At 61.5% G+C, this 57,671-nt stretch carries 51 protein-coding genes and 3 pseudogenes (1 of these 54 cut by a window edge); 26 read left to right on the top strand and 28 right to left on the bottom strand.

Going from position 1 to position 57,671, the window contains the following annotated elements; genetic code table 11:
• Positions 1-82: 82 nt before the first annotated feature.
• Complete coding sequence (locus QRM95_RS10790) at positions 83-1,516, bottom strand: MFS transporter (protein ID WP_166183129.1); 1,434 nt, start codon at positions 1,514-1,516, stop codon at positions 83-85.
• A gap of 224 nt (positions 1,517-1,740) precedes the next feature.
• A complete protein-coding gene (locus QRM95_RS21165; protein ID WP_133830822.1) occupies positions 1,741-2,040 on the bottom strand; it encodes a heavy-metal-associated domain-containing protein in 300 nt (99 codons plus the stop codon).
• Positions 2,041-2,325: 285 nt separating this feature from the next.
• Here QRM95_RS21165 and QRM95_RS10780 point away from each other — a divergent pair, with 285 nt between their 5' ends.
• Complete coding sequence (locus QRM95_RS10780) at positions 2,326-2,721, top strand: cupin domain-containing protein (protein WP_133830823.1); 396 nt, start codon at positions 2,326-2,328, stop codon at positions 2,719-2,721.
• Positions 2,722-2,919: 198 nt separating this feature from the next.
• Here QRM95_RS10780 and QRM95_RS10775 read toward each other — a convergent pair whose 3' ends face one another.
• The 5 genes from QRM95_RS10775 to QRM95_RS10755 form a co-directional block, all read right to left on the bottom strand.
• On the bottom strand, positions 2,920-5,076 hold the full coding sequence (locus QRM95_RS10775; RefSeq protein WP_133830824.1) for an amylo-alpha-1,6-glucosidase: 2,157 nt from the start codon (positions 5,074-5,076) through the stop codon (positions 2,920-2,922).
• A 232-nt stretch (positions 5,077-5,308) separates the two neighbouring features.
• Positions 5,309-6,034, bottom strand: coding sequence for a winged helix-turn-helix transcriptional regulator (locus QRM95_RS10770; RefSeq protein ID WP_133830825.1), 726 nt, complete (start codon positions 6,032-6,034; stop codon positions 5,309-5,311).
• Between the two features lie 191 nt (positions 6,035-6,225).
• Positions 6,226-7,005 carry an MBL fold metallo-hydrolase gene (locus tag QRM95_RS10765; protein ID WP_133830826.1) on the bottom strand — a complete coding sequence of 260 codons (780 nt, stop codon included), beginning with the start codon at positions 7,003-7,005 and terminating at the stop codon, positions 6,226-6,228.
• A 37-nt stretch (positions 7,006-7,042) separates the two neighbouring features.
• Positions 7,043-7,465, bottom strand: coding sequence for a PAS domain S-box protein (locus tag QRM95_RS10760; protein ID WP_205679365.1), 423 nt, complete (start codon positions 7,463-7,465; stop codon positions 7,043-7,045).
• A gap of 201 nt (positions 7,466-7,666) precedes the next feature.
• Positions 7,667-8,149 carry an Lrp/AsnC family transcriptional regulator gene (locus tag QRM95_RS10755; protein WP_056387789.1) on the bottom strand — a complete coding sequence of 161 codons (483 nt, stop codon included), beginning with the start codon at positions 8,147-8,149 and terminating at the stop codon, positions 7,667-7,669.
• Positions 8,150-8,286: 137 nt separating this feature from the next.
• On the opposite strand from QRM95_RS10755, the gene ald reads away from it, so the two are divergent.
• From ald to QRM95_RS10740, 3 genes are all read left to right on the top strand, one after another.
• On the top strand, positions 8,287-9,402 hold the full coding sequence (gene ald / locus QRM95_RS10750) for an alanine dehydrogenase (protein WP_166183130.1): 1,116 nt from the start codon (positions 8,287-8,289) through the stop codon (positions 9,400-9,402).
• Between the two features lie 66 nt (positions 9,403-9,468).
• Complete coding sequence (locus tag QRM95_RS10745) at positions 9,469-9,726, top strand: hypothetical protein (RefSeq protein ID WP_133830829.1); 258 nt, start codon at positions 9,469-9,471, stop codon at positions 9,724-9,726.
• Positions 9,727-10,214: 488 nt separating this feature from the next.
• Positions 10,215-10,709, top strand: a complete 495-nt coding sequence (locus QRM95_RS10740; protein WP_242703048.1) for an HtaA domain-containing protein — start codon at positions 10,215-10,217, stop codon at positions 10,707-10,709.
• 132 nt (positions 10,710-10,841) lie between these two features.
• Here the strand turns inward: QRM95_RS10740 and QRM95_RS10735 are convergent.
• The 11 genes and pseudogenes from QRM95_RS10735 to QRM95_RS10680 all read right to left on the bottom strand — a co-directional run bounded on the left by QRM95_RS10735 (position 10,842) and on the right by QRM95_RS10680 (position 24,127).
• Positions 10,842-12,166, bottom strand: a pseudogene (locus QRM95_RS10735) (ISL3 family transposase).
• Between the two features lie 293 nt (positions 12,167-12,459).
• Positions 12,460-13,224 (bottom strand): type 1 glutamine amidotransferase, encoded by a 765-nt coding sequence (locus tag QRM95_RS10725; RefSeq protein ID WP_133830830.1) that lies wholly within the window; start codon positions 13,222-13,224, stop codon positions 12,460-12,462.
• 207 nt (positions 13,225-13,431) lie between these two features.
• The gene (locus tag QRM95_RS10720; protein WP_133830831.1) at positions 13,432-15,216 is read right to left on the bottom strand and encodes a helix-turn-helix domain-containing protein; all 1,785 of its coding nucleotides are present in this window, start codon (positions 15,214-15,216) and stop codon (positions 13,432-13,434) included.
• Positions 15,217-15,220: 4 nt separating this feature from the next.
• On the bottom strand, positions 15,221-16,381 hold the full coding sequence (locus QRM95_RS10715) for an NAD(P)/FAD-dependent oxidoreductase (protein ID WP_242703047.1): 1,161 nt from the start codon (positions 16,379-16,381) through the stop codon (positions 15,221-15,223).
• A complete protein-coding gene (locus QRM95_RS10710) occupies positions 16,378-16,614 on the bottom strand; it encodes a ferredoxin (RefSeq protein WP_133830832.1) in 237 nt (78 codons plus the stop codon). The genes QRM95_RS10715 and QRM95_RS10710 overlap by 4 nt, the downstream gene beginning before the upstream one ends.
• Before the next feature lie 5 nt (positions 16,615-16,619).
• Positions 16,620-17,813 (bottom strand): cytochrome P450, encoded by a 1,194-nt coding sequence (locus QRM95_RS10705; RefSeq protein ID WP_133830833.1) that lies wholly within the window; start codon positions 17,811-17,813, stop codon positions 16,620-16,622.
• Positions 17,810-18,550 (bottom strand): gamma-glutamyl-gamma-aminobutyrate hydrolase family protein, encoded by a 741-nt coding sequence (locus QRM95_RS10700; RefSeq protein ID WP_133830834.1) that lies wholly within the window; start codon positions 18,548-18,550, stop codon positions 17,810-17,812. The genes QRM95_RS10705 and QRM95_RS10700 overlap by 4 nt, the downstream gene beginning before the upstream one ends.
• A gap of 1 nt (position 18,551) precedes the next feature.
• Complete coding sequence (locus tag QRM95_RS10695) at positions 18,552-19,325, bottom strand: SDR family NAD(P)-dependent oxidoreductase (protein ID WP_133830835.1); 774 nt, start codon at positions 19,323-19,325, stop codon at positions 18,552-18,554.
• Positions 19,326-19,391: 66 nt separating this feature from the next.
• Positions 19,392-20,837: a glutamine synthetase family protein gene (locus QRM95_RS10690; protein ID WP_243835349.1), complete on the bottom strand. Its 1,446-nt coding sequence runs from the start codon at positions 20,835-20,837 to the stop codon at positions 19,392-19,394.
• 220 nt (positions 20,838-21,057) lie between these two features.
• A complete protein-coding gene (locus tag QRM95_RS10685; protein ID WP_133830836.1) occupies positions 21,058-22,764 on the bottom strand; it encodes a diflavin oxidoreductase in 1,707 nt (568 codons plus the stop codon).
• Positions 22,754-24,127, bottom strand: coding sequence for an aldehyde dehydrogenase family protein (locus tag QRM95_RS10680; RefSeq protein ID WP_133830837.1), 1,374 nt, complete (start codon positions 24,125-24,127; stop codon positions 22,754-22,756). Before QRM95_RS10680 ends, QRM95_RS10685 begins: the two co-directional genes overlap by 11 nt.
• A 379-nt stretch (positions 24,128-24,506) precedes the next feature.
• Between QRM95_RS10680 and QRM95_RS10675 the strand changes: the two genes are divergently transcribed.
• From QRM95_RS10675 to QRM95_RS10655, 5 genes are all read left to right on the top strand, one after another.
• A complete protein-coding gene (locus tag QRM95_RS10675) occupies positions 24,507-26,030 on the top strand; it encodes an APC family permease (protein ID WP_133830838.1) in 1,524 nt (507 codons plus the stop codon).
• A 308-nt stretch (positions 26,031-26,338) separates the two neighbouring features.
• Positions 26,339-27,673 (top strand): aminotransferase family protein, encoded by a 1,335-nt coding sequence (locus tag QRM95_RS10670; RefSeq protein ID WP_285247761.1) that lies wholly within the window; start codon positions 26,339-26,341, stop codon positions 27,671-27,673.
• Positions 27,674-27,828: 155 nt separating this feature from the next.
• On the top strand, positions 27,829-28,944 hold the full coding sequence (locus tag QRM95_RS10665; RefSeq protein ID WP_166651676.1) for a Zn-dependent alcohol dehydrogenase: 1,116 nt from the start codon (positions 27,829-27,831) through the stop codon (positions 28,942-28,944).
• A gap of 203 nt (positions 28,945-29,147) precedes the next feature.
• Positions 29,148-30,638: an aldehyde dehydrogenase family protein gene (locus QRM95_RS10660; RefSeq protein ID WP_207604505.1), complete on the top strand. Its 1,491-nt coding sequence runs from the start codon at positions 29,148-29,150 to the stop codon at positions 30,636-30,638.
• 154 nt (positions 30,639-30,792) lie between these two features.
• Positions 30,793-32,064, top strand: coding sequence for a M20 metallopeptidase family protein (locus QRM95_RS10655; protein ID WP_133830840.1), 1,272 nt, complete (start codon positions 30,793-30,795; stop codon positions 32,062-32,064).
• A 940-nt stretch (positions 32,065-33,004) separates the two neighbouring features.
• On the opposite strand, the gene QRM95_RS10650 is transcribed toward QRM95_RS10655, so the two are convergent.
• From QRM95_RS10650 to QRM95_RS10640, 3 genes are all read right to left on the bottom strand, one after another.
• Complete coding sequence (locus QRM95_RS10650) at positions 33,005-33,322, bottom strand: hypothetical protein (protein WP_285247716.1); 318 nt, start codon at positions 33,320-33,322, stop codon at positions 33,005-33,007.
• A gap of 459 nt (positions 33,323-33,781) precedes the next feature.
• Positions 33,782-33,925, bottom strand: a complete 144-nt coding sequence (locus QRM95_RS10645; RefSeq protein WP_285247715.1) for a hypothetical protein — start codon at positions 33,923-33,925, stop codon at positions 33,782-33,784.
• 127 nt (positions 33,926-34,052) lie between these two features.
• Positions 34,053-34,487, bottom strand: a complete 435-nt coding sequence (locus tag QRM95_RS10640; RefSeq protein WP_285247714.1) for a hypothetical protein — start codon at positions 34,485-34,487, stop codon at positions 34,053-34,055.
• Between the two features lie 102 nt (positions 34,488-34,589).
• Between QRM95_RS10640 and QRM95_RS10635 the strand changes: the two genes are divergently transcribed.
• Positions 34,590-34,826 (top strand): hypothetical protein, encoded by a 237-nt coding sequence (locus tag QRM95_RS10635; RefSeq protein ID WP_285247713.1) that lies wholly within the window; start codon positions 34,590-34,592, stop codon positions 34,824-34,826.
• 197 nt (positions 34,827-35,023) lie between these two features.
• On the opposite strand, the gene QRM95_RS10630 is transcribed toward QRM95_RS10635, so the two are convergent.
• Together QRM95_RS10630 and QRM95_RS10625 are read right to left on the bottom strand one after the other, a co-directional pair.
• The gene (locus tag QRM95_RS10630) at positions 35,024-35,731 is read right to left on the bottom strand and encodes an ABC transporter ATP-binding protein (protein WP_285247712.1); all 708 of its coding nucleotides are present in this window, start codon (positions 35,729-35,731) and stop codon (positions 35,024-35,026) included.
• A gap of 2 nt (positions 35,732-35,733) precedes the next feature.
• Complete coding sequence (locus QRM95_RS10625; RefSeq protein ID WP_285247711.1) at positions 35,734-37,188, bottom strand: ABC transporter permease; 1,455 nt, start codon at positions 37,186-37,188, stop codon at positions 35,734-35,736.
• A gap of 562 nt (positions 37,189-37,750) precedes the next feature.
• Here QRM95_RS10625 and QRM95_RS10620 point away from each other — a divergent pair.
• The 3 genes from QRM95_RS10620 to QRM95_RS10610 are packed head-to-tail and all read left to right on the top strand — an operon-like array spanning position 37,751 to position 40,351.
• Complete coding sequence (locus tag QRM95_RS10620) at positions 37,751-38,449, top strand: ABC transporter ATP-binding protein (protein WP_285247710.1); 699 nt, start codon at positions 37,751-37,753, stop codon at positions 38,447-38,449.
• On the top strand, positions 38,446-39,732 hold the full coding sequence (locus QRM95_RS10615; protein ID WP_285247709.1) for an ABC transporter permease: 1,287 nt from the start codon (positions 38,446-38,448) through the stop codon (positions 39,730-39,732). The genes QRM95_RS10620 and QRM95_RS10615 overlap by 4 nt, the downstream gene beginning before the upstream one ends.
• A 58-nt stretch (positions 39,733-39,790) precedes the next feature.
• Entirely contained in the window at positions 39,791-40,351 is a 561-nt protein-coding gene (locus QRM95_RS10610) for a hypothetical protein (RefSeq protein WP_285247708.1), read from the top strand.
• A gap of 18 nt (positions 40,352-40,369) precedes the next feature.
• Here the strand turns inward: QRM95_RS10610 and QRM95_RS10605 are convergent, their stop codons facing one another.
• Together QRM95_RS10605 and QRM95_RS10600 are read right to left on the bottom strand one after the other, a co-directional pair.
• Complete coding sequence (locus QRM95_RS10605) at positions 40,370-41,044, bottom strand: serine hydrolase (protein WP_285247707.1); 675 nt, start codon at positions 41,042-41,044, stop codon at positions 40,370-40,372.
• Positions 41,045-41,545: 501 nt separating this feature from the next.
• Positions 41,546-42,484, bottom strand: a complete 939-nt coding sequence (locus QRM95_RS10600; RefSeq protein WP_285247760.1) for an arylsulfotransferase family protein — start codon at positions 42,482-42,484, stop codon at positions 41,546-41,548.
• 167 nt (positions 42,485-42,651) lie between these two features.
• On the opposite strand from QRM95_RS10600, the gene QRM95_RS10595 reads away from it, so the two are divergent.
• The 10 genes from QRM95_RS10595 (at position 42,652) to QRM95_RS10550 (ending at position 54,019) form a co-directional block, all read left to right on the top strand.
• Positions 42,652-42,852, top strand: coding sequence for a hypothetical protein (locus tag QRM95_RS10595; RefSeq protein ID WP_285247706.1), 201 nt, complete (start codon positions 42,652-42,654; stop codon positions 42,850-42,852).
• 526 nt (positions 42,853-43,378) lie between these two features.
• Positions 43,379-44,167 (top strand): ABC transporter ATP-binding protein, encoded by a 789-nt coding sequence (locus tag QRM95_RS10590; RefSeq protein ID WP_285247705.1) that lies wholly within the window; start codon positions 43,379-43,381, stop codon positions 44,165-44,167.
• Positions 44,160-44,933, top strand: coding sequence for an ABC transporter permease (locus QRM95_RS10585; protein ID WP_285247704.1), 774 nt, complete (start codon positions 44,160-44,162; stop codon positions 44,931-44,933). Before QRM95_RS10590 ends, QRM95_RS10585 begins: the two co-directional genes overlap by 8 nt.
• 836 nt (positions 44,934-45,769) lie before the next feature.
• The gene (locus tag QRM95_RS10580) at positions 45,770-46,090 is read left to right on the top strand and encodes a DUF8606 domain-containing protein (protein ID WP_285247703.1); all 321 of its coding nucleotides are present in this window, start codon (positions 45,770-45,772) and stop codon (positions 46,088-46,090) included.
• 342 nt (positions 46,091-46,432) lie between these two features.
• A complete protein-coding gene (locus QRM95_RS10575; protein ID WP_285247702.1) occupies positions 46,433-47,470 on the top strand; it encodes a TRAP transporter substrate-binding protein in 1,038 nt (345 codons plus the stop codon).
• Between the two features lie 130 nt (positions 47,471-47,600).
• Positions 47,601-49,424 (top strand): TRAP transporter large permease subunit, encoded by a 1,824-nt coding sequence (locus QRM95_RS10570; RefSeq protein WP_285247701.1) that lies wholly within the window; start codon positions 47,601-47,603, stop codon positions 49,422-49,424.
• Complete coding sequence (locus QRM95_RS10565; protein WP_285247700.1) at positions 49,424-50,488, top strand: LacI family DNA-binding transcriptional regulator; 1,065 nt, start codon at positions 49,424-49,426, stop codon at positions 50,486-50,488. Before QRM95_RS10570 ends, QRM95_RS10565 begins: the two co-directional genes overlap by 1 nt.
• Before the next feature lie 92 nt (positions 50,489-50,580).
• Positions 50,581-51,342 (top strand): SDR family NAD(P)-dependent oxidoreductase, encoded by a 762-nt coding sequence (locus QRM95_RS10560; RefSeq protein ID WP_285247699.1) that lies wholly within the window; start codon positions 50,581-50,583, stop codon positions 51,340-51,342.
• A 39-nt stretch (positions 51,343-51,381) separates the two neighbouring features.
• On the top strand, positions 51,382-51,807 hold the full coding sequence (locus QRM95_RS10555; RefSeq protein WP_285247698.1) for an RbsD/FucU domain-containing protein: 426 nt from the start codon (positions 51,382-51,384) through the stop codon (positions 51,805-51,807).
• Between the two features lie 2,089 nt (positions 51,808-53,896).
• Positions 53,897-54,019 (top strand): hypothetical protein, encoded by a 123-nt coding sequence (locus QRM95_RS10550; RefSeq protein ID WP_285247766.1) that lies wholly within the window; start codon positions 53,897-53,899, stop codon positions 54,017-54,019.
• Here QRM95_RS10550 and QRM95_RS10545 read toward each other — a convergent pair.
• Positions 54,008-54,189: pseudogene (locus QRM95_RS10545) on the bottom strand (oxidoreductase dimerization domain-containing protein); the annotation flags it as partial. The gene QRM95_RS10550 and the pseudogene QRM95_RS10545 sit on opposite strands and share 12 nt — an antisense overlap.
• On the opposite strand from QRM95_RS10545, the pseudogene QRM95_RS21105 reads away from it, so the two are divergent.
• Positions 54,119-54,823: pseudogene (locus tag QRM95_RS21105) on the top strand (FAD-dependent oxidoreductase). The pseudogenes QRM95_RS10545 and QRM95_RS21105 sit on opposite strands and share 71 nt — an antisense overlap.
• Positions 54,824-55,200: 377 nt before the next feature.
• Here QRM95_RS21105 and QRM95_RS10530 read toward each other — a convergent pair.
• Together QRM95_RS10530 and QRM95_RS10525 are read right to left on the bottom strand one after the other, a co-directional pair.
• Complete coding sequence (locus tag QRM95_RS10530) at positions 55,201-55,599, bottom strand: hypothetical protein (protein ID WP_285247696.1); 399 nt, start codon at positions 55,597-55,599, stop codon at positions 55,201-55,203.
• A 163-nt stretch (positions 55,600-55,762) separates the two neighbouring features.
• The gene (locus tag QRM95_RS10525) at positions 55,763-55,978 is read right to left on the bottom strand and encodes a DUF6480 family protein (RefSeq protein WP_285247695.1); all 216 of its coding nucleotides are present in this window, start codon (positions 55,976-55,978) and stop codon (positions 55,763-55,765) included.
• A 313-nt stretch (positions 55,979-56,291) separates the two neighbouring features.
• On the opposite strand from QRM95_RS10525, the gene QRM95_RS10520 reads away from it, so the two are divergent.
• Together QRM95_RS10520 and QRM95_RS10515 are read left to right on the top strand one after the other, a co-directional pair.
• Complete coding sequence (locus QRM95_RS10520; protein ID WP_285247694.1) at positions 56,292-56,819, top strand: ZIP family metal transporter; 528 nt, start codon at positions 56,292-56,294, stop codon at positions 56,817-56,819.
• 284 nt (positions 56,820-57,103) lie between these two features.
• Positions 57,104-57,671 carry the 5' portion of a cation:proton antiporter gene (locus QRM95_RS10515; RefSeq protein ID WP_285247693.1) on the top strand. It continues 626 nt past the right edge of the window, so only the first 568 of its 1,194 coding nucleotides appear in the window; its start codon is at positions 57,104-57,106; its stop codon lies beyond the right edge, outside the window.

Genomic DNA, 57,671 nt, shown 5'->3' with positions numbered 1-57,671 from the left:
GTCGCCGAGCATGCGCGCCCAGGCACAGGGGCGCGCATGCTGTACCTTCTCGTCACTGGAGACAGTCCCTGTCCGGGTCCGCCTAATGAATTCCGGCCGCAGCGGGGGCGTTGGCCTGTGCCGCGGTTCGGGAAGGCAAGGTAGCTGCAGCCAGTATTCCTGCAGCCACCAGCAGCCCAGCCGCGACGGCAAGTGCGCTGCCGTATCCGGCGACCAGTTGGCCTGCCTCGGTGACGGCCGAATGCTGGCTGCTGTTGCTGACCGTTGCAGCAACGCCTGCCAAAACGGCCAGTCCGAGGGCAACGCCGATTTGCTGGGCCGAGTTCAGCAGCGCAGAGGCAATTCCGGCCTCGGTTTCCTTCGTGTGATATACGGCGGCCTGGGTCAGGGCGATAATGCCGAGACCGAACCCAAGGGCGAGGATGAACATGGCCGGTGCCAGGTGCAGCCAGTAGTTCGTGTTTACCTGGATGAAGGAGAACCAGAAGGCAGCCCCGGCACTGAGCAGTGCCCCCGCTGCTGCGATGAGGCGCGTGGCCATCTTCAGCAGCAGCTTAGGCGCGGCCCCTGCCCCGAGCACCAGCCCTGCCGCGAACGGCAGCCAGCTGGCACCGGTCCGCAGAGGGCCGTAATGCTGAACCTGCTGGAGATAGAGGGTGATCACGTAGAAGCTGCCCATGGGACCAATGGCTAGCAGCAGCATGGAGGCGTATGCGCCAGCGCGGCCACGGTCCCGGAACAGCCCCAGTGGGACCAGCGGCGTGCTGCTGCGGGATTGCAGGGCGATGAAGGCAGCCAGCAGCAGGGCTGCAGCGGCTACCAGACCAAGGCCCAGAGGGTCAGCGAAACCCTCCTCGCCAAAGCGGGTAATTGCGTACACCAGGGCGACCATGCCGCTGGTTCCCAATACGGCGCCCCTGACATCGAGACTCCCGGCGTGCCGTCCTGCGCTCACCAAGGTCCGGCTGCCCAGGAGCACGAGGATGCCGATGGGTACGTTGATGAAAAAGACCCACCGCCAGCCGAGGGTGTCGGTCAGGCCGCCACCAAGAAGCAATCCCACCACAATTCCGAGAGCGGACATCGCGCCGTACAGCGACAGGGCTGCATCACGGGTCTTGCGTTCGGAGAAGGTTGTCGCAATGAGGGCCAGGGCGTTGGGCGCAACCAGTGCTGCTCCCAGCCCCTGAACCGCTCGGGCGGCGATGAGGGTCTCGCTGTTGGGGCCAAGACCCCCGGCCAGCGATGCGATGACGAAGAGGGCGAGACCGGCCTGCAATGCATGCCGCCGTCCGTAGAGATCGCCAAGCCGACCGCCCAGGAGCAGCAGAGCCCCGAACGTGAGGTTATAAGCATTCACAATCCAGGGCAGATGCACGGCGTTCACCCCGAGTTCCTGCTGGATGCTAGGCAACGCGATGTTCACGATGGAGTCGTCGAGCACCAGCATCAGCTGTGCGGTCGCGATCACCAGCAACGGCACCAATCCGCGCCGCTGTCCTGTTTTTCCGGTCATAGCATGTCCTCTACAAATTGGCGGGCAGCAGAGCCCGCAGAAAGTTCAGGGGGTACCCGAGTCGGGTGTTTTTTGGGGTTGCGCGGCCTGCTGGGGTTCGGGTGGACCCCGCTGGCCAGTTGTGGAGGGATTCATTCGCCCGCGGGCGCGCTTCGATGCCTCCTGTTTCGGGAGGGGGCGCCAACTTCTGGGCCGTTTTTGCGGCGTGAAGTTCCAGGGAATTACTAGCCGCTAACCACGTAACCGGCGGCAATGACGGCTTGGCGTACAGCAGCCGCGGCGGCTTTGCCGCCCATCAGGAGGCGGGAAAGGCCACCAGGAACGAGCTCAATAGCCACAGAATCCACTCCCTCAAGGACCAGGACGGCCTTCTCGACTGTCTGGGCACAATGCCGGCAGGTTAGGCCCTCGAGAGTGAGCTCAGCAGCGGAGGAGGTGGGCTGCGAAAAGACGTTGGCTGTGCAGCAACTGCATCCCGCACTCGAGGCGAGGGGAAGCTCAGTGCGGTTTCCAGATTCAAACATGTCAGTTTCCATTCCTTGATGGAGCATCAATGGGCGCTGGGGTTGACGGGCCGTGAAAGCGGGTGTTGGCACCGGCCGGGACATGCCTTGTCACTGACAACGCATCCACTATACCCCCCGGGGGTATAGTGCGCAACGTGGGTAGATTTGAGCGCCGTTTATGCGTGCCTGCGGTATGGGGGTCAGTACAGCTTTCGTACTTGTCCGGTAGAGAGAGCAGGTCGCTGAATTGAAACAAGGCGTCACTGCGGACGCTTTACACGACGAAGGAGCAGAGGAAGAACTATGGCTGTAGACCTCACACGTATGCAGAAGGCCAATTTTGTCGACGAGGACAAGTACGAACTCATTACTATCGGGCGGATCACGAAAAGGATGGTGACCCTTGACGGGGCCAGCGCCCTTCTCGTCCGTTTCCCGGTGGGAGCATCAGTGACGGAGGATGCGGTCAAGACCGGAATTCTCGACACGGATATGTGTCCCATGCCGCATGTCGCCTACATCCTGGAAGGCAGTTTGGGGGTGCGCCAGCGTACCGGATCCGAGGAGGAATTCTCAGCCGGAGATCTTATGATGCTGCCGCCGGAGCATGAAGCATGGACCGTCGGGGACAGGGACTGCGTCTTTATCGAATTCATGCGTGGGACCAGTGACGTCTACGACTACTGGCCGGAGCACTGAGCGGGCGCGTAGGCGCCATGTGAAGTGCGGGCACGATGAGCGCTGAAGATAGCGCTCATCATGCCACGTCTCCCGTTGGGCAAGTCGCCGCGCCTAACGGGAGGCGTGCCAGAAGTCATCATCTAACTGTTCGCCGGCTTCGTCCCAGAGGGGATGGCGGCGCTGTAACATCGAGGGTGTCGACGACAGTCAGGCTGCCTACTTCCGTCGTCGGCGGTCTGCCTGTTCGACCAGTTCCGTAATCCATGGCCGATGTCCGCGTCGAAATTCCATCCACTCAGGCAGGCCCTGAATAGAGGGGCCGGACCTATCGATGTCGATGGTGATCCGGCCGCCACCCACAGGTGCGTTGGTGATGTGCAGATCACCATAGGCTTCCGGAAGCACAGGATCCATCCACAGTCCCCGACGGGAGACATGAACGTCGTACCGCATCAGGTTCGTCACCAGGAGGATCGGGGCCGTTGCTGCCCAAGCCTGGGGCGAACACGCCGTTGGATAGGGTACGGGTTCGGCGAACTGATCACGGCTGAAGCCGCAGAAGAGCTCGGGCAAGCGCCCGCCCGAGAATTCGGCGGCTTCCAATATCGCAGTGGTAATGCGCTGTGCTTCCGCCACGAAGCCGTATCGCAACAGACCGGCAGCGATGATTGCATTGTCGTGGGGCCATACCGAGCCGTTGTGATAGCTGGCCGGGTTATATGCGCCCATGTTGCTGGCCAAGGTCCGTATACCCCAGCCGCTGAACATCTCCGGAGACATAAGCCGCTCGGCAACCTGCGGAGCCTTGTCCTCGTCTACGAGTCCGTAGACCAGACAGTGGCCCATGTTGGAAGCACACGCGTCCACCTGTCGCTTCCTGCCGTCGAGTGCGATTGCATAGTACCCCCGGTCCGGCATCCAGAACTGCTCGTTAAATCTCCGCTTCAGTTCCGCCGCCCGATCGGCGAGATCATCTCCCCGTGCCGTGTCGCCCGCGTCGTATGCCATCCAGGCACGCGCGGTATACGCAGCATAGACATAGGCCTGGACTTCACAGAGCGCGATCGGGGGCTCCGCAAGTGTTCCATCGGCAAAATTGATGCCGTCCCAGGAGTCTTTCCAGCCTTGGTTTATCAGGCCCTGGTCGTTGAGCCGTTCATATTCGACGAAACCGTCGCCGTCCTTGTCCCCGTAGTGACGTATCCATTCCAGGGCGCGGTCCGCGTGGGGCAGCAAACCGGCGATAATATCTGCTCCGAATCCCCACCGGCTGACGGCTCCGAGCACATCCACAAATAACGGAGTCGCGTCGACGCTCCCGTAGTAGGCTGAGTTGCCTCCAAGGGCCAAACCGGCATTGAGGCTAAGCCTTACTTCGTGCAGGATCTTGCCGGGCTCCTCCTCGGTCAGCGGGTCCACGATGGTTCCTTGCCGGTCCGCCAGCGTCTGCAGCGTCCCCAAAGCCAGTGAGGGATCCACCGGTAACGCCATTTCCGAGGCCCACAGGGAATCCCGGCCAAAGAGCGTCATGAACCACGGCGCACCTGCCGCCACCACAACGCGTTCGGGATGATCCGGATCCTCGATCCGGAGGGCACCCAAGTCGTCGTAGCTCCGCCGTAACGTACGCTCAATGGATCGGTTACCCATGCGAACGACGGGAATCCTGGCAACCCATTCCTTGCGGCGCCGGTCACTGGGGGACAACTCCTCCCCCTCAGGGTGGACAAGGGTGGCGCTCCGGCCAGAGCCTTCAACCTCAACCCGGGCACTGACGACAGCGCTCCAGTCCCCTTGCGGTGGGACAGATACCAGAAAGGTGACCCCCTCCGGCTTCACCTCTGCTCCCGGAGCCTGAATGACGACCCGTTTTCGCATGCCTTGCCAGACACCGGAAATGGTCAGCTGGTCCCCATCCACGTACCGGGTTGCGTCCCACGCACGCTGGATCCGGGCTTCCTTCACTTCAAAAAGGTCCGCGAAGTCAGCTTCAACCTCGAGGGAAATCGCGCATTCGACGGGTTTGGTTGAATAATTGCGGACGGTAAGTCGCTCCTGAATACCCGCGCCGACTTCCCGCAGGCGCTCCACGATCAGCGGGCTGTCGGCATATCCGTCGGAACGGGGAACGCGACCTGCAAACAGGGCCCGGAACGGCTCGCGCGTCTCGGCAGCGAGGGACTCAAGCGGATGACTGTTGACTGTCAGGTTCCAGCGGGACAGGAATCGGGTGTCCTGCACGAACAGGCCATGCGGGTGCTCGGGATGAATGTCGCCATTGGGCAAAGAAATGCAGAACGAGGTTTCCTCGACCAGGGTGACGGTCCCTGCCCCTACTGGGCCGGCAGCCGTGTCAGCATTCCATCCAGCCATCCTGGTTCCTCCAAGAAAGCAGCGCCGGCACAACGTGGTCTCTTAGACACGCTTGGGCGACGGCACCTCTGTTTACTTGACCCTACTCTCCCCCGGCTAAGGGGTGTAGACCCTGTTTCATATCCCTGCATGGCATCCAGAAACAGGACCCAGTGCAACGTACCTGTATAGCAGGAAGCCGGGAAACGGCGGGCCTGTCAACCGCGGGGCACCGTATGGTGGGCGCTGACCGTTAGGAAGCTGCCCGAGGGGCGAACCAGCCGGAGAAGTCCGCAGCCCACTCTTGCGGGCCAACAAACCCGATGGAGCCCAGCTGCCGCGCCTCCTCACAGCGGCGCAGACCCCACCAGAGGTCGTAGAGCACCCGCGGGGCGACATGAACCTGAAGATCCGGGACACGTTCTGCGCGGCCGATGCTCGCGGTTGTCTTGCTGTTCTCTGTGCAGATCCAGCCATGAAGGGGAGCTCCCCTGACGTTGTCGAACTCGAACCCCAGGACAATCGACTTCCTGGGCAGGGAATCTGTCACAAGGCTGCGGCCCATGTGTTCGAGCAGCGTGCCAAGCCCTGTCCGCAGGTCATTCTCAAAGGGCGCATGCCAATGACTCGCCCAGAGGCCCAGCGACTCCAAGGTCTGCCGCAGCGCGTAGCCGACCGGCGTCAGTCTGTAGCGTCGTGAGCCGCGGGGGCCGGTTTCATCGTTGCGAACGACAAGCTCCAGCTGGACCAGGCGCTTGAGCCGCTGGGAAAGCAGTGTCCGCGAAAGGTCAGGCAGGGCCCGGGACATATCGTTGAACCCCATTTCACCGCAGAGGAGTTCGCGCACGATCAATAGGGACCAGCGGTCACCCAGCAGCCGCAGCCCTTGTGATATCGACCAATAATCGGCACTCGGGCGCCCTGCTGTTTTCGCCAGGTCGTCTTGTTCCCGGGTGAACTGCTCCGCAATGGTCGTCATCGTCCCTGAGCTCCAAGCGATCCGTGAGTTGTGCTGCCACCATTCTTCCCGACCCTTCGAGGTGCTGTGTGTGCGCCACGCACATAAGTTGATGCCCGCCTGTCCGTCGCAGGCCTTCACCGGTTCTGCCTTTAAGCAAGAATCGAAGGTTGGCCGATAACCGTCCAACCTTCGATTCTGCGGTCCGTTTGCTAGAGCCGGATGTCTGCAGACTCCCCCGGTTTCAAGGCGATGAGGAGTTCGCTGAGCCCGGCATCGGCGAAAAGCTTGCTGATCTGGTCCGCATTCTGGCTGAAATGTTCCCACGAATCCTCGTGCACTGGAACGACCTTCTTGACACCCATGATCTTGGCCGCCTCCAGGGCCCGGTCATTGCTGAGGGTGATGTACGCGCCATCTGCGATCACATCGAATTTTGCGCCGCCGACGAAGAGCACAGCGATATCAATGGCTGGAAAACGATCCGCAATTTCGCGCACGATATCCAGCTCGGAGTTATCACCGCTGATGTAAATCGTCGGCATGCCCTCTGCTTCGAGGACAAAGCCAATAACGGGCCCGAGTGCGTCCCACACGCCCTCCGGGCCATGATGCGCCGGCACTGCCGTGATTTTCATCTGCCTGCCATCGGGAAGCGTAACGGTATGAGTCTCGTAGTCGCTGGTCCCGCGGACGTTGGGGCCGAAGTTCTTCGCAGCCTCCGTCGTGGTGAGGGCAAGCGGCACCATCGTCAGAAAACCCCGGCCGGCCACGTCCAGGTTGTCGATGTGCTCGTGGGAGGCGAGTGCCAGGTCAACGTGGCCAAGCTCCTCGGGGGTGGCGCTGGGGGCGAGCTTCTTGATGACGGGTCCGGCGATTGGGTGGTGGTAGACCTGGGGGGAATCGAAGGTGGGGTCAGTGATCATCCGGTAGCCGGCGATCTCGAGGAGCAGGGTCGGTCCTCCAATGAGGGTTGCTTTGACGTCGTCCATAATTTCAGTCCTTTATCGGGTCGGTGGCGGCCGGGGTTCAGCTCTTGCTCGTCATTTGAGCCGTGATGTCTTCCGCCCCGTGCAGGACATAGACGAGCTTGCCGTCATCGTCGAAAGCCGGAGCGTTCAGGGGCTGGAACCACCGGGGCTCGAAAATCCCGTCTGAGTTCTCGATGTCATAGCGAACAGGCGGAAGAATATCGATCTTGCCGGTTTCGACAACACGCTCGATGGAGCTGCGCAGAATCTCTGTTCCCTTGGCGTCAGGGTTGTCCGGGTTGTCCGGAAAAGCCTCGAGGATGTCCATGCCGACGATTCCCTCGCGGCTCTTTCCCGTAGATGCAAGGAACGAGTCAGTGGCAGCGACGATCGTTCTGTCGGGGGTGACGATGATGTATTGGTTCGGCAGACTTTCGAAGATTTTCTGAAAGTCGGGGTTATGTGCATCTGAGGATGACACTTCGACTCCTTTCCCTGATGAGCGACTCTTTCGCGTCTCGTATTGCCATTGCAGCAGGTGGGGCCGCCCCCCACTAGTGCAATACATGGACTGGAAGGAGTCAGCGTCCCTGCTGTTTCGCCGACCAGGGCCTGCCGCAGATGTCGGGAAAAACGGGGATGCCCTTTGGCTTGGGCCATCGGCGGCATTTGTCCCAGATCCCTAGAGTCCGAAGGCGGTTCCGTGGCCATGCTCGAACACGAGGTTGGTCTGGGTGCCTGCGACGGCAGGATTCGATGACAGATGGTCCAGTACGAATTGACGGATGTGCTCGGTATTCCTGGCCGTGATGTGGATCAGGAAATCATCTGCACCGCCAAGAACGAAGAATTGCTTGATCTCGGGCAGGTCCCGCAACTCATTTCCGAAGGCATTCATCAGGTGCCGGGCCCCAGGCCTAAGCCGCACGCTGACCAGGGCCTGGAGGGGCAGGCCCATTGCTTCGGGTGCGACTTCGACGGTGAAGCGCTTGATTACCCCCGACTCTTTGAGCGCCTTGAGGCGGGCAAGACAGGTTGACGGCGCAAGTCCGAGGGCCTCCGACAACGACTGATTGGTACGCCTTGAATTATTGGACAGCAGGCCAAGAAGCTTGTGGTCCACTTCGTCCAATGGCACCTGTTGCAGTTTCTGCGAGTCCGACACTCTGTAACGCTCCTCACAATGCAGGAATTAATGAGCTGCTTCCATTCTGCCGCAGATCCTGCGAGCAGGGCTCACGTTTCCGCATTTTCTGTCATTCTTTTGCCCACAAGCATCAATCCCCTCAGAAAGCATGAGTCATGATCATCTCCGTCCCCAAGGAAATCAAGAACAACGAGTTCCGCGTCGCGATCACTGCCGCCGGCGTCCACGAATTCAAAGCAAACGGCCACGACGTGCTCGTGGAAACCGGCGCCGGCGCCGGTTCCGGCATCAGCGATCAGGAGTACGCCCTTGCCGGAGCCGAGATCGTCGAGACCGCAGAGGAGGCCTGGGCGCGGGCCGACATGGTGATGAAGGTCAAGGAACCCGTGGCATCCGAATACCGGCACTTCCGTGAGGGCCTGCTACTTTTCACCTACCTGCACCTTGCAGCGGAACCCGCACTGACCCAGGCGCTTGTCGAATCCGGTGTCACCGCCATCGCGTACGAGACCGTTCAGGAAGGCCGGGCACTGCCGCTGCTCGCCCCGATGTCCGAAGTGGCCGGCCGGCTCTCCGTCCAGGTCGGTGCGACCTCGCTCATGGCGCCGGCAGGGGGCAAGGGTGTGCTGCTCGGCGGCGTTCCGGGCGTCCGTCCCGCCAAGGTTGTCGTCCTCGGTGCAGGCGTCGCCGGCACCAACGCCGCGGCCATGGCGCTCGGCCTCGGCGCCGACGTCACCATCCTGGACATCAACATCAACCGGCTGCGCGAGCTGGACGCCCAGTACCAGGGCCGCCTGAAGACCGTAGCGTCCAACTCATACGAGATCGAAAAGTCCGTTATCGATGCTGATCTCGTCATCGGCTCCGTCCTGATCCCGGGCGCCAAGGCACCCAAGCTCGTCACCAACGACCTCGTGGCCCGGATGAAGCCCGGCTCGGTGCTCGTTGACATCGCCGTGGACCAGGGCGGCTGCTTTGAAGATACCCACCCCACCACGCACCAGGAACCCACGTACAAGGTCCACGAGACGATCTTCTACTGCGTGGCCAACATGCCCGGCGCTGTCCCGAACACCTCCACCTACGCCCTGACCAACGTCACGCTCCGCTACGCGGTGGCTTTGGCCAACTACGGCGTCAAGGGTGCTTTCGACCGGCTCCCCGCTCTCGCCGGCGGTCTGAACGTGGCGGCAGGCAAGGTCACCCACAAGTCTGTCAGCGATGCCCACGGGCATGACCTCGCCGACTGGCAGGACCTGGTAACGGTTTAAGGCATCGGCCGTGTCTGCCCGATAGAAGGCAGACACGGCCCGCTTCACAGGAAGGGAAAGCATCGAATGGCATTTCACCTGCAACCCAAGTGGCAGCCGCTGATTGGCCAGCCGGTCATTGTTAAACTTCAGGATGAGGAGATCCGGCGCGGAGTTGTCGATGCAGTCACCGACGATGATCAAATCCTGTGGCTCGACAGTGACGGCGCTGAGCCCCGCCGGCTATTTCACCGGGCAGACGGTTTCAACGTGTGGGTCGACTACAAGTGGGAAACCGAGAGGTTCAGCCGTTGCCCTGACTTCCAGCGGGAGGCTGCATCATGAGGGGCGGGCAGTCCAAGGCGGCTGGATACGTACAGCATCGGGAACGGTTTCACAGTGATAATGAATTGTCAGCAGCAATCACCAGGCTGCGTTCCCAACGGGACAACAGTGAAGCGTCAGGTGTTCTTGTCACCTGGCACGGCCCCTGGTCCTACACCCTGGAGCTCTGCCACCGGATTCCTCCCGGGCTCGTCTACGAGTGCATCGCGTCTGAACGACTGAATATGGCACTCTAATTCAGACCCGGCCTGACGGGCCGCGCCCATCAGCGCTCCCCCAGCAGGCTCGTAACCTCAACGACCGTCCTTTCCGATGGGCGCCAGGCACACGGTCCGCGCGAATGATGTGCCCGCAGTACATGTCGATCACCTGAACCGCCACGAAAATGGTCGAAGATGAACAGCCGCAAGCCCCTCCCCTACCTGGTGTGTCAGAGAGCGGGGAGCGCCACCGGCCCTGTGCAACCTGGCAACGACAAAGGAACCCTGATGTCCGAACTCACTGTTGAAAGAGCAGATCTCGGCATGGCATGGGCGGTCAAAGACAGCTTTGTCCGCTACGTGCAGTCCATGCATGACGGACGCATACTCTTGCGTGACGGTGCTGCCGTGACCAATACCCGGCAGTTCTATTTCCCGTTCAAGAGCCTGGACCAGTCTGCCGGTGACCACTTTGTGCTCCAGTTCGGTGGGGAGGCGCGCTTCCTCGCCCACCATGGGCTTATGTCGGTCGCAATTTGCAACCCAAAAATAGAAGTCGGGCCGGACGGGGCATGCCTGTCCATCGAGCAAGGAAACGAGACGGTGCAGCTCGCCGATCTCCGTTTGCCGGCGGTGTCGGTGGAAGACGGCGTAACCATGTGGGCGAATGTCCAGGTAGCGTTGACCAGCGCAGGAGCGGCTGTCTTCGCAGACAGCTACTCAGCCGGAGAGACCCTGGCTCCGCTGACCATGAGAGCACCATCCTTCGTGAAAGTACCGTGACGTCGTCTTTGAGGGAACCTGTTCGACACCGCTTGGGGCCGGTGCTGGGAAACACCTGAAGACACGGGTGCGTTTGTTTGTTGCAAGGAGCTCAAGATACGTAGGCGCTTCAACATACCTGGCCCTTCGCGTTTAGGCATGGTTCGTTTGTTTGATCCGGTAGGGGCGGTGGCCGCCGGCGGCGAGTAGGCATCTAAGTCTGTAGTTAGTGAAGTTGCGGAAGCCACGGGCGATTCTGCGGGTGGTTTCGATGACGCCATTTATCGCTTCGGTGGGTCCATTGGAGGCGCCGTTGGTGTCGAAGTAGGCCAGGATCGCTGCCTTCCATTGTTTGAGCGTCCGGCCCAGTCGTGAGATTTCCGGGATCGGGCAGGACGGGAACGAAGCGATCACTTCGTTGATTAGTTCCCTGCCTCGCTCGGGTCTGGCGTGGTAGATGTTGCGGAGCTTCTGGTAGCACTGCCAGGCCAGGGTGACCTCGTGGTGCGGGTCCCCGAGGGTGAGCTTCGCGTCGAGCCGGGCGGTTTGTTTGTCGGTGAGGTGTTCGGCGCCGACTTGCAGCGCCCGGCGGATGCCGTAGAGCGGATCGCCCTTGCGGCCGCGGTGTCCGAGGGTGTCCTGCTGGACGCGGCGGCGGACCTCATCGACCATGGCCGATCCGAGTTTTACGACGTGGAACGCGTCCAGGACGGTGATGGCTTCTGGCAATTCATCGCGGATTGCGTTCGCGTAGCCACGGAACGGATCCAGGGCCGCTGTCTTGATGCCGGTGGTGAAGGCGGCACCGCGCTCTTTGAGCCAGTCGGCGTAGGCCTTCCCGGACCGTCCTGGAACGAGGTTCAGCAACCGGGCGTGAACTATGCCGCGGGCGTCCCGTGTGTGGTCCACGATCCCGGTGACCATGCCGGATCCCGGCGGGCCCGTGTGTGACCAGACATGCTCGTCGACGCCGAGCGCGTTCACGCCGGCCAGCCGTTCCGTGATGCCGATGCGCCTGGTGGCCTCTGCCTTGATGGCGTCCCAGACGGTGTGCCAGGAAAAGCCGAGCTGATGGGCCAGGGCTGAAACGGAAGTGTCGAAACGCTGCAGCGCGTCGGTCGCCCATGCCACTGCCCGGGCGGTGAGTTTCGCCCGCGGCCCGGCCAACGGGTGTTCCTCGGTGAAGGTGTTCCCCCGGACAGTCCGGGTCGGGGCAGCGCCAGACGCGATTGGCCCACAGCAGCCGCACCGGACGACCGAAACACGGGGTGTCATGGAGACGAACCGGCCGGCGGCCGTGCCCGACCGCGACGACGCCGCAGCCCGGACAGCCACTGAGGGTTTCACCGGTTTCGACGTGCAGAACCAGGCCGTTGGCGGTTGCTGTGACGGAGTTGATGTGGAGGCCCTCGACACCGAGCAGCGCATCCGGCGCGCGTGCACCAGCGGCCACCGGAACAAGACATAGAGTTATTCATGTCAGGGTCTCTTTTGGGTGTTGGTTTGCTTGGCCGCAACCAATTCAAAGAGGCCCTGACCTTATTCCCACCGCACCACGCCGCACCGACAACATCCAATGCCCGGCGGGGACAGTCTCAGCCAGCACTAACCACGCTCATCTGCGAAGGGCCACATACCTGGCGCATCCGATCACGACGGATATGGCATGTTCCCGCCCCCTTGGAATGACTGGTGCCGGGGGCAGGAGGCGCGGCGCCGGATGTCCAGGACACGTCCAAGCCGCAACGGCAGCGCCGCCACACCACTTGGTCTACTGGGAAGCCACTGTTGCGGTCGTTCGGACCAGGTGGGCGAAGCGTCGTGCCATTGCCTCAGTATGCTCCCTCACAATCTGGTCTTGATTCTCGAACGCCTGCATACCATGCCCTGCCCGCTCCATGGCAACCGCGTCATTCTCGTCGACCAGGGATAGCCACTGGCGGTAGACCGCCGGCGACAGCTCAGGGTGAAACTGAACTCCCCACGACATTTCGCCTACCCGGAAAGCCTGATGCGGATATTGGGCGGTCATCCCGAGCCAGACCGCCGAAGGTGGCAGGTGGTCGATCATGTCCCCATGCATGGCCCCGGCGCAGAAAGGGCCCGGTAACCCGGCCATCAGGGGATCCCCGGCCGCCTCGGACCGTAATGCTACCTCTACGACTCCCGCCTCGAGGCCCTGGTCGCCCCTGGTCACCGTACCGCCGAAAGTCTGTGCCATCAGCTGAGCTCCGAGGCATATCCCAAGTGTGGGCTTCCTGTGGCTGGCAGCAGCTGCCATAAGGCTGCGGATGTGGGCAAGCCAGTGATAGACATGGTCGTCCAGCGAGCTCATGTCACCGCCCAGGACCACCAGGGCGTCCTCCCGAAGTATTTCCGGGATCACGTCGTCATTAAATGGCTGGACAATTCTGGTGGTTATACCCTCATCGTGCAGCCACAGGCCGAGACGGTCGATCGGGCAATAGGGATCCGGCTGTATGACGAGGGCCTGCAAAGTGCCGGCGCCTCGGGAAAGATCTGGCTGGTAGGTCATGCTCGAATTCCTTATCGGGCGATCGGAGTTTCCAATACTTCAAGGTAGCGAACGGCATCGCCGCGACCGCAGTGCCATTTGCACATGGAGATCCGAATGTGTGTGCTTGCAGAGCTGAGGCATTGGCGCTTCGGATGGCTGGGGTCGACACTATTCACACCATGGGACGGTCCTTGAACAGGAATTTAGTTTGGGCGGCCGTTGCCGTCACTGAAGAACCGCGCGCTGGCCTTCCCGCACCGCCAACCGTGCGGCAATGCCTGTGGGTAGCCAGTCTCCGGATTCTTCGAAGGAATGACCGATGAGCTGCTCTACGCGCTGGAGGCGTTGCCGGAGCGTGTTGCGGTGGATGTGCAACTTGGAGACCGTGTCCGCAATGGATCCCTTGTTGGATAGCAGCATGGCAACTGTTTCGGCCAACTGGGTTCCATTTTCTGCGTCGTAGCGCATGAGGGACCTGAGTTCAGCGAGCACGTCCTTGATCTCCGCAGACATCCCTTCCCCTACGAGCGGCACGTCCTGCAGATGTTCTATTTCGCTGAAAGAGGTGACCCGTCTCCCGGACGTCCTGGCAACCAGTTCTGTCCATGCCAGTGCGGTCTCGGCGTCGGAAAGCGCAGGCTGCAGGGAAGCGACATCGCGGGCCACCGGACCGAGGCCGGCGAAGGCTGAGACGCCGCGGTGTTCGTCGAGCTCAGAAAGAGTTGTCTCCAGCTTCGCCTTGATCTCCTCTCCCGTACCGGAGGGGGTATCAATAAAGAGCAGGCTGAGGGGTCCCTCCGTGAAGACGAGGGACCGTGGGCCGGCCAGTTCCTGCAGGTAGGGGGCAATGCGCCTGGACACCGCATCCGAGTCGAATTTCAGCCGTTTCACCCGTACCAGGACAGGCAGTGTGCGGCCCTTTGACCAGCCTGACTCCTCCAGAATGCGGGCGAATGTGCTCGTGCCGACGCTTCGAAGCAGGCGTGAAGCATGGGAGGAACCTACCGATTCCAGTTCTACTGCTTCAAACAGGGCGGCCAGTTGGGAGCAAATGGCGCTGAGTCGGTCAAGTTCCCTGGCGGAATAGCGGCGTGGACGGTAGCAGGTGACGATGCCCCGGGTGCTCGTCAGGCCGAAGGAAACAGATATCCGCTCATGTCCGGCGAAGTTGGATTCGATAAATTCGGAGGTTGCTGTTCGTGAGTGAGTGGTTCGAACCACTGTTCCGCTTCGCTCGCCCTTGTCCATTGCGATGGCAGTGGGCGGGGATGTGGCTGGACCACGACCGAAATATTCGATGACGCAACCGTCGGAGCTCATGTGCTTGAGGATCGACTGGGCGGCCACTTGAGCGCATTGCAGAACCGAAGTGGCGGAGTTGATCGGGAAATCTACAAGGAAATGTGCTGCTGCAGACTGACGCCGCAAGTCATCAACAGTCTCAGCCTGCAGCAGGCCGCTGGCAAGCAGCATGCCCACCTCGTCGGCAATCAGCTTTGACTCCCACGTGAAGGTTTCCTCGACATACGACCAGAGGCTGAATACACCCAGGAGCGTCCCGGTCGGAGCCACGATCGGGACTACCAGCATCGAGTTGAAATCTTCTTCCTGCAGTTCGCTGATGCTGACGAACCGCGGATCCTGCTGAATGTTTTTGTTAAGGACAACTGACTGCCGGGTAAGCCCCACCCAGCCGGTTACCCCCTCGCCGAGGCGAAGGGTGACCCTTCCAACTTGCTGGCTCTGCACTCCAGCGGTACCTGCACGCATAACAAGAACTTGTTCCTGTTCATCCCACAGGTAGACGAAAACCCCTGCTGAGTTTGTTGCCCTGGCAACCAGGTCCACTGCCCTTTGAGCAAGCGCGAGCGGATCGGGTCCTTCCATCATGAGCTGCGTGAGCTCAGACAGGGTATCTGCCCGGAGCTCTGCTATTTGGAGTTTTTGGCGATAGTCAGCCGGCAGGACCTCGTTCGGTTGCGGCGCCGCGGGCTCAGCAGGGGTATTCATCTTTTCAGCTTAGGAGGCTCATGCCCATGGAGGCCCGACTGAACTGCCTTGGCGCGTTGACGCCAATCCAGGCCGCCTCCTCCTCCGCGGATCCGATCCGGTACAAGGCGGCGTTGCGTTCCTCGGCAGCGTAGACCTGCACAAGTTCGCCTTCCGGCGGAAGCATCCCGTGTACCTGGACCTTTCGACCAAACTGCTCCGTCCATCCGTACGGAGCCTGTTCCAGTTCCATGGATTCGAAGCCGGCGAAGTATTCAGCCAGGGCTGCACCGTGCCGTTGCGCCTGAGTCCAACTCTCGAACCGCCGAAACGTTCCGTCCTCGGCCTGCCGTGCCGAAACGTCTCCGATAGCGAAGATCCCGTCAGCGATTTCACCGCTGGTCAGCAGCGCCTTCCCGTCGGCAGTGCAACGGACTCCGTTGGAAATGTCGAGGTCGCTGTAGGTCAGCCATTCAGTATTGGGCCGGGCGCCGACAGCGCTGATAACAAGGTCGGCGTGCAGGTCCAGGCCGCTGACCTGGACTGTCCATGCGGCATCGGTTTTCTGAATGGACTCCACAGCAACTCCAAAGTGGGTTACAACACCGGCCGAGTGCATCCATGCCTTTGCTTCTTCCCCCAGATGTCCTGAAAAGAAGCGCTGCATTGGTTGCGGAGCCAGATCCACTACGGTGACCGCAAGCCCACGCTGGGCCAGTGTGGAGGCGAGCTCCGCACCAATGGTTCCGGCGCCGATGATGATCGCACTGGCAGCCCCTGCATCCACGGCATTGCGCAGGGCGAGGGCATCCTCGGCGGTTCTCAGGCTGAGAACGCCTGCCGGCTCTTTTGGCAGTCTGATGGAACCGGCTCCGGATGCGATGACGACCGCGTCAGCCGCCACTTCTCCGAGCTTGTCCAGCAGAACAGTCCGCTTGTCAGGGAGCAGCCCGATCGCCTTTGCGTTGAGGATCGGCGTAGCCTCCGGCCACCACTCGGCCGGTTCGACGGAACCAGTGCCTAAAAGAAACTGCTTGGACAGCGGGGGCCGGTCGTAAGGCGCATTCGGGTCGGAATCTATGACGATAAATTCGCCTGCAAACCCAAGCTCACGGCTGCGTTCAATCAGCATCGCCGATGCAACCGAAGCGCCAATAATCGCGACCCGGTCTGGCAGATGTGTCACGACGCCGAAACCTCTGCGGCTTTTTCGCCGGCCTCGGTCGATTCCCGTTCAAGGATTGCCCGTTCAGGGCAGTTCCGGATGGCCTTGCGGACGTTCGGCTCGTCGCCGCTGTTTTCGCGGCCAGGAATGACGTGCGCATAGCCTTCCTCGTCGATCTCGAAGGTTTCGGGTGCCAGCGCCCAGCACCGGGCGTGGCCCTGGCAACGCCCTCCATCGACCCAAAGTTCTCCCATAGTGATCAAGCTCCAATCTTGAGGGTAAGCGGGCCGACGCCGTGCCACGGCTCGTCGTCATTCGCCCGTTCAAAGTGAGGGACAGCCTTCAGGAATTCCTCCATGGCAATAACCATCTCGGCGCGGCCAAGGTTCGATCCAAGGCACCGGTGGATACCGCCGCCGAAGGCCAGATGGCGGTTGTCTTCACGGTCAATCTTGATTTCATTGGGTTCTTCGTAGACCTCCGGGTCCCGGTTGCCCGCGCCGAAGACGAGCACGACGCGTTCCCCGGCCTTGATCTCCTGGCCACGGACAACTGTGTCTGCTTTTGCTGTGCGGGCCATGGCCTGGACCGGAGAAAGCGTCCGCAGGAACTCCTCGGCAGCTGTGGGGATCAGGTCCGGGTCTTCACGCAACTGCTGCTGGGCGTGCGGGTTGCCGGCAAGGTACCAAAGGGCGGACCGGATTGCCCAGGCGGTCGTATCCAGCCCGGCCAGGAAGAGCAGGTAGCAGTACGACAGCAGTTCTTCACGCGTGAGCTTCCGTCCCTTCACCTCCGCTTTCAGAAGCTGGGTGATCAGATCGTTGCTGGCCTCTGCTTCCGGTCCGGCCTTTTCCCGTTCGTCGAGAAGGCGGTCGAAGTAATCGTTGAGCTCGCGTCCGGCCGCGTAGGCCGTTTCAGGATGGGCCGTGCGCTCATAGATGATCTCATCGATCCACCGGTCGAAAATCGGCCAGTCCTGCTCCGGATATCCGGCCAGGCGGCTAAAGATGATTGTCGGCATCGGGCGGGCAAGCTTCGCCGAGACATCAACGACGTCGCCCGCCGCGAGGACCTCCTGGCAGAGCTGCCGGGCGGTCTCCCGCATTCCCGGGCCCAGCTTGGAAACATTCATGGGAGTGAACATCGGCAGCAGGATCTTGCGGAAGTCAGCGTGGGTCGGCGGATCGATGTCAATCGGGATAAGGGGGACATCGGTGCCGAAGGCAGGGAGGAGCATGGAGGGACCGACAGCGAAAGTGTCAGGATCCTGCTCTGCATTGAAGATGTCTTCGCTCTTGGTGATGTACCAAAAGCCCCCATACTTGTCGCTGTGACCGACAGGACCGTTGGCGAGCATGTCCTGGTAGTCGTCGAAAATGTTGTCGAGTGCCCGTCCGTGGAAGTCAAAGTCTGACTTGTTGTGGCTGAGCCCGCGCTCGGTTTCTGTGCTCATGAGAATTGCTCCTGAAGTAGTTGCTCTGACTGTGCGTGTGCCGCGGCCTTCTCCACGAGATCCACGAAGAGAGCCTTCTGGGCTTCGTCATAATCGACCATGTGTTCGGGATGCCACTGCACCCCGATCAGGCTGGCATCATCGGCTTCGATTGCCTCAATAACATCGCCTTCCCGTCCCACAATGCGAAGGGCTTTCCCGAGCCTTCCCAGGCCCTGGTGGTGGTAGCTGTTCACCGGGATGCTCAGGCCTTTAGCGATCCGGGCAAGTTCGGAATCAGGTTCCAGCTGCACCCTGTGCCACGGTTGGTGCGAAGGGTTGTCCTGCCAGTGCCCTCGGTCCGGGCTTACTTCCTGGACCAGGGTTCCGCCGCGAATGACGTTGACAAGCTGCATTCCCCGGCAGGTCGCCAGGACCGGTATGCCACGAAGCATGGCCTCGTTGTAAAGCTCGATCTCGAAATCGTCCCGGATATCGCAGACGTCATAGACCGTGTCGATCGGGTCCTCGCCATACAGTCGGGGGCTGATGTCGCCGCCGCCGGTGAGGATGAGCCCGTCGAACCCTTCAAGGGCCGCATCGGGGATTGTTGCCGTTGACGGAAGAATGGCAGGACGGCCGCCCGCGGCAAGGACGCCGTTGGCGTAGGCCATGTTCTGGACTGTTGAAGGCATCGGGCCGAAGGCGGTATCGACGGTTTGCCGAGCCGCTGAAATGGCAATAAGGGGCGCCCTCATGTCAGTAAACCAGCCAGCCACCGTCGACGTGGATGGTGGTACCGGTCACCCAGCTGGCCTCGTCGCTGGCCAGGAACGCGACGGCGTTGGCAACGTCGGACGGGCGGCCGATACGTCCGAGCGGCGTACGGTCAAGGAGGAACTTCACGGCCTCTTGGTTCTCCAGCACGGACTTGGTGAACGGGGTCTCGATGAAGCCCGGGGCAACAGCATTGACGCGGATCTTGGAAGCCGCGGTTTCGATGGCCAAAGCCTTCGTGAACATCAGGAGTGCACCCTTGGAAGCGTTGTAATGCACCTGGGGGTGCCCGCTGCTGGCGATGACGATATGGGCCTCGACTGATGTGATGTTGACGATGGCGCTGGTTGAATCGTCGCCTCGGGCGGCGGCGCCCTTCTCCAGCAGCGGACGTGCAGCCTGGCTGACCAGGAACGGGCCTGTGGAGTTCACGGCGAAGACCTGGTCCCATTCGGCAACGCCGAGGTCATCGAAGTTGCTGCCCTTGACGATGCCTGCGTTGTTGACGAGGGTGTCGAGCCGGCCGAACTTGGCATCGATCTCGGCCATGCCGCTGCCGACCGAAGCCTCGTCGGCGACGTCCATAACAACAGGAACCATTTCCGGGTGCTGGCCAACCAGGCGCTCGAGCGCGGCCTCGTCACGGTCGAGGGCTACGACGGTAGCGCCCTCCTTGAGCAGCTTTTCTGCGATGGCAAGGCCGTTTCCGGACGCGGCTCCGGTGACTGCGGCGATCTTTCCGGGGTGAGTAGTCATTGGGTGTTTCTTCTTTCTTGGTAAGGAAAATGGTGGATTGAACGCTTCTCAGCGCTGCACTGGGCGCTAGATTCGTTCCAGGTAACGTGCGATTTCGAAGTCGGTGACACTGGTCTGAAGCTTGCGGAGCTCCCAGCGCCTCGTCTGGACGTAGTGCGTGACGAAGGTTTCACCGAAGTACTCCTTGGCGACCTCGCTCTTCTCGAACTGTTCGATGGCCTGGCCGAGTGTTGCGGGGAGCTCCTTTACCTGGTGTCCCTCCTCCAGGGCGTATGCGTTGCCTACCACCCGCTTGGGAGCGGTCATCTTTGTGTCCACGCCGTGCAGGCCGGCGGCGATGCTGGCAGCGATGACCAGGTAAGGATTGGCGTCAGCGCCAGGTACCCGGTTTTCGATGCGCGCAGCACTGCCCGTTGACGGGATGGACCTGATGGCAACCGTACGGTTGTCCAGGCCCCAGGTGGCGCTGGATCCGGCCCATTGCCCGCCTTCGGTCCGCTTATAGGAGTTGATGGTGGGCAGGTAGAGGGCGGTAAGCTCCGGCGCCGTCTCGACGACGCCCGCCAGGTAGTTGTACCCGACGGCGCTCAGCTCGCCGGGCTCCTCGGCATTGGCGAAAGCTGACTTGCCGGATTCCGGATCCCAGAGACTCTGGTGCATGTGCCCGGAGGAGCCGGCCCACTCCGGGTTGATCTTGGCCATGAACGATGCCGTGTAGCCGGCTTCAGCTGCGACCTCCTTGACGGTGGCCTTAAGCCGGAGGGCGTTGTCCGCGGCTGCGAGAGCATCCGAGTAGTGGATGTTCATCTCGAACTGGCCCGGGCCGTTTTCGCTGTTGCTGGCCTCGATGAAAATACCCTGCTCAGACAGGCGGCGGCGGATCTCGCCGATGAGGAACTCGGTGCCTGTGTCCCTGACGAGGCTGTAGGTGTGGCTGCCAGCCGTGATGGGAGTCAGGTCACGCCAGCCGTTGGCGGCAAGCTCGGTTGGAGTCCCCTTGAACAGGTAAAACTCGAACTCGTAGGCGCAGACCGGCGAGTAACCGAGGTCTTCGGCTTTCTTCACAACCCGCTTAAGAATGCTCCGGGGACAGATCGCCGCCGGCTCGCCGGACATTTCGTAGGCATCGCAAATGACGGATGCGACCCCAGGTTCCCCCGGAACAACCTTCAGGGTGTTGAGATCCGGCAGCAGGGTCACGTCAGGGTAGCCCGAGTCCCACCCCGTGTAGCTGAGATCAGAAATGATCTCATCCTGAATGTCCCAGCCGAAGATGATGTTGCAGATGTTTGTGCCGCGCTCAGCGACACTTTCCAGGAAGTACCGGGCGGGGATGCGCTTGCCGCGCCACACACCGTCCAGGTCCACGACGCCCACTTTGAAGGTTTTGATGTCGTTTTCGGAGACGAACTTTTGCAGTTCGTCGTGGGCTGACCCTGCGGCGGTTTTATCCTGCATGTCGATTGCCTCGAGTTCTTGGAGGTCCTCCGGGACCTGTGTGATCGGATTCACTGTGTACCTCTTTATCCTCATTGATATCGGTTACTAAAGACACTAAATGCGGGGTCTCGCGGGCGTATGTGCAAAGTGCACATCATGATTGCCGGCTACATGCATTCGGTAAGCCACGTCACATTTGAGACCGCGTCCCTGCACTCAGGCCAAGGCTTTGTTGTGTTCCTGCCCGGTTCCAGGGGTGCGAAAATCCCCGGAACCGAGCGGGCAGGCAGGCTTAGTAGACGTCCTTGACGTAACGTCCTTCGCCTTTCATGGACTGCAGGTAGTCGTGCGCCAATTCGGGCGTCATTCCACCGTGGCTGATGAGCACGGCCAGCAAGGCTTCGTCAACGTCAGGTGCTATCTGTTTGCCGCCGCACACGTAGACCGAAGCACCGCCCGACAGCCAGGCAAAAACGTCTTCACCTTCCTCGCGGATCCTGTCCTGGACGTAGACCTTGCCCTGTTGATCCCGGGAAAACGCCAGGCTGAGCCGGTCCAGCACTCCATTGGTCTGCAGTTCTTCCATTTCATCCTGATAGAGCCAGGACGGCTTCTCGTGACGGTCCCCGAAGAGCAGCCAGTTCCGTCCCCGGGCCTGTGAGACTTCGCGCTCACGAAGGAAGCCGCGGAACGGGGCAATTCCGACGCCTGGGCCGATCATGATCACATCAGTTGAGCTGTCGTCGGGCAGGTGGAACTCGTGGGCCGGCAGCGGGAACACTTTCATGGCCGTCTTGGTTTCCGCGGCGGACTGGAGGAAACCGCTGCAAGCGCCCGAATGCCGGCGCCCGGCAGCCTCGTACCGCACGGAAGAGACCGTCAGGTGGACACGGTCACCGTCAGCAAGTGGACTGGATGCGATGGAGTAAGACCGGTGCTGCAAAGGCCGCAGCATTGGGATGAACTCGTGCGGATCAACATCTGTTGATCTCGTTTCCTGCAGGACGTCCAGCATGTCCCGTCCCCACAGCCAATTCTCCAACGCCAGGCGATCACCGGACTCGACGAGGTTCCGCACGGGATGATCGGGCGCGAGATCTTCAACCAGCCAGGCCACGATGCCCAGATGAGGCAGCCGAAGCTCATAGTCGTTTTGGAGGGACTCGCGTACTGTCTTGCCGTCGTTACCGAACACCTCGCTTCCCTCGAGGCCCAGAAAGGCGAGGAGGTCATCGACGAGCTCGCCGGAGTTGGCCGGGATTACGGCGAGTGAGTCACCCGGCCGGTAGTTGCGGCCGTCGCCGCTGACCTCCAGCTCATAGTGCCAGACCTCTTTTTCAGACTCCGGAGCGCTCAGGAGGCGGGCCTCGACGACAGTGGCCGTATCAGGTTCCCGGCGGGTGGTTTTGGGCTGCTCAGCGGGCGTTGTTCCCGGGGCGGAGGAGGCTTGCGGGGTTTTGCCTGGCTTCTTGGGAACAACTGTCTTGAAGGTCTCAAGCATGCCCTTGATCCACTTGCCCGACGTCAGGTCATAGTCGACATCGCAGTCAAGGCGGTCAAGGATCCGCTTGCCGCCGAGTTCGCCAAGACGTGTGTCAAGGTCGATGCCGGCCTTGCAGAAGTCTTCGTACATCGAGTCGCCAATGGCAAGGACCGCGAAGGGCACATCCTCAAAGAGGTCTGCGCCAGCGCTCTGAAGTTGATCCCAAAACGGTTGCGCGTTATCGGGCATGTGGCCGTTGTCGTGTGTGGCGGTAACGATCAGCAGCCGGTCCTTGCGCGCCGCATCTTCGGGGGTGAGCATGTCCAGGCTCATCAGCTCGGCTGCATAGCCCTGGGCGTTTGCCTTGTCCACGATCTTGGATGCCAGGAATTCTGCGTTCCCGGTCTGGCTGCCGTAAAGCACGCTCAGGGTCTGCACAGCACTGTCTGTTGCACCGGAAACTTCGGAAGAGATGCCTTGGTCGGTGCGGACCAGTTCCCCTGTCTCAGTTGTCACGATCAGTCCTTACAAAGACGGTTTTGAGTTCGGTGTAGGCCTCGATGGCTGCCTGGCCCAGTCCGCGGCCGATGCCGGACTGCTTGAAGCCGCCGAAGGGCGTTTGCATCCGGATCGAAGAGTTGGAGTTGACGGACAGAGCCCCGGACTCCACTCCCCGTGCTGTCCTGAGTGCCTGGCCTACATCGTTGGTCCAGATGGAGCCGCTGAGCCCGTAGATGGAGCTGTTTGCCAGGGCGATGGCTTCTTCCTCGGTGTCAAAGGGGATGACCGAGGCGATGGGGCCGAAGATCTCATCAGTTGCCACCCGGCTCTTGGGGTCCGGCGCAATAACGATCCGCGGTGCCATCCAGAAGCCGGGACCCTCCGGTGCCTCGCCTGCGGTGACAACGTTCAGTCCGTCACCGAGGAAGCTGGACACGGATTCGCGGTGGCTGGCCGATACCAGAGGGCCGAGATTTGTTGTGGCATCGAGCGGGTTACCGATCTTCAGGGCGCGGGTCGTTTCGATGAACCCTTCAACGAACTCGTCGAAGACTCCCCGCTGAACGAGAAAACGGCTGCGGGCGCAGCAGTCCTGACCAGTGTTGTCGAAGACAGACATAGGCGCCGCCTGGACGCACTTTGCAAGGTCTACGTCGTTGTAGACGATGCTGGCGGACTTGCCACCCAGTTCGAGGGTGACCCGTTTCATCGTCTTGGACGCTGCCTGGATAATCGACCGGCCGGTTTCGGTGGAACCGGTGAAACTGACCTTGTTAACGCCGGGGTGTTCGGCAAGGGCGTTACCGACGCGTGCCCCAGAGCCGGTGAGGACCTGCAGCGCGTCGCCGACGACGCCCAGTTCGTTCACGATTTGGCCAAGACGGACAGTGGACAGCGGGGTGAGGGCCGCAGGCTTAACGATTACGGCGTTGCCGCAGGCGAGGGCAGGTGCGATACCCCATGACGCGATCGGCAGAGGGAAGTTCCACGGGGAGATGACGGCTACGACGCCCATCGGCTCACGGAAGGTCATGCTGATGCCACCGTCGACGGGAATGGTGTCGCCGAGGATCTTGTCGATAATGCCCGCGTAGTACTTGAAGCATTCGGCTACTCCGAGCACTTCCTGCCGGGCGGCGGCCAGCGGTTTGCCCACGTCGGTTGATTCGAGCAAGGCCAGCTCGTCGGTGTGCGCGATGACAGCGTCCGCGATGGCCCAGAGGGCGTCACGGCGTTCGGCGATAGGCTTCCGCGCCCAAATGCTCTGCGCCTTCCGGGCACGCTCGACGGCCGCGTCAACCTCAGCCAAGTCGTACGAAGGGACTTCACCAATCAGTTCCTCTGTAGCGGGGTTGTAAACGGAAATAATGCTGCTCATACTCGGGTGCTCCTTCAGGAGAGTGGATTTCGTCAAAGATTCCTAGTCCCATGTGGAGTCTGGGAAGCTCCGTTGGTATCGAGCATGCCCGGGCTCCGGCCAGGGAGCGAGTGCGACGGGCACCACATCGATGTCAGGCATGTGCAACCTGCACACCGGGGTGACATGCGCCAAAACTGTGCATTGCGACCATGAGCGGTGGGGATAGTGTGCAGAGCTGACACAGCAGCGTGTAAGGAGCGACTTTAGGCTGTAACCCAGTTCACAGCAGCCGTGGCAAGGGGGCCACGACTGCAGTTGGATTTCAGCGGTGCTACTCATTTTCGCCCTGTCGAAAGCATCGTGAAATGACTAGGCTTCAAACGTCCGGGAGGGACGAATGGCAACTAATAATGTTCAATTTGAGCCGGTGGATGCCGGACCCAACGGACTCCTGACCCCCGACAAGTTACTCGGCCGCGGGCTAGGTGTCGGATCAATCGTGTTCATGGTTGTGGCTGGTGCCGCACCGATGACAGCTGTCGTGGCCGGCTGGCCTGTGGTGGTATCTGCCTCGGAAAGCACGGGCGGTCCACTGTTCTTCCTCATCGCCACGGCGATCCTGTTTCTGTTCGCGATTGGCTTCACGCGTATGACGCCGTTCGTGAAAAATGCGGGGGCCTTTTACTCCTACATACAGACTGGCCTCGGCCGGGGCATGGGGCTAGGGGCTTCCACCTTTGCACTGGGTACTTACCTGCTCCTGTTTCTTGCGCTGTGTTCATACTTGGGATCAGCGGCCCAGACCACTGTTCACGATCTGGGCGGCCCGGATCTGCCTTGGTGGCTGTGCAGTCTGGTGCTGATGGCGATCTGCGGTGCTCTTGCGTACCGGGACGTCGAGCTCTCCGCCAAGGTGCTGGGTGTGGTCCTGGTCATTGAAACGGTCGTTCTGTTGGCAGTAAACATCGGGGTGGTTGTCCACGGCGGTGCGGAAGGTTTGAGCGGTGACTCACTGTCCCCCGCCCGTCTGGGTGAAGGTGTCCCGCCGCTGGGCGTCATGTTTGCCTTCTTCTCATTCATTGGTTTTGAGGCCACCGCTGTTTTCCGCAACGAAGCGCGTGACCCCGACCGCACAATACCGCGCGCAACGTACATCGCCGTCCTCGCTGTCGGCATCTTCTACACGTTCACCGCATGGGCCATGCAGGCCGGTATCGGTGACAGCAACATCGTTGAAGTGGCTACGAATGATCCCACCAGCATCGTGGTCGGTTTGGCCGCGAAGTACGTCTCCCCTGTCCTGGCAACTCTCCTTCAAGTCTTCCTGATCAGCAGCCTCTTCGCCTGCATTCTCACGTTCCAGAACGTGCTGACGCGCTACCTGTTCACCCTCGGAACGCAGGGCGTGCTCCCCTCCGGGCTTGGCACGGTCCATCCCCGACACCGGGCTCCTTCCAGGGCCTCGTTGACTGTGTCGGTCGTGGCAATTGCCCTGCTTGGGGTCGAGGCGCTCCTCGGGCTAGACCCGGTGACGCAGGCGTACACCTGGTTTTCGGGATCAGCAACACTCGGCGTGGTGGTTCTGATGGCCCTCACGTCATTCTCGGTGCTCGTGTTCTTCCGGAGAAAGGCAACAGGAAAGCTGTGGGCCACGCTGTTTGCTCCCGCTCTTGCTGTGATCGGTCTCGGCGCGATTGTCTTCCTGGTCGTGCAGAACTTTGGGCTTCTTGTCGGCGGTGACCTGGCTGCAGGCATCCTGCTAACGGTCATGGGAGCCCTGTTTGTCGGCGGTTTGGTGACCGCACTGGTGATGCGCTCAAAACGGCCCGAAGCATACGCCGCGCTTCTGCCCCCGGTATCAAGCCAGGAGCACGAACCGGCCAAAAGCGAGAACTGCGCTACGGCGGAAAACAAGAGCTAACCCCCCGGGATTCCGGACTCGTGCCGGGCCCGAGGCACTGCTGTGGTGACCTCCAGAACGACGTCACCACAGCAGTGCCGAACCCGTTGATCTCTGATCACCCCACTTCTGGTCATACCTGACGGGGTCAACTCGATGGCCCGGCCTGCATCTTCTGAGGCCTGTGCAACACCGCCGGACCTCCACTGAGGCAAGCGACCATCTATCAGCCCTGGTACAAACGCCTCAGAAGGCTCGCCAGGACAGTAAAGGAGTATTCCATTTCTGAGAGCGCTCTGTTGAAGCAGACCATTGATAAGACATACCCGGTGGTCACCCATGGCCGGGGGGTCTACTTGTATGACTCAGCCGGTCTGCAGTACCTGGACGGGTGCAGCGGGGCCATGACTGCAAACATCGGCCATGGCGTAGAAGAAGTTGCAGAGGCGATGAAGGCGCAGTCATGCCGGGTGGCCTTTACTTACCGAACCCAGTTCACGAATGTGCCCGCCGAGGCCTTGGCAAGGCGGCTCACCGATCTGGCACCGGGAGACCTTGACTGGGCATTCTTCGTCAACAGCGGATCAGAGGCGTCCGAGTTCGCCATCCGGACAGCAGTCAGCTACTGGCGCGAAAGGGGGCTCCCGGGCAAAGTCAAAGTTCTCGGCCGGAACATCAGCTATCACGGCATGACCATGGGAGCCCTGTCAATGTCGGGACATGCAGCACGCCGCCCCGACTACGGGCCGTTGTTGCATGCGTTCTCCTTCGCCCCGCCGGCCTACGCGTATCGCTTCGCGCAGCCGGGCGAGAACGAAGAAGCATACGCGCTGCGGGCTGCGCAAGCCTTCGAAGATGCCATTCGGAACGAGGACCCTGGCACGGTCGCAGCAGTGATCGTGGAACCGATCGTTGGAGCCGCCGGCGGGGTCCTGACGCCTCCGGCTAGCTACCTCTCCCGGTTGCGCGAAATCTGTGACCGGTTGAATGTGCTGCTGATCATTGATGAGGTCATCACGGGCGTCGGGCGGACGGGAGATTGGTTTGCGAGTTCCTACGAGAACGTCGTCCCGGACCTTCTTCTCATCGGTAAAGGATTAAGTGCCGGTTATTCCCCTGTTGCCGGCGTCCTGCTCCGAGGCCATGTTGTCGAGGCGCTCAGGGAAGGCAGCGGTGTCGCTCCGTTCGGGCACACCTTTTCGGGGAATCCCCTGGGGGCAGCCACCTGCCTGGCGGTCCTGGACTTCATGGAACGCCGGAACGTCCTTGCAAACGTCCGGCAGCGGGGGAAGCAGCTCAAAGAAGGACTGCTCTCCCTGGCAGCCAGGTACCACTGCATGGCCGATGTCCGTGGCCGGGGCCTGCTGTGGGGCTTCGAGTTCGTTACGGACCAGGAAAGCAAGCAGGCGCCCGATCCTGCGCTCGGAGCGGCCAACACCTTCGTGCAGGAATGCCTCGCCCAGGGGCTTATTGTCTATCCGGCAGGCATTGCTCCGCTGAACAACGCGGTGATCCTGTCCCCGCCCTTGGTGATCAGCGAAGAGGAGACCCGGGTACTGCTGGCGAAGCTGGAGGAAGCCCTTCGCGCCATGGAACACCATGTTGAGCGGTGGGCCGCTGTGGATGACAGCCGGAGCGGATCCCGAGTTGGAAGCGGAAGCTGACTTTAATCCCTGTCATTCCACCATGTGCCGACGCTGGTCACCTTGCACATAGTGGCCGTAAAGGCTGTTCCCTCCACACACTTTTGAAACTCTGCCAGGGCCGAAGATGGTCGAAGCGATCCATCTGCAAATGCCTAAACCCTCAAGGAAGCCAAGTGCCTACACCCATTCTTGCCGCCGTACTGGAAAAGCCCGGAACACCTCTCCAGATCCGCGAGCTGCTGCTGGATGATCCGGAGGACCATGAGGTCCTCATCCGGACGGAGCGAGTTGGCCTTTGCCACAGCGATCTGCACTACCTGAAGGGGGCCCTGGATATCTCCCTGCCGGCGGTCCTCGGACATGAAGTCGTAGGCATTGTCGAGCGCGTCGGCTCCGGCGTCACAAGAATTAAGACTGGAGACCGCGTCGTAACAACCGTAACCCCGTCCTGTGGCGCTTGCCGCAACTGCATCAGCGGGCGCCCGACCCAGTGCGAACGGGTCGACTCGATGCGTGAGCGGCAGCGGCCCAGACTCATCTCACATGATGGATCAAGCGTCGAGTCGCTCGGCGGTATCGGCGCATTTGCGGAGGCCTTCCTGGTGAAAGAGGCATCCGTTGCAGTGGTCGGCTCTGACCTGCCTCCCCAGGTGGCATGTCTTCTCGGTTGCTGCATCAGTACAGGAGTCGGCGCGGTCATTCACGGCGCAAAAGTAGGGCCAGAGGATACTGTCGCCGTAATCGGCTGCGGCGGCGTCGGAATAGCCGCCATCCAGGGTGCAAGGCTGGCTGGGGCTCGACGGATCATTGCCATTGACGCCGTGCCCGCGAAGCTGGAGCTCGCCCGCAACTTCGGTGCCACGGACACAGTTCTCTCATCACCTGACCCGACAGAAACACTCATCCAGGTCCGGTCACTTCTTCCCCAGGGTGTTAGCCATGCAATCGAGGCGGTCGGCCGCAGTGAGACAGCGGAACTCGCCTTTTCGCTCCTGAGCCCGAACGGAACCGCCAGCATACTCGGTCTCATGCCCACCGGGTCCGAACTGCGTATCCCCGCAGATGCACTCATCTACGGCGACCGACACCTCCAAGGCGCGTACATGGGTGCGAACAGGTTCCTCAGCGATGTCGACATGTTCACCGACCACTACCTGAACAATCGGCTGGATCTCGATGGAATGGTTACCAAAGAGCTGCCCTTCGACCGCATCAACGAGGGATTCGAAGCGATGGCGGATGCGTCGACGATCCGCGTCGTGCTGAACATGACCAACAGGCAATCGTGATCCAGATAACTGCGTAGATCGTTGCGGCGTCGGCCTGGTTACCGGTGATCGCGATCTTGCTTTGCGCCACAGCCGGGCCGGAACGAACGTTAGGCCGCTGCACAGCCTTCCGAACATGAACAGCAAACATCGGGGGCCAGCCCCTGCCGTCACTGGTTATGGACGACAAAACCCACAAACGAAACCAGAGGAGCAACCCTTAAATGACTGAAGGACTAGCCCAACTGACTGATATTGCCCCCGACCTCGTCGAGCAACGCTCCTTTGTCAATGGCACATGGCTGCAGCTCGAGGAAAACGGCCGCTACCTTACCAACCCAAATACTGGCGAACCCCGGCAGCCGATGCGCAAGACCGCAAAGGATGATGTCGAGCGGGCACTCGCGGCAGCAGCGACCCTTCACAGGTCCGGGAAACTTGAAGACATCAAACTCCCGGACCGCCTTGAGCTCTTGACGAAGGTAGCCGCGTCCCTCGATGCGAAGAGCGAAGAAGTCGCCCTCCAGGACAGCATCAACACCGGGGTTCCTATCCGCACCACCCGCCTGATTGCCGGTGCACTGGGTGACAGAGTCCGCGGAACTATTGCTGAAGCGGAACAGCTTGGTGAATCGGAGACCCTTGACCATGCCAGGTCTGTGGTCATCCTGCGCAAGCCCCTCGGCCCAGCCCTCATCGTCGGCCCCTGGAATGCCCCAACGTTCACCGTGGTCGGCAAGGTGGCGGCAGCCATGGCGGCCGGTTGCCCCGTCATCCTCAAACCCTCCGAGAACGCCCCCAGCGGTTGCCAGCTCTTCGCTGAGGCGATCGTGTCTGCCATGACCGAACTGGGATACCCGGGCGCCGCGTTTCAGCTGATTCATGGGAATTCGGAGACAGGAGCACTGCTGACATCGGACCCCAGGATCGAGGCTCTTTCATTTACGGGTGGCGATTCCGCAGGCCGGACGGTTGCGCAGGCTGCCGCGTCCAACCTGGCGGTCATGCAGATGGAGCTCGGATCCAACAATCCCGTGATCATTCTGAATGACGCCGACGTCAGCTCGGCGGCGCGGTCCATTGTGCAGGGCATGACGCGTCTCAACGGCCAGTGGTGTGAGGCGCCAGGCAAAGTACTGGTTGACGAGTCGATTCACGACCGTTTCGTTGAAGCTATGAAGTTTGAACTCAGTAAGCTTCGGGTCGGAAACGCCTTGGATGAGTCGACGCAAGTGGGTCCCCTGGCATTCCAGCGGCAGCGTGATGGCTTGAAAGCCTCAGTGAATCGGCTCCTCGAGCTGGGGGGAAAGCTCGTCACTGGCGGCGAGCTGCCGGGTCTTGACGGCTGGTTCATGGCACCGGGGATGATCGTCGGATGTGCCGCCGAGGCCGCCACGGAAGAGCTTTTCGGGCCGCTGGTAACGGTACATCCGGTGCATTCGGTCGAGGAGGCACTTGCCCATGCGAACGGCCCCGCAACCGGCCTGGATGCCTACGTATTCGGTGCCAATGAAGCAAGGGCCATCGAAGTGGGATCCCGTATTCGTGCCGGTGAAGTCCGCATCAACGGCACATTCATGAGCGACCTCGCCGGCAGTTCACGCCAGAGCTTTTGGGGCACCAGCGGTATCGGTGGCCACGGTCCGCAGTATGGCGTCCGCTTCTTCACCGGCGACCGCGTGGTTGGCGTGGACAGGACGGATTCCCCGCTCTAGGCGCCATATCCGACCCCAACAAGCGTAGGCCAGGCCCCGTGGGGGCCTGCGACAAACAGTCCGGGAACGTGACGCGTGGCTAAGACGGGGGTCCGCGTCCTCTCGGGAAAGCAGCAGGCCAGAGCCTGGCAACATGAGACGAGAAAGTCCTTCAATGACAGATACTTCAACGACAGATACGGTGCGGTTTTCACCGCTGAGTTTCCTTGAGGACGCCACAGCGGCGATCCCGGCCTATGGAAGCGACCTGGTCGATTTCCGTAGGGAAATGCACGCCGATCCTGAAGTCGGCCTGTATCTGCCCCGCACCCAGGCCCGGGTCCTTGAGGCACTCAAGGGACTCGACCTCGAAATAAGCCTGGGAAAAGCAGCCTCGTCCGTGGTTGCGGTACTACGCGGCGGGGCCACCCAGGCCCCCGTCGGGAGCCGTCCCACTGTACTGCTCAGAGGTGACATGGATGCCCTTCCTGTGGCAGAAAAGACGGGAATACCCTTTGCCTCGACTAATGGAGCGATGCATGCCTGCGGTCATGACCTGCATACAGCGGGCCTGATTGGTGCCGCCCGGTTGCTTTCGTCCGTACGTGACAGCCTGACCGGTGACGTCATCTTCATGTTCCAACCGGGGGAGGAAGGACATGAGGGGGCCCGCATCATGCTGGAGGAAGGCGTTCTTAACGCAGCCGGCAGGCGACCGGATGCTGCCTACGCCTTGCATGTCGTTTCGGACATCCCGTCAGGCGTGTTCACGACCCGTGCCGGCTCCTACATGGCTGCCTTCGGAGATCTGTCCGTCAAGGTTATCGGGCGTGGCGGGCACGGTTCACGCCCCTTCCAAGCTCTGGATCCCATACAGGTAGCTGCTGAAATGCTTGGCGCGCTCCAAACGTACATCACCCGGCGATTCAACGTTTTTGATCCCGTGGTACTGTCCGTGGGCCAATTCCATGGCGGTTCCGCCTCTAATGTCATACCTGATTCGGCGGAATTCAGGGCCAGCGTCAGGTCTTTCAGCCCCGGTGTCGAAGCGCGGCTCGCACAGGAGTTGCCGGATCTCATCCGGCAACTGGCGACTGCTCATCAACTGACAGCCGAGGCAACGTTCACTCCGGTTATGCCGGCCACCGTCAATCACGAAAGTGACGCCGAACTCTGGGGCAGGACCGCACGGACGTTCTTCGGAGAGCACCGGTTCGTGCCCAGCCCGTCCCCCAGGACCGGCTCTGACGATTTCTCCCGTGTCCTCGTGGAGGTCCCAGGAGCGTACGGGCACCTCGGAGCTGGGTCTCCAGATATCGACCCCATGGAGTGGGCCCCCATGCACTCGCCCAGGGCAGTGTTTGACGACAGTGTCCTCGTCGACCAGACACAATTTATGGCGGGCGTGGCGCTTGGAAAGCTCCAGGAGTTGGAGGTCCTGGGGTAGCCCCGGGCGCAGCTCGGAGGGCTTCCGGAGCGGCCCACGCCTCACTTGAGGCAGCGGACCTAGCAGGACCGGTCTCGAAGCCCCGAATGGATGGCAGTTCAACCACTATCAGATTGGTACACCCAACGTGACGTCAGCGCCCCATCCGGGTCCTGTCACAATAGAGTCCTCTTCTTTCCTTCCTGACAAGGACACGAGTGGGTCCTGGAATGCAATCTGACACATGGGGGCGAAGACGTTCTCCCCTTTGGAGCGCACAGCCCACCCATGGACCACTTCCGCCTTACCCCTGGCACCCGTGGCGCAAGCTGCTAACTCATGCCTACCATCCTTCTTACCGTTGGCCCGGTCGTCCTGGCGGGGTCGATGCAGGCGTGCGAAAGAATGTGCCGAGGCCCAGGGCTGATGGAGTTCAGTACCATCTGAAGACCAGACACTGTTAGCAATAGGGGTGGGTCCGAGAACGTTGCCTCATATGACCAATGAACCCCTCCGTGACTGATCAGGACCCATCTCACTAGATCTGACCGTCTTGCCGGAGACCGCCGCCCAGGCGAGGGCAGCAGCTCGGCCGGGCTCGTGCAGGCGCTGCATCCGCGATGAAAGTCACGAGCACGTTTTGACTGCAATTCAGCCACCGCTCGCGCCTTCACGCATGCATGGTTAAGGACATAGACCCGGAGGAGTGCGAATAACGTGGTAATGCAAGGTGCTGCAATCCCTGCAATAGCAGGCGAAACGGTGCGATTATCACATGTACATAAGGCACTGCATGATGAGTCATCCTTTAGTGCACAAGGAATCACGTCTCCAGACGAGACGATTGTCCGCGCGATGCATGCGGGGCCCCGGCATATCCAGGGGTTCTCGCCAGCCCGGTCTGCATGACGAAAAGAAAGAACCCCGACAGCCTGGGCTGTCGGGGTTCCGTCGAGGCCTGTCAGGAGCCGCTGATCTTCCCTGCCGCGATGAGCTGCTGGGCGCGCTGCTGCTGCTCATCGTCGCCAAAGCGCGCCACCGCCGTCAGCAGGTCCATGCCGTCCTCAAGTCCGCCATAGATGTCCTCCAGCCGCTCGCGCGAGCCGCCGAGCAGGCTGATACCGCCCAGCGCGTTGATCTGCTCGAGCTGCAGGTACGCGCGGTACACGAGGTCGACGTGCACACCGTCATCGGCGGTGAAGGGGTTCGGGACGTAGTCGGCGTCCGGCGTAAGGCCATCCGTGTCGAGGCCCAACCGGGCCAGCTCGTTCTTGTTCATGGATGCTTCTCCTTGGTTTTAGGACTGTCACTCGGCTGTGACGACTCTCGATCTGAGACCGCCAGGATGCCCCCGGCCGGGCTCCGCCTGGCTGGAACGCCAGCGGGCCGACCACGATGATCACATTGCTTTGACGTCACTTGCCTGGAGTACCAGGACGTTATCAACGCCTTTCAGCATACCGATGGGTGGACCAGCAAGCGTGGCATGCAGAAAGTGATTGAGCAGTTGCACAGGGGCCTGCCGGGAGGGCTTGAAGAGCTTGCCCGGCTGGGCCGGACGGGCTCAGGTGCCGGCGTTCTGCAAGCGTGGAGGCGCATCGAACGGTCCGGGCGGCTGCGTCCATGCCCTTCTGCCGCGTTTCCGCAGCTAAGGGACCGAGGAATGGGCCTGGACAATGTAGTCCGGTTCACCGTCAATCTGCTCGATTGACCGTGAATACAGACCCGCACCGTCAACCTACGGGGTCTTGAGTACTGGCCTGCCCTTTTCATCGACGGCAAAGCTTTCGATGACCTTTCCTGTCGCTGTATCGAAGATGACCACTGACTTGGCCGGCCAGTTGGGATCCTGGACAACGTCGAAGTGAACCTCTGAAATCAAGGTTGGCTCGTCTGCGCAACGCGGCGTTTCGCGCTGGAAGGCATGAATTTTCAGTGATGCCCAAGTTCAGCCCGGGCAATGTCCGCGCCCTCGCCGCCCTGCGGAGAGGGAACTGGCATGCCACCAGTTACAGGGACTCCCAGCGGAACCATGGGATCCCAACCATGGCAAACAGGATTATGTATCCGGCGCAGGCGAGCAGGGCCTTCCCGTCAGAATCGCTCCAGGCTGCGTTGTTCAGCACTTCGGAGAAGAATGTCATGAGCGCACCGATGGTTGCCCACTCTGCGATGGCCTTCAGGGTGTCGCCCAGGATTCCGGTTCTACCAAGGAGGCCAAGGAGTACCAGGATGATGAAAAGGACCCGGCCGCTAGCGTTGACAGTGGCAGTGGATTTGACCAGGGCAACGAGTGCCTGGCCGATGGAGAGGAACACGGCCGCGCAACGGACGGCGAGCCCGATAAGGAGGGCGAACTGGGCGATGCTGAGCGAGAGCCCGCGCAGGATGGCGCAGGCTCTGACGACGATGACGGAAGCTACCAGGGTGGAGGTTATCTGCACGATGACGTAGCCACCACGTAGGGAATTCTCGTCGCCGCTGACATGAGTTGCAGGGGTCCTTAGCCCGTAGTTGCAGCGTGCTCACCCGGGAATACTTCCCTTATGGCCTACATCGTGAACTACAGGACCGGAACCAGCACCGGCTGGTTCAGGGTGGAAGGCTTGCACCTCAGCGATGCTCTCGCCAAAGCGAAAAACGCACTACGGGGTTTGAATTGTGCCTATGCAGTGCTGCTTTTTTCCATCTACCCAGCCCAGTCCGGCGGTGAAGTCTCCGTCGTCGCGACATACACCCAAGCCGAGGGATGGAGCGTCCAGGAAACTTGGGATGATCATTAGCCTGCCTCCCCGAAAGCCTGAGGATCGATGACCCAACTGCGGTTCCGCCATCGCCAGGACAATGACTTGACGATTGCTAAGGGCGCGAGGGGTTCCTGACCCCACACCTGGTTTTTAGGGCAGAGGACGACATCGCCAGATGGCACGATCATGATCTCAGCGATGCTGTGGTACCTGCTGGTCTTACATCTGTCGATTTAGGCCGTGGCGGCGACCGCAGTCCGTCCCCGGACCGGTTCTTCCGTCAGCTTGCCCTGCTGCAGCCGGAACCGGCGGTCGGTCTTGTTCGCAAGTGCCCTGTCGTGGGTGACCACCAGGATGGTGGTGTTGTGGTCGCGGCTCAGCGAGCTGAGGAGCTCGATGATGTGGTCGCCGGTCTGCTCATCCAGGTTCCCGGTGGGCTCGTCGGCCAGGATCAGTTTCGGCTCGTTGGCCAGGGCACGGGCGATGGCCACGCGCTGCTGCTCGCCGCCGGAAAGCCTGTTGATCCGCCGGTCGTGCTTGGACGGATCAAGCTGCACCTGTTCCAGCAATCCCTTGGCCCGCTCCAGCCTGGCGGACTTCCGCATGCCGGCGAATTCCATGGGCAGCATGACATTGGCAGCGGCGGACAGGTTGGGGATCAGGTTGAACTGCTGGAACACGAAGCCGATGTCCCGGCGGCGGTATTCCGTCAACTTGCTGCCCGGCAGGCTTGCCAGGCTGACACCGTTGACGACGACGTCTCCGCTGGTGGGTTTGTCCAGTGCACCAAGGAGGGACAACAGGGTGCTTTTGCCGCTGCCGCTCTTGCCAACGATCGAGGCGAGGGTGCCCTGCTCCAGGACGAAGCTGACGTCGTTGACCGGCTTGATGGTGCGGTCACCTGAGTTGAAGGTCCGCACCAGGTTCTTGACTTCAATCACGACTATTCTCCTCGCAGGACTTCGATGGGACGGATACGCGCCGTGAGCAGCGCGGGAACCAGGGCCCCGATGATGGCCACGCCGAACACGGCGGCGATGCCGCCGGCAATCACGCCGGGTGAGGCGCTGGCGGTCACAGAGTTCAACAGCTGGGAAGCGCCGCCGCCAAACCCGCCCCCGAAGGATCCGCCCTGGCCGCCGGGGAACCCGCCGGCCCCGCCCCGGGCGGCGGCTCCGGCTGCCCTGCGCGTCGCTCCGCCCGGGGTGCTTGTGGCGGTGTTGCTGCTGATCAGGGCCGAGGCGATCCCGCCGCTGGCGAACGACGCAATGGCCGCGCCGACTGCGCTGCCCAGAGCCGCGAGGACCAGGGCTTCGAGGACGAACTGCAGCCCGATGGTCCGGTTGGGCGCACCGATGGCCTTCAGGACGCCGATTTCGCGGCGGCGTTCACGGACCAGCATCACCATGATGAGCAGGATGATCAGGCCTGCGGTTCCCAGTGCGGCGATGAACGCGATGAAGGAGATGTTCTTGACGCTGTCAAGGGAGCTGACGGCCGTCTGCAGGCTCTGGCTCTGGGTGACGTCGGCCTTATCGGTGCCCAGAGCGGATTGCAGTGCGGTCTTGGTGGAGTCCACGTTCTCGAGGCTGTTGACGGTGACGATCATGCTGGACAGCTCATCGGACGTCCCGGCAAGTGTTTGGGCCGTCGGGAGCGTGACGTAGACGGCGTTGTTGCCGAAGGCTGTGCCGGCGTCGAATAAGCCGGCAACGGCAAACCTCTGGTTGTTGATGGTGAAGGTAGAGCCGACGTCGAGGTTGTTCTTTGCCGCCAGGGTGGTTCCCAACAGAGCACTGGTGGATGCTGCCGAGTAATCGCCGAGCCCGGTGCCTTCCGTGATATTCAGTGGCTGGCCCGTGGTGTCGGTCTCGGCGCTGATGCCGGTGGCAGTGATTGGAAGGAGGCGGGGCGTTCTGGTGGCGCCGCTGCCGTTCGTTCCGTTCGCCTGGTTGCGATTGCCCAGGGTGCCCGCGTCGATTGCGGCCGTAAGACTGGTTGTCAGGGTAATGGTGTTCTGCCCCCCGGGGCCTCCTTGGCCTCCGCCACGGGCGCTTTGGGTTCCGCTGGCTGCCTCGGCTGCCGCCTGCGCGGCGTTGTTGAGCCGAAGGGCCTTGGTGCCGACAACGGAACTCACGTTTGGCACGGCAGCGGCAGCGGATGCCTGTTCGGCTGTCAAGGGCTCGCCGCCACCTTCAAAGCCCTGGCCGCCGGCAGGATTGACGGTCAGGACGGTACCGACGGAGGCGTTCAGCTCCTGGACTTTGGCTCCCACGGCCTGGTTGGCCACCAGCATGGCCAGCGCCAAGCCGATCGCCACGGCCAGCACCGCTACAACTGCTGCGGTCCGGACCTTATTTCTGAAGGCATTACCTACGCTGCGCGCAAGGACACTCACGAGACTCCTAGATGATCTACTGCCGGCGTGGCAAACAAGCCAGGAGGCAAGGATGGCAGCCGTTGCTGTAAGCAAGCGGGACCAAAGCTGGATGACACCTGAGAGGGAACAGAGGCACGATGGCGACTCGACCTGTATCCCGAGTCGTGCGTAGCTCAGGGTAAACCGTTGTAGCGAAAGCATTGAAAATCTTCCGCATACCCGGCCGACGCCCCGCTCGTGGGTCCCTGAAAGCACCAATGCGTGGAGAGAGAAGCGCAATGGGCCAGTGCAGATTGATAGTTCTGGAGGGGTGCATGCGAGGTTTCCCGGTGGACTCCCAGGCTGCGAGGGGCATAATGAACCGAAGTTTTGATCGGGAGGTTCGCCAACGACAGTTGGGAGGGAAAGCAGAGCGTGCGGGGCGTGGAAATGTATTCACGAATTGTTGGTCTTCAGTGCCCGCCCCCAGACTCAAAGCCCGCAGGCAATCGAACATCGCCGGAATCGCCGCGACCGGGCCCGGCGGCCGGCCCAACCAATTAGCTGCCTGTCCCGCCTAATCACCGCAAGGGAAAATTCCATGCAAGTACCGATTTTGTCCACCCGAGATTTAAAGAAAACCTACGGGCGCGGCCCGGACCGGTTCGACGCCCTCAAGGGCGTCTCCCTCGACATCGAGCGCGGCGACTCCGTGGCAATCGTGGGCAAGAGCGGGTCCGGTAAATCCACCCTGATGCACCTGCTCGCCCTCCTGGACGCCCCCGGCGGAGGAGAAGTCCACGTTGACGGAACCAACGCGAAGACCCTCAGTGGCCGGAGACTGAACATGCTGCGGAACCAGATGTTCGGCTTCGTCTTCCAGCAGTTCTTCCTGAACCACACCACCAGTGTCCTTGAGAACGTCGTGCTGCCTCTGAAGATTGCCGGAACAGGGGCGCGGGAACGCCGCGCCCGGGGCATGGAGGTCCTGGAACAGCTCGAACTGGCCGACAAGGCCCGCAACAAGGCCGGGAACCTCTCCGGCGGCCAGAAGCAGCGCGTCGTCATCGCCCGCGCCCTGGCGAACAACCCGCAGGTCCTCTTCGCTGACGAACCCACCGGGAACCTGGACACCGCCACCGGGACCATCGTCGAAGACATCCTGTTCGACCTGAACCAAAACCACGGCATCACGCTCATCACGGTGACCCACGACCACGACCTCGCCGCCCGATTCAACCGCCGCCTGTACATCCGCGACGGTCAACTGATCTCCAGCGACGAGGAGCACGCGGCATGAAACCGCTCGAAACCCTGACAACGGCCATCGCCAACAGCTTCCGCAGCAAACTCCGCACCACCTTGACCATTTTGGCGATCTTCGTCGGAGCCTTTACACTCACCATCACCAACGGGCTGGGCACCGGCATCTCGAACTACATCGACAGCCAGGTCGCCGCCGTCGGCCCAGGCAACGCCTTCACCGTCACCAAAACCGATACCAGCAGCTCCCCCGGATCCGGCCCCCAAAAATACGACCCCAACACCCGGGTCCTCGCCGCGGGAGGACGCCCCGGCTCAACCCAGGTCGCCCTGAACCAATCCGATCTCGACACCATCGCCGCAGTGTCAGGGATCACCGGGGTTACCCCGGTCAGCCGGCTCAACCCCGCCTACATCCAGTGGAACAACCGGGACAAATACCAGCTTTCCGTCAGCCCCCTCGCCGGGGCCCAGCCGCAGCTGGCCGCCGGCGAAGCCCTGGACGACGCCGGAACCCAGCCCCAGATCATCCTCCCCACCAGCTACATCACCCCGCTCGGCTTCACCGGCAACGACCAGGCCATCGGCCAGGATGTGATCATCGGGATCCAGGACGCCACGGGCACCATGCACACCGTCACCGCACGCATCAACGGCGTTGAAGACAATGCCCTGCTGGGCTCCGGCGGCGCGTTCGCCAACAAGACCCTCACCGCCGCCCTCACGGACGCCCAAAGCACCGGCGCGCCAGCGACAACGAAAAACACCTGGACCGCCGCGACCGCGACCTTCGCATCGGCCTCAAAAACCCAGATCAGCGACATGAAATCTCAGCTCAGCGCCGCCGGCTACACAGCCCAGACACTTGAGGACCGCATCGGCACCGTAAAAACCGTCATCAACGGCATCATCGGCGTCCTGGACGCCTTCGCGGTCATTGCCCTCGTTGCCGCCGGATTCGGCATCGTGAACACGCTGCTGATGTCGGTGCAGGAGCGGACGCGGGAAATCGGCCTCATGAAGGCCATGGGCATGGGCAGCGGCTCCGTTTTCGCGCTCTTCAGCACCGAAGCCGCCTTCATCGGCCTGCTGGGCAGCCTCATCGGATCCGGCGCTGCCATCGGCCTGGGCACCGCCATCAGCGGCGCCCTCGCCCGGGGACCCCTGAGCGACCTCGCCGGGCTGCAGATCCTCAGCTTCGCCCCCGCACCGGTCGCCGGGGTGATCCTGCTGGTCATGGCCATCGCCTTCATCGCCGGCACCCTGCCCGCCTGGCGCGCGGCACGGCAAAACCCCATCGATTCCCTACGCTACGAATAGCCCGGAACGGGCGATGAGCGGCAAGTCAAAGGACGAGCGGGGACGATAAGAGGTGGACATGAGGGGACCAGAGGCCCTGGCATACTTCGCGGCCGACGCCCGATGGTCGGGTGGACCCCACTTCATCGGCATGAAGGTCGGAGTGGCTCTTCTGGCGCTGATCGTGATCCTTCGCCTCCGTCGGCGCCTGCTGGTGAGGGTCCGGGGGCTGGGATGGCGGCGCCTGGCAATCGGCTGCGGGGCAGCGTCAACCCTCTTCTACGTGGCGTGGATTCTCTACCTGAGCCAGACGATGCCGTCGGTAACCGTCGCCTACAACTGGAACATGGCATGGCTGGCTTTGGACGCTTTCGAGTGCCTCACCGCCCTGCTGACCGCGGTGTTTCTCTTCAGAAACAGCATCGGAGCAATCCTTACTGCCGCAGCGTTTTCGACCAGCCTGTGCATTGACGCCCTCTTCGACGTCACGACAGCCCAGCAGGGTCCACCCCTTCTCACCGCGGTCCTGGAAGCGGTCCTCGTTGAACTTCCCTTCGCGGCCCTCTCGGCAACCCTTGCCGTGAAGCTCCTCGCCGCGGCCGCACGGGGAAACCCCGCCCGTGCCGGCCAGGGCCACTGACGCCAATAGGCGTGCCGGTCAGGTCAGGGTTTTGGCCACGGCAGCGGTGATCTCGTGTATGATTGCGGTCCGCTCGGGGACATCGGTGATGTCCCCTCCTTTGGTGTAGATCACCAGGACGACGCTGCGGGCGGGTGTGCTCAAGATGGCGGCGTCATGCAGCTCACCATCGAGCAGCCCGTATTTGTGGAAGACGGCCACTCCGGCTGGCACGGCTGCGGGGATGAGATCCTCATCGTTGGTGTTCTGCATGTAGGAAAGCAGTTGCTGGGTGTGTTCCTGGTTCAGGAGCTTTCCGCCGTAAAGGTCGGCGAGAATCTGCGCCATCCCGGCGGGGGTAAGGGTGTTTTCTGCAGAGTCGTACGCCACCCCCATGGCCGCCGCATCCCCCTCCAGCGCGGACAGCCCCACAGCGTTCACCAGCAGTGACCAGGAGTCGTTATCGCTGTCCTGGATCATCTCCCGGATCTGGAAGCCGGCCGTGTACTCCCCCATGGGATCGTCAAGAGAGGCCTGCCCTGCCTCCACCAGCTTGTAGTAAGAGACGGCCGTCAGGACTTTGGCGGTGCTGGCCGCCTCAAAGGGCGCGTCCACGCCGTACGTCCGCAGTGCACCCGAGTCCGGGTCCCGGACGGCCACACCCACCTGATACTGGTTGTTGTCCGCCAGTACGCCTTGGATGGCAGCGTCCAAGCCGGCAGTGTGCCCGTCAGGCACTGGAGCCGCGGAAGAAGGAGCGGGAGCGGGAGCAGGGGCAGCAGCAACGCCCGGCTTGACTGCGGCGCTTCGCTGCGGCGCCAGCTGCAGGAAGACGAGGATCGTGACCCCGAGGGCGGCGACGAGAAATAGCGTCCTCGCCAGACGGAATGAACGGCGCTTGCGCCAGGAAAAGGTCACCACCCGAAACTAGCAAGGACACATAAGTATCAGCTGTGAATGCCCGCCCACCTCACCAGCGCCAGCGCCCCAGTGAACAACCAGTCAGGTGCAGTGAGCGCGGAGCCGGAGACACGACGAAGAAGAGCCGAGTGTCGGCGGGTGCCGGTGCCGCCCTGGGGAGCCGTACATACGGGAAGCGATGCACTGCTCCTCTGACCTGCCAGCCAACCGGGGCGGTGCGGTGGGTGTCTCCCTGTCCACGACAACACAGCGTCCATTGGCTCGAGGCCGGGATGGGCCCGCGTGGTGGACGTCTTATACGGCGATCGTCACTGAAGTGGCCAGGACGGCGCCGGTCCGGTCCAGGGCCTGCACGGCCAGAAATGGTGCTGCGGCGATCGCTGCAGAGGTTTCGAAGCCGCGTTTCGGAATCGTTGCGGCGACACCCAGCGAATTAGGTGAGCCTCCTCTGAGGAACCGCCACGAGGCGATCTCGGTAGCGCCGTTCCAGCTCGCGTAGACCTGCATCGTGGAACCGTTGCCCGGGACGCCCGCGATGTCCGGCTGTGTGTGGGGCTGGGCGGTCCAATCGCTGCGGTAGGCGCGGTACGACCCGTTTCCGACGCGGGTGGCCTCAAAGACGGCTGTCCCGTCCGGGGTGAACTCTGTGAGGGCGGGATCGGTACCCCACCCCACCAGCACGTTGCCGTTTGGCAGGGACTGCAGGCTGCCCATGGCGTTGCAGCGGTGCCCGGCGTTGCTGAATTCGGAATCGACGACGGCGGTCCGCGCTTTCTCGTCCACGGCCAGTACTAAACCGCGGGAGTTCCCGGCAGAACCGGAATAGTAGTGGTTGTCGAACATGCTGATCGAGCCGTCAGGGCGGCGCCGGGCATCGTGTTGCCAGGCAAATTCCGCCCTCGGGCCCAGGCTGAAGTCGCTGCGTTTGCCCCCCAGCCGCCATCTGACGGATCCGGTCGTCCGGTCCACCAAGTACAGGGTGTGGGCGTGCCGGGCGGAGACCAAAAGGGCATCCCCACTCTCCTCCACAGAGTTCAGGTGGTAGGGGTCGTAGGCTTTCTCCGGCGTCGAACCATCACTGCTGGCATCGTCTGCAGGCCGCAGGTAGGAATCGGAGAGCGGGATATGCGCAAGAGCATCCCAGTCCATGAGGACGGCGCCACTGGCCGTCCACTTCCTGGACGTGGCAGTTGTACATGTACCCCGCCGCCGGACCGCCGACCTCGCTGAGATCGTACTGGATGGTCGGGTAAGCCATCAGAAGGGCAGTGCCAGCGGCCGGTGCCAGGCCCGTCGTGGCCCAGCCAGTGACGTGCGGTGCGGTCAGGTGGGTACTGATACCGTGTGACATGAGCGGCCGCCGGACGAAATGTCACCGCGGCAGTAACGAGTATGCCGTTATGGGCGACCCGCGCCAGGCAGCATTGGACATGGTGCAACAAAACAAGGCTGACATCGAAGCCACCTGGTTGAGGTACTTTGCTAATGGCGGCAACGCCGATCAGATTGACTTCGAGGCCTGCGTTTACGGTCTTCTGGACTTGGACGAGTACGACGCTCGTATTTTGTCTTGGGCTGTCGAAGAAATATCGGCTCTGTAGCTCATTTTGCATTTCGGCGTACCCCGCGCAGCGATGTCGTTCCTCCCGGCAAATCGGCTACAGCGTTTCCGTCGTCGAGGGATCATCGGCGCAACCCATCTGCCCGAAGTTGACCGGATGGTGGCCTCCAGATCGTGGGCGGGATCGCAAAGAAGGCAGCAGCGCCGATCCGGAGGCAGGTTCTCCGCGGGATGGTCTGGAGTTTGAACAACCGGCGCAGTACCCGCTTCTTATCCAGAACTGCGCCCGAAGGTCTGTACTCGCAATACACGTCTGGCTCCGCGCCCTGAAACAGTTGGTTCAACAAGGCGGGTCTTTGGACCGTAGCCCGGACTTATCCAACCTGAAGTCCAGGGACGCTCAACAGCGGCCGGTTGGTAGATGCAGTTATGTCAGTGCTGTGTGCCCTGGCACGGTGAGTTGCTGTCGCAGTACCCGGACCGGTTCCGGGGGTACGGTCAGTTTCTCCCTTTAAGCTTGAGCCACCGCGGCCTGTTGGGGGCCGCAGTGGAGGGGATGCGTTCAGATGACGGAAGTGAATGAACCGCCAGCGCAGTCGTTGCTGGAGATCAGCGACCTGCGGGTCGCTTACGGGGCACGCACAGTAGTGGATGGTCTGACTTTGGAAGTGAGGCGGGGAGAGATCTTCGGACTGCTCGGCCCCAATGGTGCGGGGAAGACGAGCACACTGAGCGTTCTGGAGGGGTTGATCGAACCCGTGTCCGGTCGCGTAAGCGTCAATGGGATGGATATTCAACAGCATCCCTTGGAGGTGAAATCCCTCCTCGGTGTGCAATTACAGTCCTCCAGCTTCCAGGACGAACTGAGCATCGGCCAGATAGTGAAGGTCTACGGTGGCCTTTACGGGGTGAAACTCTCGAGGGAGCAGATCAGCGGGAGCATGAACAGCATCGGACTCGGCGAGGAACTGCGTAAACGGTTCAAACAGCTCTCCGGTGGCCAGCAACAACGCCTCGCGCTCTTCATCGCCTCTCTCCACAACCCAATGTTCCTCCTGCTGGATGAACCGACGGCAGGACTGGACCCACAATCCCGGCGGGCACTATGGAGCCGGATCGAGCGGCTGCGCGGTGAAGGCAGCAGCATCCTGCTCACCACCCATTCCATGGAAGAAGCCCAAGCGGTGTGTGACCGGGTGGCGATCATCGACCACGGGAAATTGCTCACCGTCGGGACACCTGCCCAGCTGATCGCTAAACATAAGGAAGATCCTGAGGTGCTGGCCGTAGCACGCGGTACGGTCACCCTTGAGGACGTCTTCATCGGCCTGACGGGAAGTGAAATCCATGACTGAAGCAAGTGTCGGTAGTGAGCGCGGACGGACGGGCCTTGCAATGCGGTCCCTGCTTCGTGCGGATGCCACGGTGCTGCTCCGCAGCAGGGTCTCGACGGTGCTGAGTGTTCTCCTGCCGATCGTGATCATAGTGGCGACGACTTTCGGCAAGGCCCAGCCGCGGCTCGGGAGCCCCGAATCCGTCCTCGGCCTGGCACTGACGCTGGGCCTGGTCACTTCCTGCCTGCTGGGTTACAGCCTGACCCTGGCGCATGACCGTGAAGTCGGCGTGCTGCAACGGCTTCGCGTGACGCCCGCACCAACCTGGATGATCATGGCCAGCAGGCTCATCGTGCAGCTAACTTCCAACCTCGTCGCCTCGGTCATCGTCGTGATTGTCGGAAGCATCCTGCGCGGGCTCTCGCTCAGCATCGGTCAGTATGCTCTTGTTGTCGCCGTCGCCGTCCTGGGCGCAGCAATGTTCCTTTCCATCGGCCAGGCACTTGTTGCCCTGGTGAAATCTACTGCCGCGATCAACGCTGTCGGGCGGGTCCTTTTCATCATCCTCGTACTCCTGGGCATCCTTGGTGGAACCGGGATCCTGGGCGACACCTTGAAGGTCATCGCTGAGTGGTCACCGATCGGCGCCCTCATGACGCTCTTCGCCGACGCGCTGAACAACGCCTCCTGGAGCGATCAGGACGGCTACTCACTTCTGGCCTGCGCCGCATACATCATTGCGTTCTCTTTCGTCGGAATCCGGTGGTTCCGCTGGGAATCCCGATAACCGGAGGCGTGCGGGACCTTCACCCAGTTCGCGCTGACGACGAGGATACCCGCGCCAACGACGGCGATGATTTCTCTGCCGGCGCATTCTACACCGTTGGTGACTTCTAGGCGCCCCCACCCCGCCGTGGTCTTGAAGGTACCGGACCAATGGGTTTCCGCCATCTCGCGCCTGGAACGCGGACATCTCCGTAATGACGACCTGGCGCCGACGACAATGACCCACCCTGCAAGGAACTGGTTGTGAAGACCTACATGCGGAATGTATCAGCCGCGTGCCCCGCTGATTTAGCGGGACACGGGATCAATGGTTGTCGTGTTTGGTGTTCCCTGTGACAATTTGCAGGTGGCGACTCCAATAGAAGTATCGTGGCAGCTGGACGGCATCACAATGGAGGGAACCACTGTCCGGCCGGATGGAGCCGACCCCTGCAGTGATCATGGTCGCGGGGTCCAATCTGATCTAAGCACTCCGCTGACGCTAATCCGAAAACGCCGAAGTGACATTCCAACGCTGACGCAAAGGTAGGGGTGCATGACCAAAGCCCAGGGAGAGGCGCTGCAATACCTTGTTACACCAGTGATCACGTGAGCCTACTTGAAAGGCAGTTCCGCGCCCTTCGGAAACGGAAGGGCCCCTTGTTCAGGCTCCACGGTCACGCAATCTCTTCCCTGCTCAGTCGCGAAGATGATGACACGATCCGAAGTCTGAAGCGGGTCCCCGTTTGGGTAAGACTTGCCCCCGGTGCAAGTCTGAGGCATAGACAAAATGCGGACATTTCCCGTCCCAGGATTTCCCTTGAGCACCTGTTCTACCTGGACCAGGTGGCCAGTCGCTTGGTAGCCGTAGATGACCCTAAGTACGGATACGTCGGCGTCGGCACGGTCACGGGCGAAGCGGTGCCCTTCAGGTACGCCGAGGTACTTCTGGATGGCACCACCCGTCTCGCCGATCTGCCCCTTCAGGGGACCTATGGGTCACCCCAGGACACCACAGAGTCCGCGGAGTATGTCGTCCCCGTCAATTGGAATTCAACCACGACCCGAGAGCGCGCATACCGGCAGAAAGGCATGTTTGCCAACCAAAACAGCGCCTGCCCACTGCGCAATCAGTTCACCATCGACCAACTTGCCGCGTTCTTCGGCATCGAGGCCTGAGCACACCCCCATCAATGGCCGGCTGCCTGACAACGTACCATCCGGTAGAGGATCCGCCTACGGTACGTTCCTCGTGGAGTCATGTTCCCGCCGGAGACTCGTTGTTAGTCTGCTAATTGCACACCCCTTGTGAGCACGTAACCGGTTAGCTATTATGGGATGAATCACATACTTTTCCCTTGGCGCGTAGACACAGGAAGCGCAAAGTGCAGAAAATATCCCACCTTTCGTGCCTTGTATCCGCAATCTAGCACCAAGAATGTGACGTAACCGGTTACGCAGCGCTGTGGGAACGTCGTCCTCTGCGGCTGTCGCCAATCAAAAGAACAAAGGAGATCTGCGATGGGTGAGTACATGACTTCCAGGCGTTCGATACTGAAGTTGGGGTCGGGGGTGTTGTTGAGTGCGGCAGCGGTGCCGCTCCTGTCGGCATGCGGAGGAGGTGCAGGCAGTGCAAAGGAGCAGCTGAAGCTCAAGATGTCGTCCTCAATGTCGGGCCAGCCCGGCAACGCTCACAGCACGTGGTTCACCAAGTTCCAGACGCTGCTAAAGGACAAGGTCGGCGACGCCGTAACGGTCGATTATTTCCCCGACAGCCAACTGGGCGATGAGGCGAAAATGGTTCAGCAACTGAAACTTGGGGCTGCAGACATGATGATCTCGGGCTCGTCCATCTGGTCTCAAGTTGCACCAGAGTTCGGAGTGTTGGACATGGGCTATATTTTCAACAGCTGGGACGGTGTTGGAAAGGCATTGGACTCCGGGGCGGGAGATCAGCTGTCCGGGATACTCAAGGCCAAAGGCGGGGCGCAGATCGTTGGCTGGGCATACAATTTTGGCGCCAGGAACATGATGACCAAAAACGCCGTGGCCGGGCCCGGCGATCTGCACGGGATGAAGATCCGCACCCTGCAGGCCCCGCAGGTGATCGCCACGGTCAATCTCATGGGTGCTGTTGCAACCCCCTTGCCCACGACGGAGGTCTACACTTCCTTGCAGACCGGCCTGATTGACGGGCTTGGGCACGATGCCCCGACGATTCTGCAGAATAAATGGTACGAGACGGCTAAGCACCTCGCGCTGACGGAGCATATTTTCAACCCACTCACCGTGGTCGTTGCCGCCACGACAATGGACAAGATCCCAACCGAGCATCGCGATGGCTTCATGAGTGCGGCCAAGGAGGCCACAGCCTTCCAACGGACCCAGGCAGTAGACGCTGAAAAGAAGGCCATGACTGACCTCCAAGCCCAAGGCGTGGCCGTGACCAAGGTGGACAAGGCAGAATTCAAGAACCTGGTTAAGCCTCTGTGGGAAAAGTTCACCAGCGACAATCCGGAGGCCAAGCCGATTCTGGATGAGATCCTGAAGCAGTCATAACATGGGACCCTCCGAAGAGCACATGCACGCAAGTTTGGCTGCTTCGCCGGATCCATCCGTGGACCGTCCTGGAGGCGTACTGGGTCCGGTCTTGCCGATGGCCAGGGGCCGTTTCGCCAGAGGGTTGGAAGTGGCGATCGCAATAGCCGCTTCGCTTGCCCTGGTAGCAAGCCTGGTCGTGGTCTTTATCTCTGTCATCTCGCGTTATTTCTTCAACAACCCCCTCGCCTGGGCTGGCGAGGTCAGCGGAACGATGCTGGTGACTATCGGGTTTTTCGGCGGCGCATTGGCCTTGGCACGGGGTGAGCACCTGGGCGTAGCCGCGCTTCGAGATCGGCTGCACGGCTGGGTCGGGGAGGTCAATGAGGGGCTGATCGCCTGGATTGTGGTGATCGTCGCTGTGGCGCTGTGCTGGTCAAGCAGGGCCATTATCGGCGCAGTGGCGGGTCAGACGATGTCCAGCGGGCTCCCGGAATATCTCAACTTCTATCCCGTTCTGATCAGTGGCGTCGTAATGGCAGTATTCGCCGTCGTGGATCTGGTTCGCCTCAGGGTGCGGGCACTGCTGAGCTCAGCTGGCGTACTTGTTGCGCTTGCTGGAATCTGGATGCTTTGGGTGTACCTTCTTCCGGGCTTCGCGCCGTTGCCGATTGTGGTGTTGTTGGTGGGGTTTGCCGCGGCGCTGATCATTGGCGTGCCGATCGCGTTCGCGCTTTGCCTGGGTGCCCTGTTGTTCTTCTGGACCGGCGGTGGTGTACCAATCGCCCTTTTTGCCCAGCAAATGGAGTCCGGGATTTCCAACGGGGTGCTGCTCGCGATTCCGTTTTTTGTCTTGGCAGGCTTGGTTATGGAAATCAATGGCATGTCCAAGAGGCTTATTGATCTGCTGTTGCTTGGTGCGGGGCGCTCCCGTGGCGGCCTCCGGATTGTGATGATCGGTGCGATGGCACTCTTCTCCGGGATCTCGGGGTCGAAAAGCGCGGACGTTGCGGCGGTCGGGACGACCCTATTGCCGGCCATCCGGAAGGCAGGTCAGGATGATAAGGACGCCGTGGCGCTGCTGGCCGCCACGGCCGTGATGGGGGAAACGATTCCGCCTTGCATCAACATGATTATCCTGGGCTACGTAGCCAACCTCTCCATCGGTGGCCTGTTCGTGGCCGGTGTTGTGCCGGCCGCTGTCATTGGCATTGCCCTGCTGGTTGTAGCTGTCGCCACGGCACCGAGTATTGGCGACGCTGCCAAGCTGGGCGCAGGCGCTTTTGTGCCGCGACGAAGCGGATCGCAGATTTTGAAGCTGGTCGCCGGGGCATCAACAGCCCTGGTTATGATCGTGATCATCTTCGGCGGCATCCTCGGAGGAATTGCCACCCCAACAGAAGTCGCTGCTTTCGCGGTCGTCTATGCTTTCGTAGTCGGCGGCCTCATTTTTCGGGAAATGAAATTGGGCATGACCGCATCATTCCTCGTACGCTCCGCTTCCCTGTCCGGAATGATCTTGTTTATCGTCGCAGCAGCCCAGGCTGTCACCTACGTACTTACGGCCCAGCAGGTCCCTCAGGCCATGGCGCAGTTCCTCGTCGGACTCGCCCATGCGCAAGGAACGTGGTTGTTCCTGTTGGTCTGCACGGCGATGCTAGTCGTGATGGGCTCTGTCCTGGAGGGTGCTCCGGCATTGATTATCTTCGGTCCCTTGTTGCTGCCAATTGCTGTTCAGCTCGGCGTGAATGAGCTTCAGTTCGGGATTCTGCTTATTCTGGCCATGGGTCTCGGGCTGTTCTCGCCACCATTAGGAGTAGGCCTTTACACGGCGTGCGCCATTGGGGGTGTGCCGATGGAAAAGGTTGCCCGGCCCATGATCAAGTATCTCGTGGCGATCGTCGCAGTACTCATCGGGATCATTTTCATACCCTGGCTGACTCTGGCACTGCCCCATGCTTTAGGGCTGGGATGATGACCATTATGAACGGTAAAAACCCTGTGCCCACGATCCGGGCAGTGGCCGTCGAAGCTGGCGTCTCCGTCGCGACCGTCTCCGCTGTCATCAACCAGACCCGTTTTGTCAGCGCGGAGACTGCCCGTCGGGTAAACGAGGCCATCAAACGCAGCGGCTACCGGCCCAATCGGCTCGCCCGTGGCCTCAGTACCCGGCAGACAAAGACCATCGGCATCGTCATGCCGACCATCCTGAGCCCCATTGCTCCGCTGCTTCTCAAGTCGGCTGCTGACGTTTTGCACGAGCACGGCTTCGCTGTCCTCTTCTCGAATACGGAGATGCAGGCGACATGGGAGGAGCAGGCGATCGAGCTGATGTTCGATTCACAGGTGGACGGCCTTCTGGTGGTGCCTGCCAGTGAAACGCTGGACACCCTCAAGCTGTTCGCCGATGCAGGGAAGCCAGTGGTTCTGCTTCTTCACGGGCTCAGCGGGGTCAGCGGATGCGACGTCATACGGTCAGGAAACTTCAAAGGATCGCTGGATGCTGTGAACCATCTGATTGGCCAGGGAGCCCAGCGCATCGCGGTTCTCGCACTTCCTCTGGTCAGCGAGTCGGAGAAGGACCGCATGGATGGATTCCGTACCGGGATCCTGGCAGCGGGAAGGACCCTTGACCCCGAACTAATCCGAGTGGGCGCGCCCAGTGAAAGCGGCGACAGTGAGCAGCACGGCTACCAGGAAACCCTAAAGCTCATGACCCTGCAACACCCCCCGGACGCGATCTTCGCGATGAATCAGTACATGGCTATTGGCGCCCTGTCGGCTCTTAAGGAACTGGGTCAGCGAATACCGTCGGACGTGGCCCTGATCGGGTACGACGATCTCATTTGGACAAGAAACCTTGAGCCGCCACTGTCCGTGGTCGCCCAACAAGTAGAGCTTATCGGGCGTATGGGTGCCATGCGTCTCATCGGCAGGCTCGAGAACAACGACAGGTATGACACCCCGGAGTCTGTCACCGTTGACACCCACCTCATCGTCAGGGCATCCAGCGACCGCGCTGGCACGGCCACCGGTTGAGCCCCCCCTTCCTGTTCCACTTTCCCCAATAGCGCTCGTTCGGCGGGAACACGCCCCCGATGGGCTTACCGACTGATATGGAGATTACCTGAATGGCACTTTTACTCACCAACAAGAACGTCCTGGTCACTGGCGGAGGAATCGGCATTGGAAGAGAAATTTCCCTCGAGCTTGCCCGCTCCGGCGCCAACGTGGCGATCACCTACTTCACCCACCACCCCGACGAGGAGTTGGCCCGGGAAGTCAAGGAGGCCTCGGGCAGGGAACTCACGGCAGTCCAACTCGACGTCACCTCTGAGGCTGACGTTCGGAAAGCCCTGAGCGATATCGGAACCCGGTTTGGCAGCATCGACGTACTTGTCAACAATGCCGGCGGTCTCATTGAACGGGCATCAATCGATGAAATGGATTTCGCGCTGTGGAACAAGGTCATGGCCGTCAACCTTGACAGCACGTTTCTCGTTACCCACTACGCTCTGCCTTTCATGACTACCGGCTGGGGCAGGATCATCAACATCGCTTCTTTGGCCGGCCACAATGGCGGCCACCCCGGCGCGGTTGCGTATGGCACTTCGAAGGCTGCGATCTTTGGCTTCACCAGAGGCCTCTCCAAGGAGGTTGCCGCCCGGGGAATCACAGTGAACGCCGTGGCCCCCGGCTTCATCGAAGCCACACCGTTTCACGACACCTTCACGACAGCTGAATCCAAGTCATCAACCATCGCCTCCATCCCACTACAGCGGGCCGGTAACCCGTCCGATGTTGCCGGCGCCGTAGCCTGGCTTGCTTCACCCCAGGCCTCATTTGTGACCGGGACCACCGTCAACGTCAACGGAGGCCAATATTTTGCGTAGTGCAGAGGCGACACAAACCGGAGCGGAGAGGGAAAGGGCGTGATTACCGCTAGACTCACACACCCGAACATGCTCGCAGCCCTTGCCGCCGCCGGGCATGGTTCCTCTGTGCTCCTGACCGACGGTCACTACCCGGCCAAAACAGCAGTGGGTCGCCATGCCCAGACGGTCCATCTGAACCTCACATCGGGCACGCCGACAGTTCCCGAGGTCCTAACCATTGTGCTTGACACAATTCCTGTAGAGCAGGCTACGCTGATCAGTCCAAGTGCCGACGCCCTGCCCTCAGTGGTCCAGCACGAAATCCTGCAATTGCTTCCCGACCCGATTCCTATCGCATACGTGGGGAGGCATGATTTCTATGCACTTGCGCGAACTACTGATCTGGCCCTGTGCGTGGTCACCGGCGATAACCGCAGGTTTGCCAACGTGCTGCTCACCATTGGTGTCCTTAACCCTAGATAAAGCGCCTGCCGTCACCGCCCGGGGCAACCGCGGGCTCCATCTTCACGGCAGCGAAGTGGACGTGCTCCACACGCTGACCCCGGCCCGCCTCGGCGCCATGGATGAGCGACGCGACTCTGCGGCTGCCGCGATCACTCCGGCAGCGTTTGCGGTACGGGCACTTCAATCAATGGTCTCGACAACAGGCCGCTGAGCAAGCAGCTTGCGTGGATGCGACAGGACCAACGCGAGTCGTAGGGCCGCGGGACTGTGTCGACGGAACAACTGACCCTAGTAATAGTGCGGGACAAAGGGGACCCTTCGTGCCGTTGGCTCTTGTCGAAAGCCGGTAGTTAGCGGGGAGTACTGCAGTGGCGGTGTTCTACCTTGCTGGGGAGGTTCCTTCTAGCCTTCATCGAGGAGCTCCGCCAAGGGTTGGCTCCTGGTCTCAGGAAAAATTCAGGAGCCAACCCGACCTCTGCATGTGCCATCCCAAAGAGGGTCGATGTGAGTTCAGTAGTGTGCTGCAGCGTCGCAGTGTTGTTGCTCGACAAACAGCGCACTATCCGGGCGTAGGCCGACTCCCGCGCTGCTACAGGAGTCGGCTTACAGGGCCAAGCGCCGCATCTGCTTCACGGGCCGCTACATCTTCGCTTCTGCGCCTCAAGATTGCCCCAAGATCTCTCCACCATGCCCGCAATCTTGGATTTCAGTCCGCAGAGCGGAGGCCTCAGCCTATGAAGAAGGCCCGCAGGTTGGGGGGAACCGCGGGCCTTCGACGAAATGATATAAAGCAATCACAAGAATAACGAATGGACAATTAGGACCGCAGCTTCGCGGCCGGTTCCATTTGTCGGGGCATACTATTTTCGCAATCAACGAGAGCTGGTGCGCCACCAGCGGCAGAACCGCAAACAATAAGCCGAGGGGGCCATGAGTCAGGAACAGGGCGCTCAAGCTCATCCTGCGCCGTCGGAACGGACGATACACAAGGCACCGAACGCTGAGTCGGTGGCAATGTACCGGAATGGCATTCCGACATCGAAGATCGCTTCTAGTGCGGGCGTGGAGGGCAGTACCGTCCGCTACCATCTGGGCATCGCAGCCCCGGCCGAACCTGACATCAAAGCCGAGCACAAGGCGGCCAAGGGCCCTGTCGCCGGGCGACAGCAGGTGGGCTGCAGAACACGGCCGACACCATCAGCTTCCATGAAAGGGAAGGCCGGCTCCCATCCAGCAGTGGTTACACGCCCCGTGAACGAGCCTTGGCCTCGTGGCTCCTTACGCGATCGAGGGCGGCGGCCCGCGGCACCCTCTCCCCGGCATACCGTGAGGGCCTGGCCGTCATTCCCGGCTGGGACAGGCAGCTGACGCGGGCGGAGGAGAACACGGCCCGTTGGGACCGCCGTCTGGCCGAGCTGGTTAAATACCGGCAGGACGGTAACGACTGGCCCCTGCTCCAGAAAGCGTCCAGCGAAGAGTACGGATGCTGGGGGCGTGGTTGCACGGGCAACGAATCAGCTTCCGCAAGGGAACCCTCAGCAAGGAACACGAACGCAAGCTGGATGCCCAGTTCGACGGTTGGCGGCAAGGCAGATCACACAGACGTGCCGGTGACAAAACCAGTCACGCCGCGGTTAAGGCCATGCACGGAGCCCCGGCGCAGCACAGGCACGCCATCGACTGATGCGTGCCCGGTTTTTCGGGTTACCTGTGGGAGCACTGTTTTTTCTTGGACGCCGGACGTACTGTAAGCGGAATCCCTCGACTTTGGGATTCGGGTTCAACGGGAATGATGAGGATGGGCTGAAGGAGATGACGCTCAAAGAGGAGTGGGACCGGCTTGATTCAGAGACACGCCAGTGGCTTCTCGATAATCCAGGATGCGTCCTTGTGCCGAACACGATCACAGCCCGGATCCAAGACACTTCCGCTAGGCAGATCGAAGTAGATGAGCACGGTCAGATGATCCTCTCCTCTCTCGTGAAGATCTCGATTTCATCCGCGAGAAGGGTACTGGCGTGGGCGCAGCCCACATCAGTGACGACCTGCGGTTCTTCGATGCAACCAAGCCCAGGGAAAGCGAATAGAGACCTTTAGGCCTCGCAGCATGCCTTTGCTGACCAGGCCCGCACTACTTATTTCAATGCTCGAAGCCAGGGTTGAGGACCTGAACGACCAGGTGCGGGCTGCGCAGTCCATCAACCGGACCATGATGAAACAGAAGGACTAGCGGGCTCCAGAGGTTCGCGACCTGTTCGGCGGTCATGCCGGCTTCCCGGATGTGCCGCCGGCCGCTGCCAGTTCACCGGCTTCCTTGCCGACCGCGGTGATGCCCATGATCCGGCCGATGCTGCCGTCGGCAAGGATTTTGATAAAGCCGCGGGTGTCGCGGTTCACGAGGGGACCGGTAGAAGGCCTGCCGGCCACGGACTACCTGACCTCCACCACCGCAATGGAACTGGAGGAAGTGCCCGACCCCCTACTTGTCTTCGGCGGTGGTTACGTCGCCCTGGAACAGGCACAGCTCTTTGCCCGCCTCGGATCCCAGGAATCATGCTGATCCCTTCCCGCCTCGCCTCTGCAGATGACTTCAGAAGCCCCCGGGCCCTGAAGTCATCGCAGACGAGGTCGTCCGGCGGGTCAGTGCGCGGACGTAACTTCCGTCCGCACGGACCCCGACACAGCAGAAGTGATCGCCAGAGCCACAATCGCCGGAGGCCAGGAGGAGTTCCGTGCCTCGACACTGCTGGTCGCCACCGGACGCCGCGCTGTCACCGCCGGCATGAACCTGGAAACTGTCGGCGTCAAAACCGGAGACCGCGGAGAGATCCTGGTCCAGAACACGCTCGTTAGCTCCAACCCCAGGATATGGGCCGCCGGAGACGTGACCGGGGCACCGCGAATTGGTCTACGTGGCCGCCGCGCACGGCTCCATCATGGTCAAAGACGCGTTCAACGACCCCGGGAGCGACGTGGACTGCGGCACCGGCCGCTGTCAGGTTCACCAGCTGGGCCCTGGCCGCGGTGCGCATGACCGACAAGGAAGCTAGGGACGTCGGCATCCAATGCGAATGCCGGGTCCCGCCGCTCGAATACGTTCGCGGGCGGCGCCCAGGGGCTCGATTCGGTGGTGACGAGGTAGTGGGCGGCGCGGACCTCGCTCCGGGCACCGTCGGGGCCTGTGAATTCAGGACGGCTGACACAGTCAAGCGCATGCATTAACTCAAGATCATTATTGAGTGCATCTTATTACTGTTGGTCGAGCACATGCTTTGCGGTTTACTCAGGTTTTTGGATCTCGTCCGGCTTGCACGGTAGGACGACTGATTTCAAGGGCGTTGTCCGTGGCGCCGAGCCGGTCAACGTGCCTGGTGACTGACGTGCGATGGCGGCTCCCATTCGCACTGGAAGTCAGGCATCCATCCCTCGGAACACAGCTTCAGCGGCGGCCCCGAATGCCAGGTGCGGAATTATGTCCGCCGCCCAGTCGGCGACTGACCATTGCCGCGGGTCTGTGACCCGCAGCACGATCATTGGGGCGTTGCCGGCCAGCAGCGCCATCGCGGACGCTGCTACGGTGCCGGCTGTCCGTCCCGGCCTCCACCCGGCTGTACGCAGTCCTGCCGCCGCAATTCCGGCGGCTAGCCCGGCGCCCACCCCCACCAGCGGGCCGAGACCGGCGACCCGGTTTTCTTGTTCCTTTTCGCTGCCCTGGAGGCGAATTCCGAATACCTCCGCCACCTTACGGACGGATTTTTCCGGAGTGCTGCTGCCAGGGCGCCCGCGCAGCACCATGTCCAGATAGGTCAAACTGTTCAGCGCAGTAGTCCCAGCGGCGCCGGCCGCAGCACCAACAAACAGCGTTCGCCGCAGAGGTCCACTTCCTAACATCACCATCGCTTCCTCCCTCTCCGCTCTCTCCCAAGTTTCCTCTTCGGCAGGCCTTAACCCGGCCACGGGCCGGGGCATCCGATCAGTCGCGTCCCCGGTCGACAGCGGTCTGCGCTGCGGCCGGTGGGGTCTCCCCAGGGGAAACGCCTCCTCCGGGTTCCAGGCCGGTTATTGGCTCATCTGCAGGATTGGGGTTTACGCCGTCATAGCTGTCCGTGGGGCCTTCCTTTGATGTCACATCGTCATTGTCGGGATTGTCCAAACTGGAAGGGTCCTTATCCGGATGGTCGTTGCTCATTGTCCTGCCTCCGAAGCGGTCACCGTGACTATAATCAAAGCCCTTTCAGTGTCTCCTATTCGGACCGCTCGCTCCAGCAAATCTTTGTCGCACGTACACAGTGAACCGTCACAGCGGGCTCCCGGTATTGCCCAAGCCGCGATGTTCGTGGCCTTTCCTATCGTGGCGGCCATCCTCGGATCGGTCATCGACATTTTCCGGCCCCCCGGGGGGCGAAAACCACAAGTGCTGTGCAGCACTTCGCGGCCGGGTGGTGATGGCCGCTCTGGCTGGTGAGGTGCTCCCGGACCTGCGCAAAGAAGGAAGCCTGCTGTTGGCTGTCGTCGGGTTCGTTGCTGGCACGGCCGTCATGCTGACACTGGCCGCGGTCGGTCGGAGGCTTGACCGGAAGCAGGGATCGTCTGAGGCGGGGCTGCCCGTGGGCTTGCTCGCGGCGGTGGGAATCGATCTGCTCCTGGACGCCCTGCTGGTTGGCCTCGGCGCGGCGCTTGGCGCGAAGCAGGGTCTCATCCTGACTGTCGCCCTGACCATCGACATACTCTTCATTGGTCTGACCGTAACGATTGAGCTGACTCGGCACCGCCTGTCCCGGATGAAGGCTGTCCTCACGACCAGTGGTCTCGGCTTACTCACAGGTGTTGGAGCGCTGGGCGGGGCCGCTGTCCTGGGCGGCGCCAGTCACCAAATCCTCGCCCTGGTCCTTGCCTTCGGCGCTGCGGCACTTCTCTACCTCGTCGTTGAGGAGTTGCTGACCGAGGCCCACGAGCACGCCGAAACCGCATTCCTGGGCTCGATGTTCTTCATCGGCTTCCTCACCATCTACATAATGTCTGCTCTATAAGCCCCGTTGGAGCACAGAAAGTCAGGTGTCTTGTCCAATTTCTTCCGGCGGCGATTCAGGTCAGGATCCCCGCAGGACCTGCCACCCAGCGCCATATGGTCCACATGTTCGCCGGACGCATCGGAATGGTCACCGTCGCATCGGCTCTCGCGCTCTCTTCCCGGGCCCGGCTGTACCAACTCCCCGAGGAAGGCCGCGTCATCGGATAGCTCCTCCAGCGCCTTGTGCGGACCCTTCCCCGACCGGCGCTCAGTTTAGGCTTGGAAAAGAATAGGGAGGTGGCTGTGGCTACTGCACTGTTGTTGTCTTTCGCTGTCCTGCTGCTTATCGGGGTGCTGATCTCCGAGCGGGCCCACCGAACGGTGCTGTCCACCGCCGTTCTCTTCCTCGTCGGGGGTTTCGTCCTGGGCCCCGGAGCTATGGGGGTCATACCCGTCACCTCCGGTGACCCGATCGTGAGCGGGTTGGCGGAACTGGCGTTGTTCTCGGTGCTCTTCACGGACGGGATGCGCGTCGGCTTCCGCGACTTGGCCACTGCATGGCGGCTGCCCGGCAGGGCATTGCTTCTCGGCCTGCCGCTTACGCTCGCCCTGACCGCTGTCTTCGCCCACTACATCGTCGGTATGCCCTGGCTGGAGTCCTTCCTCCTCGGGGCCATCCTCGCCCCCACGGACCCGGTCTTCGCCTCCGCGATCGTCGGCAGGGAAGAAGTCCCCGGCCGGCTCAGGCACCTGCTCAATGTCGAATCCGGCGTCAACGATGGCCTGGCGCTGCCGATCGTGCTGATCCTGCTCGCCGCCGCCGGCGGCAGCAACACCCGTGGCGAGGATCTCCTCGTCGAAATCGTCCTCG

It is taken from the genome of Pseudarthrobacter sp. efr-133-R2A-89, assembly GCF_030209315.1.
Lineage (GTDB): Bacteria > Actinomycetota > Actinomycetes > Actinomycetales > Micrococcaceae > Arthrobacter.
This window is presented reverse-complemented; position numbering and strand designations above follow the sequence as displayed.

Excerpts from the sequence above, each read along its gene's own strand:
- QRM95_RS10790 (WP_166183129.1), bottom strand. The coding sequence starts at position 1,516 with ATGACCGGAAAAACAGGACAGCGGCGCGGATTGGTGCCGTTGCTGGTG.
- QRM95_RS21165 (WP_133830822.1), bottom strand. The coding sequence starts at position 2,040 with ATGTTTGAATCTGGAAACCGCACTGAGCTTCCCCTCGCCTCGAGTGCG.
- QRM95_RS10780 (WP_133830823.1), top strand. The coding sequence starts at position 2,326 with ATGGCTGTAGACCTCACACGTATGCAGAAGGCCAATTTTGTCGACGAG.
- QRM95_RS10775 (WP_133830824.1), bottom strand. The coding sequence starts at position 5,076 with ATGGCTGGATGGAATGCTGACACGGCTGCCGGCCCAGTAGGGGCAGGG.
- QRM95_RS10770 (WP_133830825.1), bottom strand. The coding sequence starts at position 6,034 with ATGACGACCATTGCGGAGCAGTTCACCCGGGAACAAGACGACCTGGCG.
- QRM95_RS10765 (WP_133830826.1), bottom strand. The coding sequence starts at position 7,005 with ATGGACGACGTCAAAGCAACCCTCATTGGAGGACCGACCCTGCTCCTC.
- ald (WP_166183130.1), top strand. The coding sequence starts at position 8,287 with ATGATCATCTCCGTCCCCAAGGAAATCAAGAACAACGAGTTCCGCGTC.
- QRM95_RS10745 (WP_133830829.1), top strand. The coding sequence starts at position 9,469 with ATGGCATTTCACCTGCAACCCAAGTGGCAGCCGCTGATTGGCCAGCCG.
- QRM95_RS10740 (WP_242703048.1), top strand. The coding sequence starts at position 10,215 with ATGTCCGAACTCACTGTTGAAAGAGCAGATCTCGGCATGGCATGGGCG.
- QRM95_RS10725 (WP_133830830.1), bottom strand. The coding sequence starts at position 13,224 with ATGACCTACCAGCCAGATCTTTCCCGAGGCGCCGGCACTTTGCAGGCC.
- QRM95_RS10720 (WP_133830831.1), bottom strand. The coding sequence starts at position 15,216 with ATGAATACCCCTGCTGAGCCCGCGGCGCCGCAACCGAACGAGGTCCTG.
- QRM95_RS10710 (WP_133830832.1), bottom strand. The coding sequence starts at position 16,614 with ATGGGAGAACTTTGGGTCGATGGAGGGCGTTGCCAGGGCCACGCCCGG.
- QRM95_RS10705 (WP_133830833.1), bottom strand. The coding sequence starts at position 17,813 with ATGAGCACAGAAACCGAGCGCGGGCTCAGCCACAACAAGTCAGACTTT.
- QRM95_RS10700 (WP_133830834.1), bottom strand. The coding sequence starts at position 18,550 with ATGAGGGCGCCCCTTATTGCCATTTCAGCGGCTCGGCAAACCGTCGAT.
- QRM95_RS10695 (WP_133830835.1), bottom strand. The coding sequence starts at position 19,325 with ATGACTACTCACCCCGGAAAGATCGCCGCAGTCACCGGAGCCGCGTCC.
- QRM95_RS10680 (WP_133830837.1), bottom strand. The coding sequence starts at position 24,127 with ATGAGCAGCATTATTTCCGTTTACAACCCCGCTACAGAGGAACTGATT.
- QRM95_RS10675 (WP_133830838.1), top strand. The coding sequence starts at position 24,507 with ATGGCAACTAATAATGTTCAATTTGAGCCGGTGGATGCCGGACCCAAC.
- QRM95_RS10660 (WP_207604505.1), top strand. The coding sequence starts at position 29,148 with ATGACTGAAGGACTAGCCCAACTGACTGATATTGCCCCCGACCTCGTC.
- QRM95_RS10655 (WP_133830840.1), top strand. The coding sequence starts at position 30,793 with ATGACAGATACTTCAACGACAGATACGGTGCGGTTTTCACCGCTGAGT.
- QRM95_RS10650 (WP_285247716.1), bottom strand. The coding sequence starts at position 33,322 with ATGAACAAGAACGAGCTGGCCCGGTTGGGCCTCGACACGGATGGCCTT.
- QRM95_RS10635 (WP_285247713.1), top strand. The coding sequence starts at position 34,590 with ATGGCCTACATCGTGAACTACAGGACCGGAACCAGCACCGGCTGGTTC.
- QRM95_RS10620 (WP_285247710.1), top strand. The coding sequence starts at position 37,751 with ATGCAAGTACCGATTTTGTCCACCCGAGATTTAAAGAAAACCTACGGG.
- QRM95_RS10615 (WP_285247709.1), top strand. The coding sequence starts at position 38,446 with ATGAAACCGCTCGAAACCCTGACAACGGCCATCGCCAACAGCTTCCGC.
- QRM95_RS10610 (WP_285247708.1), top strand. The coding sequence starts at position 39,791 with ATGAGGGGACCAGAGGCCCTGGCATACTTCGCGGCCGACGCCCGATGG.
- QRM95_RS10595 (WP_285247706.1), top strand. The coding sequence starts at position 42,652 with ATGGGCGACCCGCGCCAGGCAGCATTGGACATGGTGCAACAAAACAAG.
- QRM95_RS10590 (WP_285247705.1), top strand. The coding sequence starts at position 43,379 with ATGACGGAAGTGAATGAACCGCCAGCGCAGTCGTTGCTGGAGATCAGC.
- QRM95_RS10585 (WP_285247704.1), top strand. The coding sequence starts at position 44,160 with ATGACTGAAGCAAGTGTCGGTAGTGAGCGCGGACGGACGGGCCTTGCA.
- QRM95_RS10575 (WP_285247702.1), top strand. The coding sequence starts at position 46,433 with ATGGGTGAGTACATGACTTCCAGGCGTTCGATACTGAAGTTGGGGTCG.
- QRM95_RS10565 (WP_285247700.1), top strand. The coding sequence starts at position 49,424 with ATGACCATTATGAACGGTAAAAACCCTGTGCCCACGATCCGGGCAGTG.
- QRM95_RS10560 (WP_285247699.1), top strand. The coding sequence starts at position 50,581 with ATGGCACTTTTACTCACCAACAAGAACGTCCTGGTCACTGGCGGAGGA.
- QRM95_RS10550 (WP_285247766.1), top strand. The coding sequence starts at position 53,897 with ATGCCTTTGCTGACCAGGCCCGCACTACTTATTTCAATGCTCGAAGCC.
- QRM95_RS10525 (WP_285247695.1), bottom strand. The coding sequence starts at position 55,978 with ATGAGCAACGACCATCCGGATAAGGACCCTTCCAGTTTGGACAATCCC.